Genomic DNA, 57,671 nt, shown 5'->3' with positions numbered 1-57,671 from the left:
TCCTCCTTTTAAATTTTTGCCAAACCAGGGAACAACTATAGCTATAGGTTTCATTTTTTATACCCAATTACCGCGTAATCCTGCGCTCCATAAAAGAAATCGTTAAAGCGTTCGGCTACTTCAGAACCATTCACTCTTTGCTTCTCTGGATAAGCATGAAGTTTCATAATACTGACATCGTGTAAACCAACTGACTCGGCAATAAACTTGGTAGTAACACTTGGCAAAGGATTACGATGAGACGGATCGATATAAAATGAACAACTACCAACAAGAACATTTTCTGGATTTGGAGTTTCAAAAATTACTATCCCCTCTGGTTTTAGTACTCTAATTACTTCAGTAAATAACTGCATCAGTATTGCAAATGGTAGATGCTCAATAATATGAAAGCCTGTTATTGCTCCCAAACTATTGTCAGACAATCCACGTAAGTAAGCTATCACATCTGCTTCAACTACCTTGAGACCTAAAGCTTGGCATTGTTCTATCATTACTTTGTTAATGTCTAAACCACTTGCCGTATATCCATTAACTTGTAATAGTTCGATCCATTCTCCACGTCCACAGCCTACGTCCAAGATGGGGGTGTCTTGTGTACCTACCTTTGCTTCCTCAATCAAAGGCAAATAAACTTTTAACCGATTAAAAATATCCTCACGACTACCACGAAACTGGTCTTCAAAAGCGACATTAAAAGCATCTAGTGCATATTCATCTTCATTAACAAAGGTTTGTAACTGCTCTTGAGCAAATGGTTCTGGTAGCCGTTGCCGTGCTTCTTCCAAAAATAAAGTAATCAATCGCTTCTGCTGTATGAGATCGCTTTTGAGGTAGTTATTATTTTGCAGATAACTTTTAGCTAAGTCTTGTATCTGACTATTGACAATACTTAAGCGTTCATCTACAGTTTGAGTGCGATTTTCGACTGCTTCTACACGTTCATTTGCAGTTTGAGTGCGATTTTCGACTGCTTCTACACGTTCATTTGCAGTTTGAATGCGATTTTCGACTGCTCCCAAACGCTCATTTAGTTGCGATCGCAAATTTTCTATTTCTAAAATTAATTGGCGATTAATATTTATAGATTGCTTGAAAGCATTGGTTAAATTATGATTGACTTCTCTTTGATCTCTAAACAGTAAATTAAATGTTTTTAGAATATATTTTTCTAGTTTTTCTGCTAAGGGAAACTTGTAATATTTTGCAGGTAGCTTAGTACGAAGCAAACTACGAGACTCCGCATTTTCAAGTAAACCCTCAATACTATTGAGATTATTACTGAGTGCAGAGATTGACAAAGCAGGCTTAGTTCGAGATGGTCGAAAATTTTCTTGACGATTGGCAACTTCCTCTCTAACTTTCTCCATTAATTCATCGACATTGATTTCTGGATTATTTGAATCAATCATATTTTTTCACTGTTCATAATTAGTTCTGAAATCCCCTTATTATTGAGCATTGGAGAAAATTTTTAGATCATTTTCTACCATCTCTGAAACAATTTCTTCAAAAATTTTCTCAGTTTGCCAATGAAGTTCAGTGGAAATTTTACTATGATCTCCTTTTAAAGGAATCTTTTCTGACGGACGAAAAAATCTTGGATCGAGTTCGACAAATTTACGATAATCTAAATCGACATATCTAAATGCACATTCAACAAAATCCCGAACCGAGTGGTTTTTCCCCGAAGCAATTACGTAATCATTGGGGGAACTATTTTGAAGCATCAGCCACATAGCCTGAACATAATTTGGAGCATAACCCCAATCTCTTAACGCATCCAAATTTCCCAAGAAAAGCTTTTCTTGTAATCCCAGCTTTATTTTTGCTACAGAAGAAGTTATCTTACGAGTCACAAATTTGAAATCACGTCTAGGAGATTCGTGATTATATAAGATGCCAGTGCAAGCAAATATATCGTATTGACGAAAATAGTTCTGCACTAAATGATAACTAGCAAGTTTGGAAATACCATAAATCGATCTCGGATTGAAAGGTGTAACCTCTTTTTGAGGCGAATCTTGAACCAGTCCAAACATTTCACTAGAACCAGCAAAAAAGAAACGACATTTAGGAGCAACGTCTTTAATGGATGCTAGTAAATGATGAGTCCCATTAAAATTTATTGCTAGAATCGAAGACTCATCATCAAAAGAGTAACTAACAAAACTTGATGCGGCTAAATGATAACATTCATCAGGCTGAACCTGAGATATAACTTTGTAAAGAGAAAGATGACTTTCCAATGATGCTACATGGAGTGTTAATCGATCTATAACTCCAGCAATATTCTTCAATTTTCCAGAAGGATTTTCTAAAGATTGTCTGCGGACAATTCCGTGAACTTCGTATCCTTGACTAAGCAAAAATTCTGCCAAGTAAGATCCATCTTGACCAGCAATTCCAGTAATCAATGCTTTTTTGACCATAACTACTTATTTCTATCAATTAATTTGCAATTTTGAGACTACTAGATTTATTTGACTAACAATAAAAGACTACAGTACTGGCTCCCAACTCTAGACTTTAGGAATTAGCGCATTATCCTCAACCAGAGAGGATCAAAACAAGTAGATTCGTTTTGAGGAACAGCACTTATTTTAAAAAAAATCTCAAAAATTCTGCTCAATACAAACCATCTTGTCCAGTAATACCAGTGATTAAAGCTCGTTTTGGTTTTATCATCATAATTTTGCAATTTGTCTAGAGTAGTCTAATTTCTACAAAATTCAATCAAAGTTATTTCATAATCTTTGATTTTGATATTTTTAATTATAATAGTCTCTATTTACTGAACTTTATGCACCTATCTGTATGTGATGGACTCTATCTCTGAGAGGATGTCTGAAAAGTTAAAATAATTGTGGATCGCGGTTCAAAAACCAGAAAAACTCTCGCTACATTAAATCTGTCAATAGCTTAAAAAGACAGGAAACGAGAGTTATGTATAAATCATATCGTACCGATTTGACCGACGAACAATGGGAATTATTGCGCCAATTGATATCAGAAGCTAAGTCTATATGATTCGGATAATGTTTAGATGTAAGCGATCATTGTTCTTTTTATGAACGGGTAATTAAACAACAAGATAAAGCGATCGCTCTGAAGATTCATCTGGTGATTTCTGCCGCTTGAAAAAAGGCAGATTACCCGTTGTCAAAATTTTTGCCTCCGAGCTGGAACTCAATTAAACCAGCTCTAAGAGCAAGGAGTTGTATCGATATCAATTTTTACGTCTCCAGCATTGAGATCGGCTGTATCGACAATCAGAGAAGTTTTGCGTGAAGCTTTTGCCTCAATTCCAATAATAAGCCAGCCTTGCCAACCACAGGACTTGGGTATAACAGCAACTTCATCCTGCTCCTGAAATAAAGGGTTACTAGATTTAAACAGGCTAGTGACCCATTCTGTATTAATTCGTTTTCGAGACTTGCTCACAAATTTATATTTTCTTCTCAAGCGGGTTTTTGCTCCTCCTGGATTTTCTGTTGTTCCTTGATATAGAATCTGTACATCCTGCATCAGATAATTCCCTGGAATTGTAGTAGGAACAGCTATAAAACAGAGTTGGCGCTCTTTATCTGCCACACTCATATCATCGAGAACAATTGCTAATGTTCTACCATCTCCTCCTGCAAGCTGACCACCAACTTTACATCCATTCCAACTAAATGCTTTTTCATATTTAATACTAGGTTTTTGCGGTTTTTTAGTTAAAGCTTTAGTAGGAATCAAATTGATTCCTAACACTGTAAATACTAATACAAAGCTTCTAAAATACTTGAAACTCATCTCGATTATTTTCTAATTTATTGGCATTATTTGATGACCGCCGAAGGAGATCAGCGCAGGCACCGTCGTTCTAAGGCGGTGTACCGCTGACCACTACTGAATGGCAAATTTTAGCTCTGTTATATCTAATGAGCCTCCACTTCTTGTAGAGACAGTTAAGTTAATTCCAAATACGCTTCGTCCATCTTTTGTATAGCTGGTGTTTGGAATTTCATTGGTCAAATCAAAACTAGTCGGGTTTTCATATAGTTTAGAGATGCTGGTTCGTCTGTCGTCACCAATCAAAATTGATGAAATAGATAGAGTTGCTGGTGCTTTAGTTACTTCACCTTTTAAAGCTACAGGCACTAGCCTAACTTGTTTCTGAGAACCAGGAGCTTCGACTCTAATGATACATCTAGCTCGTGATTTGGGACCAACTTTTAGATTCGATACAAGTTTAATCTCATTAGTTTGCGAATCGAAAACTACATCACAATCACCAGTGACAATGAATCCAGATTTGCTTTTCTGTGAAATTGCAGCATCAGTATTAGAATTGACATTACAAGAACTAAAAGTAAATAAGGATGCTACAAGCAAAAAATTGAGTAAATATTTTAACCTCAACATTATCTAAATCTCCATTAATAGTATTTATTTATGAATAGTAAGTTTGCGCTTGAGCTTGGTAAAAAAACTCAATTAGCTGACATAGAGCGCAGAGTTTGGTTACTTCCAATCACAATTTTCTTAACGATTTGATGTTAAAGGTACAAATCTACTATGAATCTATACTTTAGTTTTGCCTGAAGGGGAAGTTGTTTCCTCCCCTTCGGTTTAAACTGTCATGCAGGAATGATTCTGCTTTAACTAAATCCAAGAAAACTTCAAACAAGAAAACTACAAAACACTTTATTTTGCTTTTCTTACTTTAATCCCACAGCAACCTGATTAGGATTTTCTAGACTATTTGAAGTATCACAAGGAACTATGTCGAAATGAAGCTGAACATCTCCAGCATTGACATCTGCTGTATCAACAAAAAGAGCAGCTTCTTTTGAAGATCTGGCGATCATATTAATACCTAATTGTCCTTGACCACCGCAGGCTGAAACAGATGCGGCAGTAAGATTATCTTGCTCCTGAAACAAAGGATTGTCTTCTACAAACTTGGTTTTTTGAGGTTCTGCTTTAACTTGACCAAAAGCACCCCCATTGAAAATATAGCTTCTGCTGAAGATGGCGTTTTCCCCCTCTGGGATTTCTGCGGTTCCTTGGTAAAGAACCTGCACATCCTGCACATGGAAACCACCTGGAATAGTCGTGTTAATTCTTAAAAGACATTTGTTACGCTGACCATTTTCTGCAACAAAGCCATCTAGCGCGATCGCTAATGTTCTACCATCTTCTCCAGCAAGCTGATTGGCAATAGTACATTTGCCTTGAGAAATTGCTTCTCCAAATTGGATACTAGGTTCTTCAACTTGGGTATCATCTTCAACATTCCATGCAGGATCTTCCTGAGTCAAAGCATTAGTTGTTGTAAGGTTAATACTCACTAGTGTAGATAAGGACAATAAAATACCCAATTTTTTAAGATTCATAATAAATTCCTCTTTTTTGATGTTTTAGCTTTGGCCTGCTTCAATTTTTAATTCAGGTTGTATGTAATTCATGTTAAACATCAGATACCGCTGAAAAAAGGTTTAAAAGCGCAAATATTATTGCGGTAATGCACAGATAAATATGCGGACTACCGCTGAAAAAAGTCTAGCTTCCGTCATAAACTAGAAAAGTAAGCTCTCCATGACTGTTTTCACCAAGCAATGTTTTCCTTCAAATACACCTTACTAAGTCTCATTGCGATTACTTTCACCTTGTTAGTTTTAAGCTTCCCTGCATTGGCAAAAGAACTATGGCAAGGTAAAGGAAGAATTATTAGTGGAGAAGGGGAGGGAGCTTCGGTTGGGCTAAAAATATTAGTAAAAGACAATCAGGTTACTTTTCTTTCTGGTGCTTTAAAAGGTCAGCAAATTGAATTAGCATCTACTAATCCCTTGAAAGGAGAAGCGATAACTGATGTGGGAATATGGCGTTTTTTAGAGTTCGAGCAAGAATTGGGCATAAGTTTATCTCAAAATACGCCCTATCGCCTGATACACTATCGTCTATTCCCTGTGTCAGAACAACAGATTGATGAGCCGAAGTAAAAAGCAAACCATAGCCATATTGGTACTAGGAATAAGTTTTGGATTTATTTATAGTGTCTTGTTTCGTGAAATATCCTGCCTACAGAAACTGGAATTGAATACTTACGATACTTTTCTTCGCTGGCAAAGTCCCGATGATCCTCCCAAAGAAATATTGCTCGTTAAGCTCAATCGGCAATATCGAGAGAAGAGAGCTGCTAACCCTAATTTCTCAGAAAGAGTTTTTTACGCTAGTTTAATCAAACAGCTCTTAGAAAATGATGTCGCGGTAGTAGTTCTTAATTTACGTCATTATTGGCGAGATATTCCCGATAGTGATTGGAAAGATGCGGATTTAAGTAATAGTCCTCTCAGAGAATTGGTGGGAAAATATGGGGAGCAAATAGTCTTAGTTACTCGTAGCGACTCCCTCTTTGAGGAGACTCCCTCGGAATTGCAAACATACCACCACTTTTTACCCCGTAACGACGATCTAAGCCCAACTATTGCTCCCAATTCTGTTCAAGGATTTTCAGAATACGAACTAGAAGCGGAAAATCCCCGAAGTTCAACCAGTATCACTCGTCGTACTAATTTAAGAGGAGAGTTTGTTACTTTAGATGGTAACCAGCCAGCGCAAAAATTCCATTCTGCTCCTCTACTAGCACTAGAAAAATTCGCTCGACAACAGAACAAGTATAAATTAAAGACAGAAATATCTTTTCCTCAAACTATTGGAGTCAACTACTGGGATAGCAGCAGTAATTTTCCCGCTTTTAATGTCGAACAAATTTGTGATAGAAATGTTGTTGAAGAGTGTAAACTTGCTCCTCAATTAAATTTGCGTTCTTTGGTTGCCAATAAAATTGTGTTGGTGGGATTTAGTGAAGGGAGAAATCATAATACCTTACCTGTAACAACTCCCTTTGGAAACAAGATTCCTTTGCTTGAATTTCAGGCAAATGTTTTAGCTAGTCTGATTACAGGTCGCTACTATCGAGTTTTGTCAGTATGGAGCCAGTGGCTAATTTGGCTTGTCGGGGCTATTATCGTCAGTGGTATTTTTATCTTTAATATGGATTCATCTCGACTGGATTATCCTAAGAGTTTTTTCTGGATAATATTTGGAGTTATCTTCGTATACGTCGGTTTGACTCTAATCCTCTGGCAAAACTATTATACTTTGCCTATAGTTATTCCTTTATCCATTTGGTCTGCTAGCGCGATTTCAACCTGTATCTGTCTAGTTCTCGGACTACAACGACAACTAATTACTCAACAGCGTCAAACAATCGAACAACTTCAACGAGCAGAGGAAAAAGCCGTAATTTTACAAACTCGCAAATTACTACAGCGGGTAGCATCGGATATCCATGATACCGCTCTTCAAGACTTAAAAGTAATCATGGATAGGCTGGAACTAGAGTTAAATTTAGACCCAGAGTTTGTAATAGATCGCCTCGAAATTATCGGTCGGCAAATTCGCGAACAACTTAACTCGATGCGTCAGATGTCACAGAAATTGGAAATATCATCAATTCTCCGTTCTGGTATAGATATCGGTATTCAAGCTAATCTCGAACAACTAGTTGATTCTGATCAATTAACTCTCCAAGTCATCTACGATCTTCATCCCATTGATGAACCTAAGGCTAGTACTAATTGGATTGATGCTCGTGAAGATATTTACCGTTTTTTCCGAGAAGCAATTAATAATGTATTGTTTCATGCCCAACCACCTTATGGCAATGCAACTCAAGTAAAAGTTAGTTTATGGCGCGAGCAAAACCGATGTTACCTGGCAATAATTGATAACAATTGCCAAACATCAGTTACTCCCTCGGTAGAAACTTCCACTAAAAGACGCAGTTCAGGAGGTTATGGGACAAAAATAATGGAAACTATTGCCTTGGAATTACCTCAAGGAGCTTGGGAAAGAACTATTATTCCTGACGGGGGCATCAAGGTTCAATTAGCATGGAATTTTAGTTTTGACGACTCCCACTGTTAAAACAGGGGCATCTCACTTCATCAGTACTTGCTCAGTTTCGGAAGGTTATGCGATCGCGCTCTTCTTGGTTTTATCTCTAAAGCGATCGCGCAGCGTGGGCGAAGCCCAATCGTCAATATTCCTCTTTAAGATCTTGGTAGTGCGTTAAGAGCTGACGTTCATTGGCGTAGTTTAATATTGCTTGTTTATTTTACTCGTTTAATTTACTCGTTTTTGGCATGATTTTAAGAAATAAAACCTAAATTCAATCAAACTTAATTAAATCCTTTAACAATATCAATGTCAATAACAGCTTATTTCGAGGAGCTATCATCCAAACCGATATTTTTTGTTCTTGAAGATCATCCAGAAGTAGCGGAAAATAACTGTCTCTATCTCCAGAAAATAGAACCCTCTGCCAGCTGCGTCGTACTAAATAAACCCCAACAAGTTTGGGAAAGACTAAAACTTGAGATACCTTCTCTTTTCGTTATCGATCTTCAGATTGGTAATATTACTGGTGAACAGTCAACTAAAGAAAGTTTAGAGTTATTAGAGTATATATTTGGAGATTATCCGAAATTAAACATTCTAGTTTACACTAGCGAACATAGCTATCTTCGACCCTTGAGGAAGTTAATTAGTAAACATCAAGGAGGCTTTGTCATTAATTCTAAGATGCAACGACGGAAACATTTTGTCCAAGGAGCTAAGAGTGCCTTAGCTGGTCAACTTGTTCTTCCTCCAGATTTGCGACAGGAAGTAGATTTTTCTTCTATTGAAAGCCAAATTTTACAACTACTTGGTCAACAATATCTGACTGATAAAGCTATTGCACGGGAGTTAAATGTCTCGGTACGAAAAGTCCAAAACCATATTCAGCAGTTGAAGCTCAAATTAGATATTGATGGCTTAGAACCAAGCTGTACTAGCTTTCGTGTTGCTTTATCAATGGAAGCTGTGCGGCGCAAAATGTTATTGATCTGAATTAAAAAGCTTTAAGCTGTAAGCTCTTAGCTTCTTACGTGATTGCGTATGCGGAGGTTTCCTCAGCACGCCTCACACGCTTTTAGCTAAAGAAGGGTTGAATTCCCTCTCCTTTTAAAGAGGGTGAGCGAAATTTACGGTGGCAAAACTTTATTTTCGCGTTGTTTAAGTAACAAGTAATACTAAATCCGCTTGGTAAGAGTAGTGTTTAGTTTTTTTACCAAATGTTGTTTCAACTCATTACTCGTTACTCGTTACTCTTTACTCATTACTTAATTTTTTGAGTAACCTATACGAAACGGATTTAGTATAACAAGTAACAAGTAACGAATAGCTTTGTGCTGTTACTCGTTACTCTTTACTCGTTACTCTTTACTCAAAGCGACTAAGATTGTTTAATTCCCACGCCTTTTTTCGTTCACCCTTTTAAGGAGACTATTATCAAGGAGGAGTTTAAGCTCTTTTTTAATAACTAGCTTATAGCTTATGGCTTGTAGCTTAGAGTTAATTGACATGGAAACTAAAATAATTACTGTTAATCGCAATATTCTCTGGGCTAAAGTTTGGAGTATAGCTGCCATGCAGGGGGCAATTACTTTAGCCTGGGTTATTTATAAACTATATCTTCCTCTACTTTTAGTAGAACTTGGTCTTGCCAAAGAACTAGCCGTAACTTTATTAATAATTGAAAATGCTTTAGAAACCTTGATCGAGCCAATTTTTGGGGCACTTTCTGATAGACAACAGCGAATTTTTGGTAGCAAAGTCCCCATTATATCTATAGGAGCTATATTATCATCTGCTTTATTTATTGTGATTCCTGCCGTCACAATTTTTAGCAGTAAAAATGACTTTTCACAGTGGTTTTTTATCGTTTTAGTAATTTTCTGGGCTTCAGTAATGGCAGTTTTTCGCACTCCTGCAATGTCTTTGCTAGGGCGCTGTGCTAGCACAGAAGTATTACCCCAAGCAGCCAGTATTTTAACTTTAGTAGGAGGTGTAATTGGCGCATTTCGGTTTGATGTTTACGGATTGATCGTGAACATAGGTGCAGGATTTGCCTTCACCATTGGTTCTTTAGCTTTACTGGGTGCTGCTGCTTTATTACGTTTATTTAATTCTCCAGGACTGGGAATCGTCTCACAAAGCCAATCTACAAGAATATCTTTACCTAAACTGGGTTTAATTTTCCTTACGGGAATGAGTATCAGCTGGGGATTGCGGTTTTTAATTCCTACTATTAGCCAAGTTTTGACTATGGAATTAGGAGAAGCTAATACTAAATTAGCTATGACCTTATTTTTTGTGGTTTTGGGTTTAGCTGCTTTACCCGCAGGTAAAATTGCCAGTCGATTAGGTAACTCACAGGGTATGACCATTGGTGGATTAGGAACTGTTATCGTTTTGTTAACCTTATTACTTATACCTGATGGATTATTTAAGCTAATCGCGATCGCCGTTTTATTACTGTTTTTTAGTTTAATTCTTAATGGTGCAGTACCATTTGCCCTCGGTTTAGTTCCTGAATCTCATGGGGGATTGGGTGTAGGGATGTATTTCGGCGGTTTCGGTGGTGGAATCAGTTTATTTGATTTTTTGGCGACTAAAGTAGGCGAGCTCAGCATCGAAACTGGTGCTATCAGTGGCAGTATTGCTTTTTTATTAGCTTTACTTTATGTTGCGATCGCTACACAAATCAAAAATTGAAGGATCACTATATGTCTAAAAAAGTTTTGGTAATTGGAGGTTGTGGCAGAATTGGTAATAGTGTTGCTCAGGATATTGCTAATCATACTGATGCAGAAGTTACTATCACCTCTCGTAATCCCCAACAACAGGTCAAGCCTCCTTTTAAGTTTCTGACTCTAGATTTAGCAGCTCTAGACCAGCTAGAAAAAGCGATCGCCTCTAAAGACTTAGTAGTGCACTGTGCCGGACCATTTCATCATCGAGACGGTAGAGTATTAGAAGCTTGCATTGCTTCCAAAGTAGATTATCTAGATGTGAGCGATCATCGGTCTTTTTATGAACGGGTAGTTATACACCAAGACCAAGCGATCGCCCAAGGGGTTACGGCTATTCTCAATACGGGAATTTTTCCTGGTATTTCTAACTGCATGACGAAACAAGGGATCGAGCAGTTTGAACAGCCTAAAAAAATACATTTAAGTTATGTGGTCGCTGGTTCTGGTGGTGCAGGATTAACGGTGATGCGAACTACTTTTCTGGGATTAAGAAATAAATTTGCTGCTTGGATCGATGGTAAATGGCAAGATACCTTACCCTACACAGAAAGAGAGGTAATTGAGTTCCCTCAACCCTATGGCAAGACTGGAGTTTATTGGTTTGACGTACCAGAAACCTATACTTTTGCTGATTCTTTTCCCGTAGAAACAGTAATTACTAAATTTGGCTCAATTCCCGATTGGTACAATCATTTAACTTGGATTACAGCTCATATTTTTCCCGAGGCTTGGGTCACTAGTCCTAAAGGGATTGAATTCTTTTCCCGTGTAAGTTATCTCATGACCAATGTTACTGATAAATTTAGTGGGATTGGGGTGGCTATGCGAGTATCCATTACAGGGGAAACAGCGGGTGAACCCCAAACCTACTGTGCCACCATGGTACACGGTAATACGGCGATCGCCGCTGGCGCTGGTACGGGAACGATCGCTCAATTGTTATTAGAAGATAAACTAAAACAACCAGGAATTTATCCCGTTGAACAAGCATTATCAACAGAATTATTTTTGGAGGCGATGGCTAGTCGCCAGATTGAAATTGTTAATTGTTAATTGTTAATTGCCACTTCCAGTACTTTTTGGCGGTCAATTTCGGTGTTATCGGCCTCAACAGCATCATGTATTTTTTGCAAAATATTGGCATCAGCACTAATCACTCGATTCCAACTGGGAATTACAGGTCTTAATTGAGGGTTCTGCAAAAAAGCGTTGCCAGCATGAATAATCGATTGAGCAAATAGTTCGATTGCCTTTTCCTCATTATGACGATCTAAAGTCAGTCCATTCATAATGGCATCACTATGATATCGTTCTACATAATCAAGTGCGGTACGATAGTAAGTTGCTTTAAGGGTTCTAAAAATTTCTTGAGAAAAAACTTGCCCATTAGCAGCCATTTTGCGGAACAAAGCTTTACAGATATCAATGGACATCCTAGATAAACCTCGATCTCGGTCTTGAAAAGAAAGTTCTTGATGTTTATGGTCATAGGCATTAGCAATGTCCACCTGACAAATTTTATTCAAATTATAGTTGCGATAAACATCGTCAAGTATACCGATCTCCAATCCCCAATCGTAGGGAATACGCACATTATTGACTACTTCGGCAGCCATAGAAAACTCTCCTGATAAAGGATAGCGAAAGCTGTCAATGTAATCTAAAAAAGCATTATCTCGAAAAATTCTTTTGAGCGATCGCACCAAAGGACTTACCAAAAGACGCATTACTCTGCCATTCAATTTATTGTTAGCCTGACGATAATAGTAGCCTTTGCAAAACTTGAACTCAAATTTGGGATTCGCTACTGGATAAAACAGTTTTGCTAGTAGTCCTTTTTCGTAGGTCAGAATATCGCAATCGTGCAATGCTAATGTCTTCGCAGTACCACAAGAGAGAAAATATCCCATACAATACCAGACATTGAATCCCTTACCGCGTTCATTGGGAGCTAAACCCTCTTCAAGCAATAACTCATGAACGGCTTTCATTCGCGGTCCATCATTCCACAAAATTTTGTGTTTTTGAGGTAGTCGAGCAAAATATTTTAAAGCATATTTAAATTGCGCTTCAGTTGCTTGATCCAAACCAATAATAATTTGGTCTAAATATTTGACTTGGGAAAGTTCATCAAGAATATTACCTAAGGCAGGTCCTTCTAACTCAGAAAATAAACATGGCAAAACCAGAGCCATGGGCGATTGCTGAGATATATATAATAGTTCTGCTTCTAGAGACGCGACAGAACGGCTGTGTAAATCATGTAGAGTGGTTATCTCTCCATTTTGAAAGAAGTCAGCGATTTCACACCTCCCGTATTTAGGGCTTTATTTCAAATATATCTAAAAAAAAATATAGAGAATGTATCTAATGTATACTCTTTAACCAAAAGTCAATGCCTTCTTGCCATCCATGAGGACCAGGTTGAGTAGCAAAGAAAACAGAACTTTGATTAGGTTGCAAATTACCCCCCTTTGCTGAAGGAATTACAACTGCATAATCGGCTTGCTCTAACATCGGTAAATCATTTGGACTATCTCCCAAAGCAATAATTCCGATCTCTTTTTGCCAATGCTGGGAGTAATATTCCTTCAATTGGGGAAAACAACTAGCTTTATTAAACAGACCCATCACATGATGAAATCTGCCCCCTTTGACACATTGCAAGGCTAATTTTTTTAATTCTTGCCGAAAAGTGTCTAATGCCTCCTCTGAATCATGCCATAACAGTGGTTCGGTTGCCTGTCGCTGCATTGCTTTGTGAGCGTCTGAGGCGGTCAATCCAGTCCAACTTACAACATCTTCTACGGAAGATTGAGCAAATCCTTGATAGTTAAGCCCTAACTTTTCTTTGATTAAATCTAAACTGCTCAGAAACTGATGCCTGGGAACACCCAAATATTGAGTCGTTGAGCCTTGGGAATTAATAGAATCACTTGACTCATCACTACTTAGGCAGAGAATACCTCCATTTTCACAGATAAAAGGTTCCTGGTTCTCTAGTTCCCTCCGAATTGCTAAGATTTCTGCCTGAGTTTTACTGGAATTAAGAATGATGGGAATTTCTTGTCGCGATAATTCGGCGATCGCATTTAAGGCAGGAGTAAATTCGTAGGTTTGATGATCTAATAACGTACCATCCAAGTCAGTAACAACAATATACCTCATAGGTCATTTTGAGCAATATTAATAGCCAACACCGTCATTTTAAGAAGAGTATTGGTGACTTTAATTTTCTTCAAAAAATTACAGAAATTATAATACGAAAGCCGTTACACGATGATTAATGACGGGTTAAACTATCATCTAGTGAAAAATTGCGCTCCGACTTAGGCAAAAGCAAAATAAGTATTTTATATTAGGTGCGTTATGTAGTGAGCATTGCTCACTCTGGTTTTTGTGTTGTTACCGCCAAAATCACACTTTATTTTATTACCCAAAATATTGAAACCCTTCGGGCATTTTGCGGCAATATCTGTTTGTCTAAGGCATATTAGTGTGTACACAAACGTATATATCAATCAATTTAAGTCAAAGATAACTAAGAAAAAGCATGGTTGCTAGTCAGAAAATTAGTGTCAAATCCCCAGAACAGGTTCCAAATAACAATGTAAAAGATTGGACCAATATTCGTCATTACGAATATCCAGATTACAATCGACCATTATTAGAAATTCCTGCGGCAGCTAGGCAAAAAATCTTTGAACGCTTATGCTTTCTCTATGGTGAAGAGCAGGCTGAGCAATTGCTCCCCGAATTAGAGCGTGTTCTCAAAGTGTACTACGCTTACAAACCGCCTGCTAGAATCGAAGCTGAAAGCCATTTTGATGCTGTTAATAGATTTACAGAACAAGATGTGATTCTAATCACCTATGGCGATCTGCTGCGCAGTGAAAAATCATCTCCTCTAGCAAGCTTGGTTCACATTTTGGAAGAAGTACCTGGCTTCAAGAAAGCAATTAATACCCTACACATTCTGCCATTTTTCCCCTACTCTTCAGATCGGGGATTTTCCGTGACTGATTTTCGCGCAGTAGATCCTAAATTGGGTTCCTGGCAAGATATTGCCAAAATTGGAGACTCTTATAAGTTAATGTTTGATGCGGTGTGTAACCATACTTCATCTAAGAGTAAGGCGTTTCAAAAATTGTTAAGTGGCAATCCTGAATATAAAGATATTGCTACAGTTTACCAATCTCCAGATGAATTGAGTCCAGAAGATCGTCAAATGATAGTGCGCCCTCGTACAAACGATCTTTTGACTAAATTCCAAAGCATCAACGGTCCAATCTGGGTGTGGACTACTTTTTCTACCGATCAAATTGATTTAAATTACAGTAATCCCAAAGTCTTACTATGGGTCATTGAAACTCTGTTGTTGTATGTCCGTCGCGGAGCTGATTTGATTCGCTTAGATGCTGTTACCTACCTGTGGCAAATTCCGGGGACATCATGTGCCAATCTAGAGCAAACTCATGAAACGATTAAACTTTTTCATGATATTTTTGATTTGGTTGCTCCGGGAGTAGCTCTAATTACCGAGACGAATATTCCTCACGAACAAAATATTGGTTATTTCGGTAATGGGGATGACGAGGCGCAAATGGTTTACAATTTTGCCTTACCTCCTTTGGTGCTACATACTTTTTATCGTGAAGACACAACTGCTTTAGCTGAGTGGGCAAAAAACCTGGAGTTTCCTGCTAACACTTGCACCTATCTTAATATTTTAGATACTCATGATGGTATTGGCTTGATGGGAGTCAAAAATATTCTGCCATCCGAAGATGTTCAATATCTGATTAGCCGAGCTAGAGAACATGGAGCATTTATATCCTATCGTACTGGAGCAGGAGGTTATGACGAACCTTATGAAATTAACTCCACTTGGTTTAGTGCTTTAAATTTAGATAGTGGCAATGAACCTCTAGCTATTCAAATTAAGCGTTTTGTTGCTTCGCGCAGTATAGCCTTAGTATTAAAAGGTGTGCCAGGAATTTATCTACATGGTTTGATTGGGACTAGTAATGATGTGGACACAGTAATTAAAACTAAGTCCAAACGAGATATCAACCGTCAGATAATTTCCGAAACTGTTATCGATCAAGAATTACAATTACCTAACTCTAAATTGTCCCAACTAACTCGAGCTTTGGGCAAATTACTAGAAACCAGAGTTCAACAGAGCGCTTTTCATCCCCAAGGCGAACAACAAATTCTAAGTCTTTCCGACAAATGCTTTGTCGTTTTAAGAATTGCACCTGACAGCGAAGAGCATATTCTGACTGTGACCAATGTCTCCAACCAAGTTTGTCAACTAGAAATCCCCTTATCTGAACTTAAAATAAATGGCTCTGATTCAGTTGTTGGCAATAATGCTCCAGAAAATAATAATTATTGGTACGATTTAATTGGTAATAGAGGATGGAGAGTCCAGCAACAAAAGATTTTCCTGGTTTTGCATCCCTATGATGTTGTTTGGCTAGTTCCCTATGTGGAGTTAGAAAAAAGTATCGAGAATCAAGATTAAAGTCCTAGAGCTATACTCCGAACTCCGAACCCCGAACTCCGAACTCCGAACCCCGAACTCCGAACTCCGAACCCCGAACTCCGAACTCCGAACTCCGAACCCCGAACTCCGAACTCCGAACTCCGAACTCCGAACTCCGAACTCCAATTAATCACTGTGTCGCCAGAACCAGCAGCGCATTCAAAATAGAAGCAGCTACAGGAGAGCCACCTTTTCTACCTTCAACTCGGATTTGCGGTACGTTTAACTTAGCCAAAGTCTGTTTAGCTTCGGTTACGGATACGAAACCTACGGGAACACCGATGATTAATCCTGGGATAGTTGTGGAATTTGAAAGCTGCTGGCAAAGAGCCAGTAAGGCGGTGGGTGCATTACCAATTACATAAATAGCTTGGGGATATTGTTCCCAACATCTAATTAAACCTGTTTCGGTACGAGTTTTGCCAGGATCGGCTATCGATGCCTGCTCAATGGCAGCTATGACGGGATTATTGAATGTTTTGGCGACTAAATTGCAAATTCCTTGTTTGACCATCGTCACATCGGTAACAATCGGCAGACCCTTCTTAAGACCAGCGATGCCCGACTCGATCGCCTGAGGACTAAATCGCAATAAGTTAAGATACTCAAAGTCAGCCGTAGCATGAATCACCCGTCTGGCGATCGCATATTTCTGGAAGCCGAGATCGTGTTCTCCAACCTCACGATCAATAATTGCAAAACTTTGCTCAACAATTGGATGGTTTAAATTACTGGTTAAATTCACTGAATTTGACACAAACTGTTAATTTATCAATAACTTAATTCACTGAGGCAAAAATAAACCCATCAGTTTAGATACTCGAAAGCTCTGACAATCAATAATCCTTAATTCTTAATCCTGACTATTACATATTGTCAGTAATCAGTAATCAGTAATCAATAATCACCAAAATTAACTGTAGCCCAATCAGGTTCACGATGATAATTAATCATATCGTCAAATTTACGCAATTGCGCCTGTTCGATCTGAAATTCTGGTAGTTCACTTTCTACAAGGCGATCGTTGATTTGCGACAGAACAATACATAGGTGATCTCGATTTAAATTTTGGGGAATATCACCAAAGTATCCTAGAGTAATATGAGCTGTGAAATCGTATTGCTGTTCAATCCCCAAACCAATCAATCCTGAATTTTGATATATAGCGCGGCGTAACTCAATTATTGATTCGTAGCTTTCTTGGTCTTTCGGAACTAAACTAGCCATAATTGCTCTAGGTCGAGTGACAACTCCCCATAATTGCCAAGTTAGTGGTTTATGATTGGATGTAGAATCCAAATATTGTTGGAAACTAGTGGCAATTTGTTGCCGTAACTTTTGGTCAAAATTAGAATTCGCGGCAACTACTTGACGATAGCTATCATCCCAAATGAGATCGGCTATGGTTAAGTGAAAGCTGTCAGGTGGTAGAGGGATAAAAAAATCTGCTTCTAGTTGTTGAGACAAGTTTTGCTGTATGGTTTCTACTTGTCGATAAAAAACTTTATTATCTGCATCTTCTACTGCCAGTGGGGTAATCACACTATAGCCTGGAAAAGATGCTGCTTTGCCGTCGTTAAATTTAGGAGACTTTTGAACAGCTTGCAGTTGCATTGAACAAGCACTGGGTAAGGTTAATCTAGCAACTCGATTTATGTAGTCTTGATATGATTCGTCCAATCTAACTCACCTCTAATTCAATTATGCTCCTTCAAAAACATGACGGGATAGTAATCACGTTGTTATTGATTGAGTTTCTTATATTTATTGTGCCGTTAAAACCAAAAATTGGTTGATAAACCAATTGTCAAAAGAATATTGATTTTGTCAATCCCAACAGGATTTCAAGCTGTCTAATCATCAGAAATTGTTTGACCCAAGAATAAAGCACCGCCACGGAGACGATGCTTACAATGTATTAGTTAATAGCTGATTAAATGATTTTAAATTTGCGGAGCCCAAAGTAAAGACCAAGAGCAATTCCTGTGTATAAGCCGATAATGAATAAAAAAGCAATTACGCCGCCCATTGAATATCTCCCTTAAGACTTTTTTAAATTTTAGGTTATTGGTTATTTTACCTGATTGCCTGAAACTAGAGCTATTCCAAAATTTGTAACTTAAAATTTAGCTAGATAATCACGCCCTACATCAGGTAAATTATGTAACATCTCTTCCCAAGTGGTATTCTCTTCTAAAGCTTGAATTACTTGAATTAGAGGTTCCGCAAAAATATGCCGACAGTCTATTTCTTCAGGAAAATTAATTCCATAGGCTAATTGTTCTTGGGGTGGGTTAAACTGAGCGTCAATTCCATCTTTATTTCCTCGTGCATCTAGACGATACCAACCATATTTAGGTAGATATACGGCATTAAACCCATGAAGCGAATAGGGTGCGCCATTATCAAAAACACTCAACCTCTGATAACAAAAACCTACGTGGATTGAGTTAGCACGGAGTAACGCAGCTAAAAGATGACTTTTGGCAAAGCAATAGCCAGTCTTGTATTGTAAAACTTCTGATGCGCGACAGGTAACGGGATTCATTTTGTAGTCGCTACTATGGTAAATATTATCCCTAACCCACTCAAAACATACTTTGGTAGTTGTATTAATATCAGAACTTGCTAGTTTTTGAGCTAATTGCAGAATATCAGGATGTTGCCAATCAATTACTGTCGTCTTGGCTAAGAATTTATTCATATAATTATTGTATTGAGCGATCGCTAATTTAGCCCCAACCGGTCTGATGTATCAGAGAAACTAATCTATTATCTTGATTACAGTATGATTTCTAGTGCTTAATGATCTTTGATTGGGCAAAATAGATACAATTATCAATAAAATTATTAGCCTAGCGAATTCAGGAGAACATCTATATTATCGAGATGAGCATCAATTCACGCCCATGAACCTGACACCAATTTGGGGTTCCCTAACTGTTTTCATAATCTGTCCTCTTCTGGGCGGGCTACCCCTTATAGACTGGATAACTTACACTCTTACTGGTCGTCAGCTAAGGAAGCTAGGGACTGGAAATATTTCAGTGTCAGCAGCTTTTTATCATGGTGGGAAGCTGGCAGGAGTTTGTGCTGTAGTTTCCGAAGCGGCTAAAGGAATAATCGCTGTATTATTAGCTAGAATTTTTTTCTCTACAGGTTCAGTTTGGGAGATTATAGCCATAATTTCCGTGGTACTCGGACGTTATTGGATGGGAAAAAGTGCGGGAACAACCAATGCTGTCTGGGGAATCGTGGCTCATGATGCGATCGCCGCTGGCATAGTGTGGTTGATTAGTTTGATTAGTTTTACGATTATTCGCGATCGCCTGTTAGGTAAATATGGCGCCTTAGTCTTGTTAGTGGTAATTATCGGGTTGCGCAATCCCCATCAACCAGAATATGCGATCGCCACTTTTGCTCTAGCTAGTCTATTGGCTTGGATTTATCAAAACATTCCAGATGATCTAGATTTAGCCAGCAGTTCAGGACAAGCGAACACTAGTAATCTGTTTCGTTTTTTTCAGGGAGACAAAAATATTATTACTTTAGACAGTAAGTTAAATCCGAATCAGGTAGGCTCCAAAGCAGCCAATCTTGCCTTACTCAAACGACAAGGATATCCTATTGCCGACGGTTGGATTTTACGTCCCGGAGACGATTCCAAAACCTTGGTGGCAAAACTAAAGCCTTCTGCTGTATCTCCCTTAATCGTTCGTTCTTCTGCCATCGGAGAAGATTCTCCAACAGCCTCAGCAGCAGGACAGTATCACAGTATTCTAGATGTGACTAGCAGAGAACAATTACAGTCGGCGATCATCGACTGCCAAACTTCCTATCTACAAAATAACGCCATTGAGTATCGTCGTCATAATCGCCAAGCAGATAATTCGATGGCGATTTTAATTCAAAAACAAATTGAGGGTATATATAGTGGAGTTGCCTTCAGTCGCGATCCTGTCGATCATCTAACCGATGCTGTGGCGATCGAAGCCCTTCCCGGTCGAGCTACTAAAATTGTCTCAGGTAAATATACCCCCCAAAGATATCGTGTTGTTATTCCTGAAGCTTCTCTAGATTCGGAACATCAGGATAATAAACCAATCACCGTCTTCCAAGAAAATGTTCGTGATGATGCCAATGGAGTAGTTATTCCCCAAGAAATCATCGAATCAGTGGCATTACTCGCCAGGGAAATGGAAGACTTGTTTGAAGGTATTCCCCAAGACATTGAGTGGACTTATGACGGTGAACAGATCTGGCTGCTACAGGTACGTCCCATTACTACTCTCCAACCTCTCTGGACACGACGGATTGCAGCTGAAGTAATTCCTGGTAAAATTCGTCCACTAACTTGGTCAATTAACCAACCTCTAACTTGTGGTGTTTGGGGAAAATTATTTACCATCGTTCTGGGCGCTCGCGCTAAAGACTTAAACTTTGAAGAGACTGCCACCCTCCATTTTGCTAGTGCCTATTTTAATGTCACTCTTTTAGGGACAATTTTTCGTCGCATGGGGTTGCCGCCAGAAAGTTTGGAATTTTTAACTAGAGGAGCAAAATTCAGCAAACCTCCTTTAATGTCCACCATCAAAAACTTACCTGGACTGTGGCGGTTGGCACAAAGGGAGTGGAACTTAGTCAAACATTTTGAGCGCGATCGCCAAAAGATTTTTGCTCCCATCTTATCTGAGCTGGAAGCACAAGCAGTTGATGAATTATCTCCTAGAGAAATTATTGACAGAATTAAGACAATTTTAGAATTACTTGATAAAGCTACCTACTATAACATTCTTGCTCCTTTGAGTTTAGCCATACGTCAGGCAATTTTTAAGGTAGAGGAAACAGAACTAGATCAAAGTCAAACTCCAGAAATAAAAGCAGCCAGTTCCTTGGCAGACGTAGCATCAGAAACTCGAAAATTACTGTCTACAGAAGAAATTACTCTCGACTCTAGTGCTTCTCTTTTTGCCCACATTGCCGAAAATAATGAAGGAGCCAGTATTATTGAGCGATTCAATCTCTGGCTAGACCAATACGGCTATCTTAGTGAAGTGGCAACCGATATTGCTGTTCCCCGTTGGCGAGATAAACCAAGTATCCCCAGACAAATGTTTACTCGCTTTTTCTTTGACGCTCATGGAGCTAGACAAGCTCAATCATCTGCCAAAACATCTGCTCAATCTTGGCAAGCTAAGTTAGTACAAACAAGACTCAACCTCAAAGGTACTGTAGGAGAAATATATAATAAGTTACTAGCAAATCTACGCTGGAGTTTTTTAGCATTAGAACAACAGTGGTTAAATAGTAATTTAATTAATCAGCCTGGAGATATATTCCTCCTGAAATTGCCAGAAATCATTTTGATTACAGAGAATAAAGAGCCTGATTTTATTAAACAACTCCCTCAACTAATTGAGCAGAGAACAGAAAAATGGTGCAGAGAAAAATCACTAACTCAGGTACCTAGGTTAGTCTACGGGAAACCAGAAGCTTCGGTTTGGACAACCCCCATAATTTTAGATCCTCAGCAAAAAATGCAGGGGATTGGTACTAGTACTGGTCAGATAGAAGGAGTAGTTCGAGTTATATCTAGTCTTCAACAAGCTACTCAAATTGATAAACAGACTATCATTGTTGTTCCCTACACTGACGCAGGTTGGTCACCAATTTTAGCTCGCGCAGGTGGCTTAATCTCAGAAGTGGGTGGTCGACTGTCTCATGGAGCAATTGTTGCCAGAGAATACAACATTCCCGCGGTTATGGATCTGGCTAATGCTACTCAAATTTTTCAAGATGGTCAAAAAGTCAGGATTAATGGTCAGACAGGAATTGTGGAAATACTGCCATAAACAATAATCTAAGCTGCGATTTATGAACTATATTAATGTTTAATAGATATTTTATTATATGCTTGCTCTGATTATTGTCGTCACCACAGTCCTCCTGGGTTCGGCTTTTTGTTCGGGGGCGGAAACAGCATTATTGTCGGTTTCCCCCATTAAGGTAAGACAATTGGCTCAATCTAAAAAACCCGCTGCTTTAGCCTTGGCAAGCATTCGTCTGAAGATTAATCGACCGATCGCCACAATTGTTATTCTCAACAATATTTTCAATATTGTTGGCAGCATCATTATCGGTAGTCTAACGACCAAAGTTTTAGGTGATGCTTGGTTAGGTGTTTTTTCCGGGATTCTAACCTTTTTAATTATTATCTTTGGGGAGATTGTGCCCAAAACTCTGAGTCAACGTTATGCAGAACCAATTAGTTTATTTATTGCGATTCCAATTAAGTTTCTGACAGTGATCTTTACTCCCTTGGTTTGGTTGGTAGAACACGTCACGGCACCTTTTCTCCAAGGTCAAAAAATTCCCACTACGGACGAAGCAGAAATTAAATTTTTGACTAATATTGGTTATCAGGAAGGGGTAATTGAAGATGACGAAGCAGAAATGATTCAAAGGGTATTTCAGCTAAATGACCTTAATGCTTCTGATTTAATGACCCCCAGAATTATTATTACCTACCTCAAGGGCGACCAAACTTTGAATGAATGCCAAGAGGAGATTATTAAGTCTCAACATACTCGTATTCTAGTAATTGAAGATACTGTTGATAATGTTACCGGCTTAGTGTTGAAGGATGAATTACTCACGGCAATGATTGAAGGCAAAGGCGATCGCCAAATCAACAATCTGCAACGTCCTGTGCATTTTGTTCCTGAAACCAATCGCGCCGATAAACTCCTCAAAGTCTTTCAGGAAAACAGAGAACACCTGGCAGTGGTGTTAGATGAATATGGCGGAGTGGCTGGAGTCGTCACTTTAGAAGATGTTTTAGAAGTGTTAACTGGGGAAATTGTCGATGAAACTGACCGCAATGTAGACTTGCAAGAAATTGCCCGCAAAAAACGCCTGCGTCTACTTAAATCTCGTGGAATTAATAACGAGTAACGAGTAACGAGTAATGAGTAATGAGTAATGAGTAATGAGTAATGAGTAATGAGTAATGAGTAATGAGTAATGAGTAATGAGTAATGAGTAATGAGTAATGAGTAATGAGTAATGAGTAATGAGTAATGAGTAATGAGTGAATTATTTTTCTTTCAATTTGTTGATTGAAGCTGTTAATATCTTAATAATTCTTTCATTTTTTTCTATCATCTTTTGAAATCTTGATTTTGATACTAGCGCCGATTTAATCATTATTTTTATCCAATAAAGAGTTTCATTAGCTTCCTTTAAGGCTATAGAATACTTGTTGATAAAATCTTTAGTCGATTGTGCATATTTTAGCTTCTGAACAATTAGCTCCTATTGATGTTCCGCTTCTCAAAAATTGTTTGGACAAGATCTTAGCTGCGTCGTCAAAAGGTCTTTTATTTAGTTCAGAATAAGCTTTGACAACTCTTATGGCAAAATCTTCTGTTCTTTCTTGAATACTTATATTTGCGTTATGATTAATCATGAGTAAAAAAGAATGTGGTAATTCAATTTTACTTGATAAGTAATGGGTATTTACTTATTACTCATTACTTAAACAAGGGAAAAACTACTTTTTTCCACTGTTAATTTCGTTATCTACTACCTACTACCGAAATCCCTTCCACAATTAGGGAAGGAGTAAAACAAGAACCATTCCAGTTAGCATCCTTACCCACAGCAATGACCTGTTGCAAAATTTGATAGACATTGCCCGCGATCGCTGTATCTTTAATTCGCCCCACTATTTCACCATTCTTAACTCGATAACCCAGATCGACATTTACGGAAAAATCTCCGCCAATATCAGCACCACTACCCAACATCTGATCGACAATAACGCCATTATCTAATTTAGCGATCAACTCCGAAAAAGAATCATTACCTGGGGCAACTACTAAATTCACTAAAGAAGGACTAGGATAACTATCTAACCCAGGACGAAAGCCATTACCCGTAGGTTCGAGACCTAATTCCCTGGCAATAGTGCGATCGCAATAAAATTGATTTAATACTCCTTGATTAATCAGGTCTAAATTCTGGGTAGGCATTCCCTCATCATCAAAAGGACAATCATAAGGTGGCTGCTCTGGTCGCTGTGAAAGATTAATCAATTCTGAGACAACTAGCTTTTGTCTTAGCTCACTCCAAGGAGAAGATTTTTCTCGAACTCTTTTGCCGTTTAAAGCTGATGAAACCGTATCCCAGAGTAAGGTAGCAGCATTAACAGTAAACAATACTGGGACATTACCTTGAGGGGGAGTAATATTAACCTTTGCCCAATCTAGACGCTGGATAATTTGCTCGGTTACTAGCTCAATATTTAGTTTCTCTTTGCTATATTCTCCATCGTAAATACCTAAAAAATCTTCACCGCGCACCAACTCGGCACCGATATAGTAACTCAAAGCTGATTCGCTGTATTGGCAATGTAATCCCTGAGAATTAATCAAAGTAGTAGTTTCTTGTTCTGACTCCAACTCTGCCGAACAAATTACTTCAGGATATTCTTCTCGTACACGAGTGATTGCCTGATTTCCTAATTGCACTAATTCTTCTACAGAAGCTGTCGCTCCAGCTAGATCATAAATAGCTTTACGTGCTGAAGCTAATTCAATGATTTCAGGTTCGTTAAGTTGAGATAAGGCGATCGCTTTACTCACGAGCAATTCTGGTTCGATATTGCCATAAGCTACCGCTAAACCTGGTCGATTATCGTACCATAATCTCAAAGCTGTACCTACTGATTGAGAACTTTCTAGCTGTTTGAGATGGTTACCCTCAAAAAATACTGGCTGAGATTGAGATGTTACTTGATAAACTTCTGCATGACTTGCTCCTTGATCGGAGGCTAATTGAAGCAGTGATTCTAGTTTTTCGTTCATTTAAAATTAATTTTGCTTTGTCAGTGTACTAATTAAATGTAAGTGCAAGCAGCTACTAACTAAATGCTGCTACGATTAAGTTAGATATGACAAGCTTGAGTATAAATTCAATCAATAAATTAGCGTTGCATTATCATGGGATGGTTAAGATTGATGCGGAAATACAGGGAAATGGGGACACAAAGAATGAATTGAGTCCCAGCCACAATATCATCCCACACATATGCAATGCCAATAAATTATTAAATGGACGCTATTATCTCCATAATTTAATAGCTAAAAGTACCTATAGTCGAGTTTTTTTAGCAAGTGACCTAGTCAATCGATGTCAAAAATATGTAGTTAAGCAATTATGTTTTAATCTTTGTCCGATTAAAGAAAAGCAGACTAGGATGCTAATGTTTGAGCAGGAAGCAGAAGTCTTAAAAAAACTTGCTGGTCGGCACAATCAAATTTGTCAATTTTATGATTATTTTAAGGACTCTGACGGTCTGTATTTAGTGCAAGAATGGGTTCGAGGCATCACGTTAGAACAAAAATTGCTTAAGCAACAGAAACTATCTGAGTCGGAAACCAAAAGCATTCTGATCAATTTATTACCTGTTCTAGAATGTATTCACAGCTTGGGAATCATTCACTGCGACATTAAGCCCAATAATATTATTTTACGAAAAGAAGATAATTTGCCTGTGCTAATTGATTTTGGTATTACCCAAGAAGTTGGCACTTGCCAATCGCCAAAACTCATAGCTGGTACACCTGGATATATGTCAATAGAACAAGCAATGGGTTGTACAACTTATAACAATGATCTCTATAGCTTGGGTTTAACAGCAATTTATTTACTGACAGGGCATTCACCTCAAACCAGAGAGTTTGAGATTAACAGAAGTAGTTTTGAACAGCAAGCAAAAACTATTTTTAGCTACAATCTGATGGCAGTAATCGACCGCGCGATCACTCCTGATTATGGTCAGCGGTTTAGCTCAGCTAAAGATATGCGATTGGCGTTGCAATCATCAAAGGAAAAGTCTCGTTTAACTCAAATAGCTACTAATAAACTTAAATACAGTCTATATGCATTATTATATTTAACCATTGGCATCCAGATTGTTGCTAATGTCTACCTGAGTTGGCGATATCTTACTACTAAAATAGATGAAAGACCCCCGATAAATTTTTTAGACTTGCCCCAGGCTAAGTTACCTTTTTTGACCACTGACGATGATGTCAAACCGACAATTTTCAAAACTCCGAATGAAATTCCAAATAATGTTGAAATTACTAACAATGCCCTTCAAGCGGTAATTTTTATTCCCGGAACTTCAGAAATCAATATTCTCCAGGCTTTGGGAGAACCTGTTTGGCGCAAACCAGGTTTTTGGGCAAATAGTATTGCCTGGAATTATAAAAATGTGGTTTTAGAAGGAATCGATCTAGGGTATATATTTGATAGTCAAACTAAAAAGCTACGTCAAGCAGAAGTAGCAGTTCCACCTTCGACTAAATTTGCTACAGTTCGCTCTATTTTCAATTCACTTTTAAACACAAAACCATTAACAGATGATATCGAACAAGGACTACAAGCCGTATATCAGCGTCAAAAAGCTACTTATAATTTTACAGTGGGAAATTTACGAGGGATTATTCAACGCAATCATAAAGACCGTATTTATATGGCGGTTTGGGAAGCAGATTTTCACTAAATAAAGCGAGTATTTATAAACTGTTATTTAGATTAAATTGCACTAGTGCCCCAAGGTTGTCAAATTGGATTCAAATTTATTTTTGAATTTTTAGTTTTGCGAATAAAAATATGAGTCGCCAAAATAATTAGGGATGAAGGTGTAAATTGGCTAAATTAATGATAGGTTGATAGTTTTGGGAACAGCTGCTTATTGGCTGTAGTTATTTTCTTCTGGCCTAAACAAATTAATATTATGACTTCCATATTAGAACAGCTTGAGAACTCTGTTAGTCATGCTTTAGTAGTAGCCTTCGGCACAGAATTAGCTGCTACCGATCCTTTAATTGCGCCCACAAATAATCCTAAATTCGGGGATTACCAGTCTAATGTAGCTTTATCTCTGGCAAAACCTCTTAAACAAAATCCTCGGGCGATCGCGCAGTCGATTATCGACAATCTTCAGCTTGAAGATAAATGTGACCCGCCCACTATTGCAGGACCTGGTTTTATCAACTTTACCCTCAAGCCAGACTATATCTCAGAATTATTGCGTAAAATTCAATTAGACGAAAGATTAGGCATTCCTGAAGTTCAACCTACAGAGAAAGTTATTGTAGATTTTTCTAGTCCTAATATTGCCAAAGAAATGCACGTTGGACATTTACGCTCGACAATTATTGGCGATGCGATCGCCAGAATTTTAGAATTTCGAGGTTACGATGTCTTACGCCTTAATCATGTCGGTGACTGGGGTACTCAGTTTGGGATGTTAATTGCTTACCTCAGAGAAGCCTATCCCGAAGCTTTGACTACGGCAAATGCTTTAGATATTGGTGATTTAGTATCTTTGTATAAAAAAGCAAAAGTCCGTTTTGATGAAGATGAAGAGTTTAAGCAAAATGCTAGACAAGAAGTAGTTAATCTTCAAGCAGGTGCAGAGGATAGCCTTCATGCCTGGAAATTGCTATGCGATCAATCTCGTCAAGAGTTTCAGGTTATCTATGATTTGCTGGATATTAAATTGGAAGAAAGAGGAGAATCTTTTTATAATCCTTTTTTAGAAGATATTGTTAGTAAATTAGAACAAAAAGGATTACTCGAAGAAAGCGAAGGGGCACAATGTGTTTTTCTAGATGGTTTTACCAATAAAGATGGCGATCCTCTTCCTTTAATTGTGCAGAAAACTGATGGCGGGTTTAACTATGCCACTACAGATTTAGCGGCACTCAAATATCGGGTCAAGGAAGATGGTGTAGCGAGAATTATTTATGTTACTGATTCTGGACAGGCGAATCATTTTGCCGGAGTATTTCAAGTCGCTAAAAAAGCAGGTATCTTACCTGAGTCAGTAGAAGTAGTTCACGTACCCTTTGGACTTGTCTTGGGTAAAGATGGCAAAAGAATCAAAACTCGTTCAGGTGAAACAGTAAAACTCAAAGATTTATTAGATGAAGCTATAGAAAGAGCGAAGAAAGATCTGGAAACTAGATTACAAGAAGAGGGAAGGCAAGAAACTCCAGAATTTATTAATCACGTTGCTGAAGTAGTCGGATTAAGCGCAGTTAAATATGCCGATTTGAGTCAAAATCGTACTTCTGACTACAAATTTGACTACGATAAAATGCTCGACCTCAAAGGGAATACTGCACCCTATTTGCTTTATGCTTATGTTCGTCCTCAAGGTATCAGCCGTAAGGGAAATATCGATTTTTCTCAATTAGATACGGACACACAGATTGTATTAACCGAAGAAGCGGAACTAGTCTTAGCCAAACATATCTTGCAGTTAGAAGAAGTAATCAAAGAGGTAGAATCCACCTTGTTGCCTAATCGTATCAGTTTATATTTGTTTGAACTAAGTCAAAAATTTAATCAGATGTACGAACAATGTGAAATTTTAAAAGCTGATGAACCTCAACGGACATCTCGTTTAATCTTGGCTGATTTAACTGCTCGTACAATTAAGTTGGGCTTGTCTTTATTGGGGATTGATGTTTTGGAGAGAATGTAATTTTTAAAATTACTGCACTTTTCAGTTGAGTAGACCACACAAAGTTAAACTCGATCATTATCTAAATGCTAATAGCTAATAGCTTATAGCTCAAAACTAGCCAATTATAAGCCTAGTCCATTCAATTGAAAACTGCTTATAAAATAACAATTCAAAATAGTAATAGTTGCTCTAAATCAATCTCTATATCAGGAAAAGCTAGTGAGGCAACTATCCCCGTTTTATACTCAACAACCTTTAGGTACTTACTATCTTGAAGTTGAGTATGAACGAAAAGTTTTTGATTAACTAAATCAATTACCCAATATTCAGGTATGCCATTACGAGCATAAGTAATGATTTTCTGTTCTAAGTCTTTTTTGAGGGTCTTGTTAGATATTTCGATGAGCCAATATATATCTTGAGGATATGGGTGATGCTGACGATAAATATCTTTGGGCAATCTGACAATAGCAATGTCAGGTTCAGGTTCAGAATTATCTAGGGTAATTGGATGAGCATCCCTGATATATGCTTGACCTTGAAATAATTCTCTTAAGTAGTCGGCTATGGATTGATTAGTAAAACTATGTTCTATCCCTTCTGGACTCATCTCAATAATTTCTCCCTCGAGCAATTCAACAGGTTTATCTTTCAAGATTCCAGAATTAACCAGTTCATGCCATTCTGCAATTGACCATTTATAAGTAATTAAAGTCATCTAAACCTCGTGCTCAAATAACCGATAATTGCAATAAGGGAGCAATTCAGACAATACCCACAAGATAGCTTCTTGATACTATTTGATTCTAGCTCAAGTCATTACAATCTATAGGACAAGAAAAAATATAGCTATCAGCTTTAAAAAATAAAACATATTTAATTACTTGGATAAATTCCTGATGCCTCCAAAAATAAAATTAATTACCATATCTCTAGTTAGCGGTATTCTGATCGGACTAGCACCAGAACCAGGCAATGCTTGGTATTTTGCCTGGATTGCCCTTGCTCCTTTATGGATTTTAATTAGACAACAAAAGTCTCTCCAGCAAGTAGTTATTCTTGGTCTTGCTTGGGGAGTAGGTTATTACGGTTTAGCCTTATTTTGGATTACTGGAGTTCACCCGATGACTTGGATGGGTGTCCCCTGGTTGGCTAGTTTGTCAATTGCTATTTTCTGCTGGGTCTTTATTACTTTCTGGGGAGTAGGATTAGCAGTTACTTGGTCACTATTAGTTGCATTTGTTAATCGAAAAATTGATAGTAATCAGCTATCTGGAAGTCTTATTCGAGTATTAATTGGTGTAGCTTTATGGTGTGGTTTAGAAACCTTGTGGAGCAATGGTCCTTTATGGTGGTCGGCGATCGCCCATACTCAGAGTCCCCATAATTTAATTATTCTCCAATTAGGCAAAATATCTGGTCAAAATACCGTTACCGCAGTGATTGTCGCCGTAAATGGATTGCTGGCGGAGGCTGTTTTATTTTGGCGTGGTTCACTTAAATTAAGACCAAAATTATTCTTGTTAATTTCTCCATTATTTGTTTTAATCACTAGTCATTTAGTGGGCTATTTTCTCTATCAAATACCCATAGCCAAAGATAATTTAGCACCATTAAAAGTTGGCATTATTCAAGGCAATATTCCCAATGAAATCAAGCTCTTTTCTCAAGGTTGGCAGAAAGCGATCACTGGTTACACTTCAGGTTATCAAAGATTAGCTAGACAAGGAGTAGATGTAGTGCTAACTCCTGAGGGAGCTTTACCTTTTTATTGGTCAGATATTATTGATAATTCTAGTTTTTACAGAGCTGTAATTACAGAGAAAGTTCCTGCTTGGGTAGGCGCATGGAAGAGAAATCAGAGCAGTTATCATACAAGTTTATTTACTGTAACTGGTGAGGGAAAAACCTACAGTCGCTACGACAAATACAAACTTGTTCCTTTAGGTGAATATATCCCTTTAGAATCCATTTTAGGTGATTTTATTAATCGTCTTTCTCCCCTAGAAGCTCATTTATCTCCAGGTAAAAGAAATCAAATTTTTGATACTCCTTTTGGTAAAGCGATTGTTGCTATCTGCTACGAATCTGCTTTTCCTCAACATTTCCAACGTCAAACAAAAGCAGGGGGAGAGTTTATCATCACTTCATCAAACAATGCTCATTATAGTAAAGCAATGCCCGCTCAACATCACGCTCATGATGTAATGCGAGCTATAGAAAATGACCGTTGGGCTGCCAGAGCGACTAACACGGGTTATTCAGCAATCGTCGATCCCCATGGCAATACTCTTTGGATCTCTGATATGAATCAATATGTAATTCACCAGCATACAATTTATCGCCGTCAAACTAAACACTTATATGTGCGTTCGGGAGATTGGTTAACTCCGACATTACTCATTTTTAGCGGACTATTGGGATTTTTAGTACAGAACCAATCTGAAAATAGAAAACATATTTAATCCTTTCTGAAATACTTTTCAATAGAAATAATATGGTTATTGCATAAGACTTTTCAATTTGAGAGGCGATCGCTTAAATTCAAATTATAACGAGCATTAAAATTATTCACTATGGCCTCAATCAGGGGGGTGTAACCCTGAGACGAACCATAACGACATACAACTTCACCGTATTCGTCGCTGTCTAACAACTCTTGAGTACAATCTCGCCACAACTGCTCAACCTCTGGCAAAATGACAGGATTCCCCGCACTGAGATTGATAAACTCTTTTCCTGCACTATTGCTCAAGGTTTCAATAATGTCTTTCATAATTGCCCTAACTCCCGTTAGTTGCGACATCTGATCACCAAATTGAGATAGAACAGGATTCATTGATAATTACCTTAAATGATAGAAAAAACAACTGTATCGCCTATTCTAACTTTAGCTTGTTAGTTGTTGATTGTTAATTGTGCGATCGCCTCACAAGCTAAAGTTTTTAAGGTGTGATGGCTAAATCCAGCTCACTATATGTACAATGATATGTACAGACACAATTTTTGTACTATGGATACTGTTACCTACACAGAATTTAGACGAAAGCTAGCTGGATATCTAAATCAAATTGAAGCAGATCGCACCCCATTAATTGTAACGAGGCAAAATGCCCCCTCAGTAGTAATAATGAGTTTGGATGACTTTAATGCTTATGAGGCGACTTTTCACCTCTTGTCGAGTAAAAATAATGCAGATAGATTAGATAGTGCGATCAAGGAACTTCGTTCTGGAGGTGGAACAGAACGGGAATTAATTGAAGAATGAAGCTGATATTTGGCGAAAAAGCCTGGGAAGATTACCTATACTGGCAGCAAACAGATAAAAAAATTCTCAAACGTATAAATAAACTAATCAAAGATATAAAGAGAAATCCATTCGAGGGGATTGGCGATCCAGAACCACTTAAATATAATTGGTCAGGTTTTTGGTCGAGAAGAATCACCAAAGAACATCGACTAGTTTATGCAGTGGAGCAAGATTCGTTATTAATTGCTCAGTGTCGATTTCATTACTAACCTGAATTTCCTCTTTTCTTCCTGCCGAAGACTCTCGCTTTTACCGATGAGAGGATGACAATACTTAGATTTTGAGAGGCGATCTCGCTCAAGTTGATTCATTGATAATCACCTTAATAAATGATAGAGAAAACAACTGATCGGTTATTCTAACTTTAGTTTGTCAGTTGTTGATTGTTAATTTTGCGATCGCTTTAGAAGTTAACAGTTGGAGAGTTTGAGGGACTTACAGCCTCTTAAACTAATCGTAAAGGTTCGGTATTAAATAAACTTTATAGCTTATAGCTGTTCAAGAGCATATCGAGCGACCATTTTGTATTCACTACCCGCAGCAACTTCAATTACCTCATTAGCTGCATTAGCAGTTTCAACACAGACAAAATTTTTGTAGTCTAGATCGCCTAAATCAGCCATATTTGCTGAGATAGTTGCTCCAGGATTCCAAACAATTGCTGTATTACTATTGGAGGTTTTAATTTTAATCTTTCTCTGGAATGCTGCATCATCAATAATTAATTCTGAGGGTACGTTTAAATAAATGCGATCGCATTCTCCAGAAAAAGTAACTGCACCAGTTTGAGTCTTTTGCTTACCACTATCAACCTTATCAATATAAGTTTTATCTTCTACACCGAGTACTTGTACTTGATTGATATCTCCCACTTTAAAGTAAGTATGTAAGGCTTGAGTAATTGAAAATGGTTGCTCTCCTGTATTGCGGGTAATTAATTCGATAGTCAGAGAACTGCCAACAGTAATGGCGATCGCTAAATCAAAAGCATAATCCCAAATTTTTCTAGTTTCCTCCGTATCTACCAGTCCCATAGTTACTTTAGTTGCGCCATCTTGGGTGGTACCGACTTCTCTCATTTGCCAGAGACGATTACGGACAAAACCATGGCTGGAACGTCCTTTAGATTCTGGATCGGGACCAAACCAAGGCCAACAAATTGGCACCCCACCTTTCATCGCTTTTCCCTCTTGATGATAGGCTTTACTACTAAAAAACATCATGTCCTCTGCTTGATCGAGAGGCTGAAAAGATATTACTTGACCTGCATAGAGCGAGATTAAAGCCTTGGCATATTCATTATTGATTTCGATGAGGGGAAAATCACCTTGCCCTGATACAAACTTTACTTTGTTGGCAATGCCGTAATCTGCGTTCAACTGCTCAATGTTCATCTCGATTTACCTATTTATGCCTTTTCTTGCTTAGTATACTAGGCAACAGCCAAGGAATTCAGTAATCCCTGAAACATCGCTAGACCATCTGTACTACCAATTGCTCGATCTGCTGCTCTTTCTGGATGAGGCATCATCCCCAATACATTTCCCTGCTGATTAATGATTCCCGCTATATTATTTGCCGAGCCATTGGGATTATTAGCGGAGTTGATTTCCCCCGATACACTACTGTAACGGAACAGTACCTGATGATTATCTTCCAAAGCTTTCAAAGTATCATCATCGGCATAATAACAGCCTTCTCCATGAGCGATGGGGAGAGTAATTATCTGTTGAGCTTGGTAATTTTGTGTCCAAATTAAATCGTTGCGTTCAACTTTAATTGGGACGCGATCGCAAATGAAATGTAAACCACGATTGCGAATTAACGCTCCTGGTAATAAACCAACTTCTGTTAGAACTTGAAAACCATTACAAATACCTAAGACATACTTACCTTGTTTAGCGTGTTCGATGATGCTATCCATCACTGGTGAAAATTGTGCGATCGCTCCACAACGGAGATAATCACCGTAGCTAAAGCCCCCAGGAACTATAACAATGTCTAAATCAGAAATATCTGTTTCCTGATGCCATACCATGCGGGTTGGTGCAGCTAATAGCCCTTGAGTGACCGTCGAAATATCGCGATCGCAATTGGAACCAGGAAATACTATAACTCCAAATTTCATTAATCTACTCCTGTGGTGATAGTACCTAAAAAAGCTCTAAGCTTTAAGCTTTAAGCTTTAAGCTTTAAGTTAATGGGTTTAATTGAGCTTGTAGCTTATGACTTATGGCTTATAGCTACGAGCTTCGCTCGTTTACGCTGTCGCTAATTCAGTTAGTTCAAAGCAATAATTTTCAATTACCGTATTGGCTAACAGGCGATCGCACATCTCATCTAAATGTTGTTTAGCCTCATCTTCGTTAGCTGCGGTTAATTTTAATTCAATGTACTTGCCAATTCTGACCGATTCAACTTCGGTATATCCCATCTGCTTTAGTCCTGATTCTACCGCCGTTCCTGCTGGATCGAGTACTGAAGAACGTAAGGTAACATAAATACGAGCATGATATTTGCTAGCCATAGAATTTTTATTATTTATTGATTACTAACAGCTAAATTACCTATTTGATTTTATAGCTAAGAAGTACCAAATAACTGAACGTGAGTTCGAAGTTTGGAATTCGGAGTTAGGAGTTATATTTGTTTAAACGAAAAAATAGGGATTTTAGAGATCTGGAAATTAGAAAGTTGTACAGTTTTTAACTTTTTTCTACTTTGTCGAACTGACGTTAACTAAATTCAAATATCGATCTCTCAGTTTACCCCAGTAAAATATATCTAGATTACGCGTAAGATATACTTAGGTTCGATAAAAAATCAAATTATGAAAGCGCAACGTACCCGTTCCCAAGAGCGAATAATGGCAGTTCTCCAAAGTCTAAAGCGTTCTATTTCAGCTCAAGACCTTTATATCGAACTACGAAATCGAAAACAAGATATGGGCTTGGCAACGGTTTATCGTTCTTTAGAAGCTTTAAAAATTCAAGGAGAGGTTCAAGTACGCACTTTAGCTAATGGAGAGTCGGTCTATAGCTCTATTCAAAGCGATCGCCATCATCTGACTTGCGTTAACTGCGGTGTATCTATTCCTATTGATGAGTGTCCTGTTCACGATTTAGAAAGACAGTTAGAACAGTCTCATCAGTTTAAAGTTTTTTATCATACCTTAGAGTTTTTTGGCTTATGCCAAAAGTGTCACTAATTTAGTTCTATACATTTTATGTGGATTAGCTTCGTTCACATATTTTTATTTTTAGCTCTAAGCTTTAAGCTTTAAGTTAACTCACTGTAATTCTTCCCTATTCTTTCCCGATCACTTTTTATCTTGAAGAATATACCAACTAATTTAATTGGAGATCTGGAGATGTCGGAAGAAAAATTAACCGTAGTTAATTGCGTAATGCTAATCGCTTTGATTCTGTTTATTATTGTCTAATAGTCTCGATTTGCTTTAGTAAATGCAAAATATTATATTATTTACGTTTTTAGTTATCACAATTTGTTGATAGAGGCATGGAGTGCGCTCTTACCAGGATTTATTGCACAAAGGTATTTTTAGAAATTGATATTTTAAGATAATTAAAAAGCGATCGCCTTACGGAATTGGGCGATCGCTTGTCGTATTCTTGTTTCTATTTGGTATAAGACAGATTTTCTGTAGGGGCGAACCGCCGTTCGCCCTTACAAAATTTTTGTGTCTCAAGTATTTTTCAAATTGATATTAAACAGTTAGAGCTTCTTTTGCAGGTTCATGAGCTTGATTTAAGAAGTCTTGCAACTTACTACCTTCAATTACTTCCACCTCTAAAATTTGCTGTGCGATCGTTTCTAATAGCTCGCGATTGTCTTTCAGGATATCTAAAGCCTGTTGGTGGGCAGTTTCCACAATGTCTTTTACTTCTAAATCGATCGCTTTAGCGGTTTCATCGCTCACCATACGACGAGGATTCATGGCACCATTGCCCAAGAAATTGTTTTGCTGTCCTTTTTCGTAAGCTAAAGGTCCTAACACTTTGCTCATGCCATAGGTAGTAACCATGCGTTCGGCTAAGTCTGTAGCTCGTTGCAGATCGTTTGATGCCCCAGTAGTAATACTGCCAAAGATAATCTCTTCAGCCGCCCTGCCACCTAAAAGTGTGGCAATTTGGTCGCGTAATTCTGATTCAGACATTAAGAAACGATCTTCTGTGGGCATTTGCAATGTATAACCTAAAGCTGCCATACCGCGAGGAACAATAGATATCTTAGCAACCTTCCCTCCTCCAGGCATAACTGCACCAACTAGAGCATGACCGACTTCATGATAGGCGACAATTTTTTTCTCTTTATCGCTTAAGACACGACTTTTCTTTTCTAAACCAGCAACAATACGTTCGATCGCTTCATTAAAGTCAGCTTGAGTTACTTTTTCTTGTCTATTTCTAGCAGCCAATAAAGCAGCTTCGTTGACTAAGTTGGCGAGATCCGCACCAGCAAAACCAGGAGTACGAGTGGCTATTTGTTTAAGATCGACTTCTGTATCTAATTTCACTTTCGCAGCATAGATTTCTAAAATTTTGAGACGACCAGACAAATCGGGACGATCTACTAAGACTTGTCTGTCAAAACGACCAGGACGTAATAAAGCTGGATCGAGAGTTTCAGGACGGTTGGTAGCAGCTAAGACAATTACTGTTGCATCTCCAGCAGCGAAACCATCCATTTCGGTTAACAACTGGTTCAGGGTTTGCTCTCTCTCGTCATTTCCCCCAGCAAAACCATTGCCAGCACGAGATTTTCCGATGGCATCCAACTCATCAATAAAAATAATACAAGGAGCTTTCTTTTTCGCCTGTTCAAATAAATCTCTAACTCTAGCTGCCCCCGCGCCAACAAATAACTCGACAAATTCAGAGCCAGAAATACTGAAGAAAGGTACTCCCGCTTCTCCTGCTACTGCTTTTGCCATGAGAGTTTTACCAGTTCCAGGAGGACCAACTAATAAAACGCCTTTGGGTATACGTGCGCCGATAGTTGTAAAGCGTTCTGGAGTTTTGAGAAACTCGACAATTTCGGTTAATTCAGTTTTAGCCTCTTCTACTCCCGCTACGTCATCAAAGGTAATTTTAGTTGATTCTTCCTCCACATATACTTTGGCTTTACTCTTAGTAATCGATAGGGCTCCTTGAGGACCCCCCGCACCCATACTACGACTGATAAAAAACTGCCAAATACCAACAAAAATCAGCGGAGGAATTACCCAACTGAGAATGCTTCCCAACCAATTATTTTTTGGTGGTGGTGCAGCAGCAAATTCTACTCCCTGTGCTTCTAAGCGTTTGGGTAATTCTAAGTCCAGAACAGGATTAGTTCTAAAAACTGTTGTCCCTTGTTCCGCTTCTGTTTTGAGTTCATAGGTAATTTGATTTTGTCCTACAGAAGCTCTTGCAACTTCGCCATCATCTACCTGATCGATAAATAAGCTGTAGGGAACTTGAGGAATGGGATTCCCAAACAACTGGGGAAACAACAGGTTAGACAGTAGATATAGTGCCGATACTAAAAAAATGATATTGGCAATCAGACGCGATCGCGAGCCTGGAGGTCTATCTTTTACGCCCATAATATTTTTACTCTAATTAAAAGTTGCGTGTTTTGTTAATTACTCATAATTGTAAGTTTTCTTTACAAAACTTATGTTGGATGAAGAGGGAGTAGTATCCGTAATTTTTAGTACGGCTTGAAAAGTTGCAATTAGATCAATCCGCTTCAGAGTTAAGCTGTTGGTCAAGAAAATTGGTGTTGATTAGTCTAAAGAATCTTAAGCAAAAATTAAATTCGTCAAGTGCAGTTAACAAAATGTAACAATTATGATATTGTTATTTACATAAGTTAACAAACACAAGGTAATAACAAATTATGACTACTGTATCTGACGAAAACGGCATCATGAACAACTTCGCTAAAGAGCCACAAATGTACTATGCAGAAGCTCCTACTTCTCAAGAAAAGCGCGGTTATGTACTCTGGGGAGCGATCGCGTTGGTTGTAGTTACAGCTTCAGTCTTAACTGCAGTTGTTGTCAGCTAGATTGAGTTAGAACTAAATCTTACTTATACACATCACCTCGGCTCCCCTCCGAGGTTGTTTAATTAAAGACTGTTTACATATTACTCTCAAGTTCTTCAAGCACATTAGCCCTGGATTAAATGTTTTATTTGCATCCACATAAATTCAAGACCAAGATAATTGATACTTCCCAACTTATAGAACGCTATGTATCGGGAAGACGTGATTTTAGTCGAGTCAATTTGACAAGAGTTTCACTCAACGATGTCAATTTAAGTGATATTAAATTGTGGCAAGCAAATTTAGCGGAAATTAATCTTAGTCGTGCCAGCTTACGCAAAGCTGATTTAAGGGAAAGTAATCTTTCAGGAGCAAATTTATGGCGAACAGACTTAGGCTGCGCCAGTTTATCTAATGCTAAATGTAGTCATGCCCTACTGATTCGCACAAATCTTCAGCAGGCCAATTTATCCCAATCATTGTTCGATCATGCAGACATGCGTTTATTATGTTTGATGGGTGCAAATTTACAAGGTGCTGATTTATCAGGTGCAAATCTCAGTTTTGCTGACTTACGTGGTGCGAATTTGTCAGGAGCAAATCTGAGTGGAACTATACTGATGGGGGCAAACCTAAGCCAAGCAAATCTAGGCAATACGAACTTAGAAGAGGCTTTTTTAGAACGAGCAGAACTAAACGAAGCTATATTACCTGCTGAAGCAAAAAATAAAGTTCAATTGACTTGGTGAGAGAGGGGTCACATCGGGGACTTTTGACAAAAGTTAAACAGTCCATAATCTAGTTTAAATGGTTCAAAACAAAAGATTATTGCTAGTAAATTATTGTGAGGAACAAGATGTATCTGACTAATTCTCTACTTGGGGACTTGGTAACAGAACATCCCAATCTTCGTTGCCAAATATACTTCAAATCATCGTTGACTGCCTTAACTCGTGCAATGCAAGATTTAGTTTTGGCTGATAACGAGAAGTATTTGGTAATTGCCAACTTTCAGCAAGAAAAGTTTTTTAATCAGCAAGCAGGGCGTTTTCAGCGCATGGCACAAAAAAGTGATCATGTTTATATATTAGGAGTCCCTAATCCAGAATCCAGCTTTGCTGTAGCTAATTCTGGATATGAAACTATTCCCCTCCAACCGACAGATACTTTAGCGGGAGAAAGGTATTTAGTCATTATTGGTCAGCAGTATTCAGCTTGCTTGGCGGTAAGAGATAGGCTCTCGATAACAGATTTAAGAAATGCGTCTTCTGTAGTAGAACAGGGGGAAAGATTTGAGGGTGTTTGGAGTTTTGACCGCGATATTGCTTATACGGCTGCCGACTGGTTATTAGGGATGATTGCTAATTATCGCCCTGAATTGAAGGATAAAACTCTGCAAGCGAGACATTTATTTAAATTAGGTCACGAATTAGATAATAAATCGTTGCGAGCCACTCGTTCTCATTCTATCGATTTAGGAATCTTTTCTCAGCGTTTAGTAACATACCTCCAAGCTGGTCAGTACAAATTACTCAAAGCTTATAAATCGATCGCTACAGCCGAACGCAAAGAGTACTTAATTAATAGAATAGCCGCAGCCCAGCGCAGTTCTTTTAATCCCCAAGAAATTCTCAAAACCACTGTCAAGGAATTGGGTCAGCTATTTCCTGACTGTCGCTGTCTACTATATCGTCTCGACCCTAATGATACAGAGGTTCAAATAGAATACGAATATAAACCTTTGTCTATGAAATCTTTGGTTGGTCAGCAATGGTCAATAGCCACAAATCCTTTATTTATAGCTGCGCAAGCGCAAAAGTCTACTCTGGCAATTGAAGATGTCAGTAACAATCCCTATCTGAATGAAAATCCAGTTATCAAAGATAAAATTGTTCGGGCAGGAATACACTCTTGGTTAATGGTTTCTATTCGTTATCAAGGGCAGTTATTAGGTATGCTGGAGCTTCATTATGGAGGCGATCGTAACTTTCAATGGAAAGCAGAAGATATTTCTTTAGTTGAAGCTGTGACCGTAAGTGCAGGAGCAGCATTAACCCAAGCCAGTGCCTATACTAATTTAGTTGAATTAAATACTCAATTAGAAGCAGTTGAGCGTATTCAGAGTAATTTAATTGCGATCGTGGGACACGAGCTTAGAACCCCTTTATCAACGATTCGTATTTGTCTAGAAAGTTTGGCAACTGAGCCAGATATGCCGATGGAATTTAAGAATACGATGCTGGATACCGCTTTAGGAGATACGGAGCGATTGGGACAGCTGATTCAGAATTTTCTCACACTTTCTCGATTAGAAGCAGGGAAAGCTTACCGCAATATACGCAATATTGAATCACTCACGATTGACTATGCTTTAAATTTGGCTCTCCGTAACATTCAAAAAAATTCTCAGGTAAAAACAATACCAGAGATTCGAGTCGAATTACCCCATCATTTACCTTCAATTATGGCTGATATTGATGGGTTAGTTGAAGTTTTTACAAAGCTCTTAGATAATGCTTGTAAATTTACTCCTAGTTATGGGGAGATTGTGATTACTGCTCGAATTAAGGATGCAAAATATACTATAGTTCCGCCTGAGACTCGTCAGGAGTTAGAAATCATTATTACCGATACGGGATGCGGTATTGATCAGAGTGAGCTAGAAATTATTTTTGATCGCTTTTCTCAATCGGAAAGTTATCTACGTCGCACAGTCAGTGGAGTAGGTTTAGGCTTGGTAATTTGTCGCAAAATCATCCAAGGTATGGGTGGACAAATTTGGGCTTATAGCGAAGGCAAAAATAAAGGAAGTCAGTTTCACTTCACCCTCCCTATTGAATCTCAATCCCCGACAGATATTTTGTGAACCGTAAAAGACAATCAGAACTCTGCTATATGAATTTCATACTTGCAGCAATATCTCTTAAAAAACACATTCGCTAGGTGCAGAATGGGGAACAAGGTCAAAACCAAGAGCCTGAGCTTTTTGCTCAAGATATGAGAGAGTGCGACCTACTTTCCGATCTAAATCTAAGGATAGATAAATATTGACACATCAACCATTAGTCTTATAAATATCAAGACCTAAACAATTCAAAAAAAGCAATATTAACAAACAAAAGTTAATATTGCTCAACATATGTTTATAATATAATTAACGTTTCTCATAGAAAACGTTTTCGATTGCAAACAAATTAAACGGAGGTACCTCTGTGCCATTCACTATCGATTCAGCACGTAACATATTCTCATCAAATACTTTATCTGCTGATGCAGTACCTGCATTAACAGCCAGATTCAATCAGCTTAGTGCTGAAGATCAACTGGCTTGGATTTGGTTTGCCTACTTGGAGATGGGTAAAACTATTACTGTTGCAGCTCCAGGAGCAGCAAATATGCAATTTGCCGAGCCTACCCTGGATGAAATCAAGGCCATGGGTTTTCAAGAACAGTCTCAGGTAATGTGCGATTTAGCTAACCATGCAGACACTCCCATTTGTCGCACCTATGCCACTTGGAGTCCTAATATTAAGCTTGGTTTTTGGTACCGATTAGGAGAATGGATGGAGCAGGGGATAGTTGCTCCTATTCCCGAAGGATATAAGCTTTCAGCTAATGCTTCTGCTGTTTTATCATCGCTTCAAGGATTAGATTCGGGTCAACAAATCACAGTATTACGTAATACTGTGGTCGATATGGGATTTGACACTTCTAAAATGGGAAGCTTTACCAAAGTTAGCGAACCTGTCGCTCCTCCCACAGAAATGTCAAAAAGAACCAAGGTCAGCATTGAAGGCGTTACCAATCAGACTGTATTAAACTACATGAACTTATTGAACGCTAATGACTTTGACGAGCTAATCAAACTGTTTACAGATGATGGTGCGCTCCAACCTCCTTTTAAAAGACCAATTGTCGGTAAAGATGCAGTTTTAAAATTCTTTAAAGAAGAATGTCCCAATCTTAAATTAGCTCCAGAGCGTGGTGTTTCTGAATCTGCTGATGAAGGTTACACTCAGATCAAAGTAACCGGAAAAGTACAAACTCCCTGGTTTGGTGCTGGTGTAGGGATGAATATGTCTTGGAGATTTTTACTTAATGCAGAGAATAAGATTTTCTTTGTAGCGATCGATCTTTTGGCATCTCCCAAGGAGCTACTAAACTTAGCTGGTTAAATAACGATCTAGCAAAAGTTAATCTAGTTGGTTCCAGCCAACCTAGTTTCGTAATTGTAGTTTGCAGTATAACACACACACGAGTAAACTACCAATTAAAATGAGGGATAGTTTAGTTTATTTAGAGAAGTTATTTATAGAGCTAATCAAATAAAATGCTATCTCTCAAAACAGAATAAGCTAACTGTCACAGCAGACTATTTAACTATTTATTTATCTAGATTTGTGTTGCCTAAACTTAGTTTGGGCTCTTGTGATGAATACAATTTAGTAATCCGTGACAGATTTCTTGAATATATGTATTAAATTTAAAGTCGATATTTGATGTTACAAGATAGTGAGAAACAATGGTCGGAAACTGAGAAACAAATTGCCCAACAAGCATTGCAAACAGCTCATCAACGAGAAACCTCTGCCTTAATCGCTAATATCCGCGATCGCGCTAGTTCTCTTACAGAGCTAGAGGATCTATGGTATCTACATGATTTATTAAGTACCAAAAGGCATGAAATAGATGGTAAGTACGAATATAATCAGTCTACCATTGTGTTTGATTTTGCTAGATTAGTCAAAGAAGGATGGCTTCGTCTCGAAGATATACAGGGTTTGAAGCCAGAAACGCTTTCTAAAATATCTGTGTTGGCACGCATGTAGCTGATCTTTAGCTTAGATTGGATTGAATCATTAATGAGAGAAATGACTCAATCCAATCTCTTTAGTTTTTTTACCAAATGTTGTTTCAACTCATTACTCATTACTTAATTTTTTAAGTAACCTATAGGAAACGGATTTAATATCACTTGACTGCTTATCCACTACTCTGGACTTAGTGATAAATATATCGTGCCTTTACTAGAAACTTGATTTCAAGTCCAGCGAATGTTCTTTGAGAACTTCTAAAGGGAAATAATCCAACATCGCTTCGTGAGTTGCTTCTAGATTAATTGGGGGAGCAAAACCAGCTTCCAAAGCTTCTTTCCAGCGCGAGGCACAAAGACACCAGCAGTCTCCTGGCTTGAGTCCAGGGAAATTGTACATCGGTATGGGAGTACTGAGATCGTTGCCTCGTTCTTTACTAAAGGCTAAAAACTTAGCAGTTACTTCCGCGCAGACGATATGTACTCCCTGATCCTGAGGACCTGTTTCACATCGTCCATTGCGGTAAAATCCTGTCATGGGAGACTTACAACAAACCTTGAGTTCTTGACCCAAAACATTTTTAGCTGATGTCATACTGAGTTCTCACAATTTTCCGACAATAATCCGACATTTATTTTAGATTTTAGCCAAATTGTGCAAAAAAAAACGCTCAACAGGAACGTCTTTTGAGAATTAATTTAATGATTGATTACTTCTAGGTTCAGAAATTAAGTATCTCCAGCTTTAGCCATTATTTCTTGTAAAACAGGAGAGAGATTTTCATTCAACTTACCAGCACGAATAAACTCGGCGTAGGTGTCGGCTTCTATATCCAAAAGCTGTTCTTGCAACTGTTCCATGGTAAGCGATCGCAAGTTTTCGTGTTCTCGCTGTAAGGTGTCAATTTTATCTTCTATGCCTTGTAATTCTCCTTTAACCAATCCCTGCTGGTAGCGATAGTACTCGGGATCGATCTCAGAAGCCAATTCATTATTATTTAAGTAATTAATCACCCGTCCCAAAGCTACTTTCCGAGCGAGCAGTTCAGAGTATTCCTGACGTAAAGGCTGATCGCCAATTAAATCTAATGATTTCAACAACCACTTAGTTGTCAATCCTTGTACCAAAAGAGTAAATAAAACTACACCAAAAACCGTATTAATAATTTCTTGTCTCCCTGTAAAGATGATCGGAACACTTAGGGCAATAGCGATTGATACAGATCCTCTCAGACCACCCCACCAAAGTACAGTTTGCTCTCGAAGATTAAGTTGGGTTTTGCTCAACAAATTACTCAGATTACCCAAGCCAAAGATGACAATTGCTCTGGTAACTAAAACAGTGGCGATCGCCACAATGATCAAATCGATATTTTTTTGGAGGCTAGCAAAATTAATTTGATCTCCAATCAGTAAAAATACAATGGAATTAACAAAAAATGCTAGAAAATCCCAAAATTCCGATACTAGCAATCGAGTACGGGGGTTCATACCAATTCGAGAACCAAAGTTGCCCAAGATAATACCGACGGTGACGACACCAATTACCCCAGACCCGCCTAATTCTTCAGTAATCAAATAAGTTCCATAAGCTGAAACTAAGGTTAATGACTGCTCTACTAAGGGCAAATCAAATCTTTGGGTTAGATAAGAAATACCAAAACCAATAATACTGCCAATTCCTAATCCGATCCCCACAAAGGTAAGAAAACGAATTACGATGCTTGAGATAGCAAAATCGCCTCCCCCGATAGCAATATCAACCAACAGCAGAAATGCCACTACCGCTACCCCATCATTAAACAGACTTTCGCCTTCCATAACGATAGTTAGACGTTTACTTGCTCCTAATTCCCGAAACAATGCTACCACCGAGACAGGATCAGTTGCCGATAAACTCGCACCGACCAATAGAGCTGTTGCCAAAGATAAATCTGTAAAATGACTCAAGGGGAATGCTATCCCCACCACAGAAATCACTACACCGATAATGGCGAACAGACTAACAGGTAGTAGACTATCCTTGAGACTACGCCAACGAATATTCCATGCTGCTTCAAATAATAAAGGAGGCAGAAAAATTTCTAGAATTAACTCTGGAGATAGATTAACCAAACGAATATCCACAAAAGCCAATCCTAATCCCACAATTACCAATAGCAAGGTGTAAGGAATTTGCCTAAACCAACTAAAAATTCGCGACACTGTCGCAACACTCAAAGATACGGATAAAACTATCAGAAATTGCTCCAGATTCCCTTTGATAGAAATCTCAGATAGACTCGGTTCTACTGTCAACAAGATTGTTTGCATAAAATCAATAAAATAATGCCGTAATTGTAGTTGTGTTGCTCATCTATAATCAATAAATAAATCTGCTGGCTAAGTCAAGTAACTACATTTAGTAACTTATTTACATCTTGCCAGACGCTTCTTTACAATCACTTGAAGACTTGGTACACGATGTCTTTTTAGCTGAATAATCAATTAAGATAATCAGAAATATAAATTGTGTTTTAGCAGCATATAGTTATTAAGTTAATTTAGCAATCATAGGAGTATTGACATGATTAACATTTTATTGGTAGATGATCAGGCTCTTTTATGTGAAGTTCTAAAAACTTGGCTGGATGTAGAAGAAGATCTACAGGTAGCAGGGGTTGCTCATAACGGTCAGGAAGCTATTGAACAAGTAGAGAAATTACAGCCTGATATTGTGTTGATGGATATAGATATGCCCAAAATGGATGGCTTAAATGCTACCAAAATAATCACTCAGCGTTTTCCCAAAGTAAAAGTGATTTTTTTAAGCGGTCATGATGATGATACTTATTTGGGTAAATCTTTACGGGCAGGAGCAAAAGGATATCTCCTCAAAAATACTACTGCAGAAGAATTAGTCCAGAAAATACGCTCCGTAAATAATAATGTCAACTTACTAGAATCAGAAAAAGATCAAGCCTTATTAGTAAGTCTGCAATTTCGGTTAGAAGAATTAGTGGAGACCTACCGACACAAATTCCAAAAACAAATCGAAGAATATAAAGATTCCCTCGAAAATGTAGATCGTCTAGAGCAATTAGAGCAAAAATATGAAAAGCGTTTAGATGAAATCGAGAATAAACTGCACATTACCCAAACAGCTAGAATTAATGAACTAGATGTTAAAAATCAGTCTAGTTGGGAATCAATTCGTCAAGAACTAATTAATGTCGATAATCAATTTAATCATATAAATCGTAATTTGAGCGCGCAATTCAATCAGCAAATTAGTCTTTTAAAACAAGATTTAGATAGTAAATTATCTAGTGCGTTAGATGATTGGTCGCGTCAAAGAGCTGCATTACAAGAATGGGCGGTTCAACGAGACGAAATGCGCCCTTCTCTTGAAGAATATGAATCAAAAAATCGTCATGAACTGATGTCGGTAGTCAATCCCATTAAAGATTCATTTCGAGATATAGATCGGCAAATGCAGATGATGCGCAAGTGGTTGTTTGCTAGTGGACTAATCACAATTATGGCTCTGGGTCTTTCTGGCTATTTGTTAGTGTCTGGGGTTAAATCCAGTAACTTATTAGTTACTCCTCGCAACGAAACTATTAACTGACTACTAACTAAATTGCTCCTGATATTTAACTCATATTGAGGACGAAAAACGTTACAATTATCGAGGTACTTAAAGTTATTTTACAGTTATTAGGTGTCTCAAGTCACCTTCAAGTACTTTACTCTAATTTAGATTTTTGTAGTGGAAACGCCTCAAAGTAATTCTATTATTTTTGACTCGATAGATTCAGCTTTAGCAGATATAAAAGCTGGTCGTTCTGTAGTTGTAGTAGATGATGAAAACCGAGAAAACGAAGGGGATTTGATCTGTGCGGCTCAGTTTGCTACCCCCAGTATGATTAACTTTATGGCGGTAGAGGCGAGGGGTTTGATCTGTTTAGCCATGACAGGCGAGCGCCTGGACGCTCTAGATTTGCCTCTAATGGTCAGCAAAAATACTGACAGCAACCAAACTGCCTTTACGGTTAGCATTGATGCTTCTCTTAAATTGGGTGTAAGTACAGGAATTTCCGCCGAAGATCGTGCACGCACAATTCAGGTAGCAATTAATCCGGCTACAATCCCTGAGGATTTGCTTCGCCCAGGGCATATTTTTCCTTTAAGAGCCAGAGTTGGTGGTGTTTTAAAAAGAGCCGGGCACACTGAAGCCGCAGTAGATTTAGCCAGATTGGCTGGGCTTTATCCTGCCGGAGTAATTTGTGAAATTCAGAATCTTGATGGCTCAATGGCACGTCTGCCTCAGCTAATTAAATACGCCCAAGAACATAATCTCAAGCTAATTAGTATTGCTGACTTAATCAGCTATCGCCTTCAACACGATCGCTTTGTCTATCGAGAAACAGTTTGTCAATTTCCTAGTCAATTCGGCGATTTCCAAATTTACGCTTATCGCAACACTTTAGACAATACAGAACACCTAGCAATTGTTAAAGGTGGTTTAGCCGAACTTGCTGCTCAACCAGCTATGGTGAGAATGCACTCAGAATGTCTAACTGGAGATGCCCTGGGATCAATGCGCTGTGACTGCCGGATGCAACTCCAAGCTGCTCTGAAAATGATTGAGGCTCATGAATTAGGGGTTGTGGTTTATTTACGCCAAGAAGGTAGAGGTATTGGCTTAGTCAATAAACTCAAGGCTTACACGCTACAGGATATGGGTTTAGACACTGTAGAAGCGAATGAAAGACTAGGATTCCCCGCAGATCTGCGAGATTATGGCATGGGGGCGCAAATTCTTAATGATTTAGGCATTAAACAAATTCGTCTGATTACTAATAATCCGCGAAAAATAGCCGGTTTAAAAGGTTATGGTTTAGAAATTGTGGATCGTTTACCTCTATTAATTGAAGCGACGGACTATAACTCAGCATATTTAGCCACCAAGGCGCAAAAACTTGGTCATTTACTTTTGCAGACTTATTTAATTACAGTGGCAGTTGCTTGGGAACAAGGAACTATGTCTCTTGCAGCTCAATACGAAAAACTCGATAAAATTCGTCATATTGCCCAAGGATATAACTTTCTGTTACAAGAAGAAGCTCGACCAATCGCCATTGCTCTGTTTAGTAATTCATCTCTAATTTTTCATCTTGGTTTCGATCAGCCAAAGCTAGCTAGTCCCGATTGGTTTAAAAACTGCAATCATCCCAATTTAGCAGGAGTAGTCAAAATTTTAGATACTTTAGCTGGCTGGCAAGATCTTAATCGCTTAGAATTTTTGATTGCTTCTGGAGACGATCCGATGACTGGTCTCCAAATCAAATTAGATCGTCAAAATCATGATCTTAATGAAATTCACAATATACTATGTAATACTTTGGAAAGTCAAACAATTTATAGCTTCTTGAGAACAGAAACAAAATCAAATAAATAATTGATTTTACGCTTAATTTAGTTTACTATTTGGAAACGTAATCAGGAAGACAATCTGATACTCTGATGGAACAAAGTTCACCAGAAATTATTGAACATAAAATTTTTGCTCCTAGTGAATTAATTCCTTTGGATGCTGATTTTTATTGGTTATTACAACAGGGTGTTGTTAAAACTTGTACTTGGACACAAGAAGGAAACCCGATTTCTTTAGGTTATTGGGGTGCTGGTGATTTGGTAGGTCAGCCACTATCATTAGTGTATCCCTATCAAATAAGGTGTGTAACCAAGGTCAAAGCGCTACGAATTCATGTCAGTCAATCTCATAACTTAACAGATTCTATTCATCATCATATTCAACAAACTGAAGAATTACTCTTTATTGTACGTTCTGAAAAAATGTATCAACGTTTGCGCCAAACATTGATTTGGCTAGCTAATAAATTTGGCACCAAAATGGAGATTGGTCAGTTGATTGATTTGCGTATTACTCATCAAGATTTAGCAGAAATCATCGGCTCAACCAGAGTTACTGTCACTAAATTAATTAATCAATTAGAACAAGAAGGTTTTCTAAGCCGTCCTGAACGTAACGCCATTGTTTTGTGCTTGCCCTGAGATTACAAGTGGTAAACTCTGGTAAGATTGGCTACGAAAATTATTGCTGCTACACTTTTATGTCTTCCTCGATTGTAAGCACTCAAGACACCGAACATTCTCAAAAATTACTAATTAATCCCACTGCTTCAGGGATCACAGTTAAGGGAAGTATTACTATCCCAGGAGATAAATCGATTTCCCATCGTGCTTTGATGCTGGGAGCGATCGCAACAGGAGAAACGGTAATTGAAGGCTTATTGTTAGGAGAAGATCCCCGAAGTACAGCAGCCTGTTTTCGGTCAATGGGAGCTGAAATATCTGAATTAAATTCCCAACAGGTGGTAGTTCAAGGAGTCGGCTTAGGAAATTTGCAAGAGCCTCAGGATATCTTGGATGCTGGAAATTCAGGTACAACTATACGCTTAATGCTAGGCTTACTGGCATCTCATCCTGATCGTCTGTTTATGGTAACAGGGGATCATTCCTTGCGATCGCGCCCTATGTCGCGGGTAGTAAAACCCTTAGAACAAATGGGAGCGACCATTTGGGGTCGCCAAGATAATTCTCTTGCTCCTCTGGCAGTAAAGGGGCAACAATTACAACCCACTCACTATCATTCCCCGATCGCTTCGGCTCAAGTTAAATCTTGTGTCTTATTAGCTGGATTAATGGTAGATGGCAAAACTACTGTTACGGAACCTGCTTTATCTCGAGATCACAGTGAAAGAATGCTTCAGGCTTTTGGGGCAACTTTAGAAATTGACTCTGATAGTAACAGCGTGACTTTAATTGGCAAACCAAGACTACAGGGACAAAAAGTAATTGTGCCTGGGGATATTAGCTCCGCAGCATTCTGGTTGGTAGCTGGCGCGATCTTACCAGGATCAAATCTACTAATTAATAATGTGGGAGTTAATCCTACCCGTACTGGAGTTTTAGAAGCGTTGGAGATGATGGAAGCTGATATCTCCAGAGAAAATGAGCGAATGGTAGCAGGAGAACCTGTAGCCGACTTACGTGTTAAATCTAGTCAACTCCAAGGCTGTGAAATTGCCGGAGATTTGATTCCTCGTCTAATTGATGAAATTCCCATTCTAGCTGTGGCAGCAGCTTTTGCTAAAGGTACAACAGTGATTAAAGACGCGGCAGAATTAAGAGTTAAAGAGAGCGATCGCTTGGCAGTAATGGCGACGGAATTGGGCAAAATGGGAGCCAATATTAAGGAATTACCAGATGGGTTGGAAATTACTGGTGGTAACGACCTTAAGGGAGCAGAAGTCGATAGTTTTACCGATCATCGCATTGCCATGAGTTTGGCGATCGCTGCCTTGAATGCTCAGGGGAAAACCACAATTCACCGTGCGGAAGCTGCTTCAATTTCTTATCCTAATTTTGTCAGCACTCTTACAGAAGTACTAACGTCATAATTACTTACTATAAAACTTTTTTATAGCTTTCAGCTCTAAGCTCTAAGCTTTCAGCTTTTGTTAAAGAGAAAAATAAATTGTGGCACCGCGATCGCATTCGCCTTCTGCCCACACTTTACCACCATGACGATAGATAATACGCTGAACTGTTGCTAACCCGATTCCAGTACCGGGAAAATCTTGTTGACTGTGGAGTCTTTTAAAAGCAGTAAAAAGTTTGCCAGCATATTCAAGATCGAATCCGGCTCCATTGTCCCTGACATAGTAAGTAGATTGAGATTTATCGTCAGATAAAACATTAAATTCAATTTTTGCTTGCGATCGCTTAGAAGTATATTTCCAGGCATTATCAAGCAAATTACTTAACACAATCCTTAATAATTGCGGATCTCCTTGGGCGATCAAGTTGGAGGCAATTTCAAACTTCACCTGACGCTCAGGAGCGGCTCCCTTTAGTTCTTCAATAATATCCTGGGCAATCTCGCTTAAATTAACGCTAATAGATTGCATTTGGCTTCGAGTAACCCGAGAAAGCTGCAATAGGGCATCAATTAAATTGCTCATCCTTTGACTGTTAGCCTGAATTCTTTGGAGATAGTGTCTACCTCGGTCATCTAAACTAAACTGATAATTATCCCAAAGTACTTGACTAAAACCATTAATAACTCTCAAAGGAGCTTGTAAATCATGAGAAACCGAATAAGAAAAAGATTCTAGCTCTCTATTTGCAGCTTCTAATTGAAGAGTACGTTGGGACAGAGCTTCTTGAGTAGCGGCTAAATTAGGAATCTCATTAGAGGTATGTAAGATGGCGTACATCTCACCATTATCATTGTGTAAAGGAGTAATAACGGTATCAAAATAATGAATGCCATCAGGTAGGGTTACTTCTTCCTGAAGATGTAGCACCTGTTGATCAGCCAAAACTTGCTGGTGAAGTCTCAGAATCTGGCGGGCATAATCTGGTGCAAAACATTCGGTAATCATTTTACCTTTACTTGCTTCGGGGTTAGTTAAACCCAGACTTTTAGCTAGTCCCAAATTCATAATCATGATCGATTTAGTCTGAATATCCACCACGAAAAGATAATAAGGAATGAGATTCAGTAAAGTTTCTAGCTTTTTAAGAGATTGCACTACGTTTGATGGTTGAGCGCGATTAATATTTGGCAGTTCTGTTGAATTTTGTTTTTCTTGAGTAATGTCTGTCACTAATCCCGTCAGCTGAATTCCTTGCCCATAGCTATCGTCAAATAATTTTCCTGACACTCTAATCCAGCAAATTTGGTTGTTAGGTTTCAGGAGCCGATATTCTAAATTTAGCTCTTTTTGAGTTGTAATTGACTTTATTGCGGCTAAATTTACAAATTCTTTTTGTCAAAATAATTCATCAACGGTCACAGATTAACCCAATGCCCCTAACTAGCAGAGAAATTACGGCGATCGCTGCTAAAAATAAAGAAACGGCTACGCCGTAGCATTAGCTATTAGCTATTAGCTATTAGCTTCAATCAAATAGAGTCTTAAACTCTACCTGATTGTCGACGACCTAAGAGGTTGGAGTCTTAAACTCAATTACGCTTTTAGCAGTCAAACCAAGGCTAAAAGCTAAAGGCTAAAGGCTTTAAGCTTTAAGATAAATGCAGCACTAATTAAAATATTACCTATGCTTCAACATTTTGTTAACAGTCAGAATTTTAAATAATTAGATATGGGACAATCATCAGAGACTATAAAATTAAGTTAATCATCATAAGTTAAACTGCTGCGATCGCATATGACTGAGAATCTACCTGTTGTATATATTTCCGCTTTACTAGCAATATTAGTCTTTGCCGCCATTTATATTTTGCGAGAAGTAATCAAAACGCGAAAGCAAGAAAGTACTTTCTCCCGTCTGCAAAAAAAACTTAAACAAGAAAAAGGTACTGCTGAAGAATATTATGAATTAGGTAGTCTCTATCTAGAGAAAAAGCTTTTTGTGCAATCGATAACCCTCTTAAATAAGGCTTTAAAAGTAGATAAAGAATTAGAAGCAGAAAATCAAGCTCTAATTCATAATGCTATGGGCTACGCTTATTTTGCTCAAGAACAATATGATATTGCGATTCGCCAATATAAGGATGCTCTGAAACTATATCCTGAATATGTGATTGCCCTCAATAATTTGGGAAATGTTTATGAGAAAAAGCAGATGATCATTAAAGCTGTGGAAACCTATAAAGAAGTCCTCAAAATCGATCCTGAAAATAAGATTGCCCAGCGTCGTATCAACTCACTTGAGAAGCGATTAGTCTCCTCTAAATCTGAATAAAGCTATTAAGCTAATGGTTGATAACTAAACTTGGTATCAACCAAATCAATCTATATTAGTCGTCAAATCACTCTTTCAACAGCCAAAATCCAGCAAAAGACTCTGACTCTGGAGACGATTGTACTGCCAAAAAGTGTGCTCCGTTTGCTGTTTGTTTAGCTATTTCAAAATCTTGTGCCTGTTTGACAGTTTCTTTACTAGTTAAATTGACGAGTGTCCAACTATCACTCAAACTTGTTTCCAAACGTAATTGAGGGCGCAATTCTGCATCAAATCTTAAAAAACCCATTTCTAATCCAGACATCCATGCCGCAAGAGGATTAGCACGGGGAGAGTAAATGATTAAACCAGGAATGATGGTATTGGGGGCAATATCTAAAAGCGAAAGAGCAAAGGATTCTTCAAAAGCAATATCCCATTCTTTCATTTCCTCAAAATCAGATGCAGGCAAACTAACAAAAAGCCATTTGTCCCCTTGATCTCCTCGGACTGCATCAGGTAAGGGAATCGGGTTTAGGGCTGGATATTGTACTGAAGTCGTATTAGCAGTTTTGAGGTCAAATCCCTCTTCCTGCGGATAGACATCTTGCATTCTTTTTTCTATCCATTGATTGAGAGCATAAGTACGACGACTAGGTACTGGGGTAATTCCCACATCCTCACAAGCTTTAACGATCATATTATTCATCTGACGACGGAAGAAACGAATTTTTTTAGGTGATGATTCCGCTTCAGCGATCGCTTTTTCGATGGCTTCCCTTAACCATAGAGAATTAACTGTTTTACTGGAGCAATATTGAGCATACCTAAATAAACTATCAGGTGATCTCGCCATATCATTGGGACTCTCACAAATCAGAACTTCCCAAAGTTTTTTGCCATCTTCGTCTAAAACTGGACGTGAATAAAAATCTAATTCCCAAACTGTATTGCTCATTTCAACCAATAAACTATTAATTATTCTAAGATCACATCATTAAACTTAGTTAATAGTTTACAGAGATAAGGGAAGTATTTGAGCCTCCCTTGTTTGACAAATTTATTCTTGATGGCAATTAGCGAGCAAAAAATGATTGATCTTTATACTTTTAGTACTCCCAACGGTCGCAAAGCCTCGATCATGTTGGAAGAACTAGGGTTAGACTACACAGTTCATAAAATAGATATTACTAAAGGCGAACAGTTTACCCCTGATTTTGTGGCAATCAATCCTAACAGCAAAATTCCCGCTATTGTAGATCGTGATGCAGATATTACCGTATTTGAATCAGGAGCAATTTTGATTTATCTAGCGGAAAAAACTGGAAAGCTGCTCTCAACCGAACCCAAGCAGCGTTTTCAAACGATTGAATGGTTAATGTTCCAGATGGGTAGCGTCGGTCCCATGTTTGGACAATATAATCATTTCTATAAATATGCCCCAGAAAAAATCCCCTACGCGATTGAGCGCTATCAAAAAGAAACTCTAAGACTTTATGATGTCTTGAATACTCAATTAGCCAAAACTGAGTATGTTAGCGGTGATTATTCTATTGCTGATATTGCTATATATCCCTGGATAGCTGCATATAAATTTATGGAATTGACTTTAGATCAACATACAGAGCTTAAACGCTGGTATGAAACCTTGCAGCAACGTCCAGCAGTAGCACAAGGTATGAAAGTACCTGCCTAAAGTCAAAATAGAGTAACTTTGTAAAAGTTTTATCGATATACCTGTGCCAAGATAAAGTTGAACTTTTTTCTGATCTTAAAACTACTACATCATCATGACTCAGCCTTTTCAATTTGCTAATGGTCAATTAGCCTATAGTGCAGAAGATTTACTAAAACTATGTCAACAATTTCCTGCAGATGGTACCAATTATCTGGTTAGAGAAGACATAGAAAAATGGCTTTCTTATATAGGTAAGAATGACATCGCTGAATTTGCTGCTAGTGCCCGTCAAGCTGCTTTGGATGATCGTCAAAAACTAGAGGAATTCCTCAATAAGTGTCATGCGTTATCATCGCCTCCAACTGAATCTGCGGTCACAGAAACCTCAAATCCTGTGATGGAGACCACAACAGAGCAGACTTCCCCAGCAATAGAAAGTCCGGTAGTGGGAACTCCAGAAGAGCAAACCCCAATCGCAGTGGAACCTCCCCCAGCACCAAGAGTTAGTGAGCCATCCCCAGTAGTAACCAAATCTGCTGACACATCAACTCCTCCGACTAACAAAACATCAGAATCTGCAGTATCTTCTACTCCCACCGAAGAAAAACCCAGTTTCTTCAAAGCGATCGCTACTATATTTTTAAATATTTCGAATATTTTTAATCGTGGCAAAGATTAGATTGCGATAGTCATTCTATTTACAGTCGTTTTCAATTGAATAGACTACGTTATTGATTAGCTAGTTCGTAGCTCTTAGCTCTCAGCTCTCAGCTTCTTTAAATTCAATCGATGTGATCACTCATTTGGAAAGCGCAGTAAGTTTCGTAGGGGCGAATTGCCCGTGAAACACTGGTCGTGGAACATGCTCGGGGAACCCGAGCGTTTCCGCCCACTAAAGATCAATTATGGTTTGAGTCAGCTCTATGAGCGATTGGCTTTGCCACCGCGCTTCGTGCGATCGCCAAATAAAATTTTTTGATCATGATTAATTTTGATCATTATAAATAGAGTGATCGCTATAAGATCATCCTAAAAAAAGATGAATGCTAAAAATCAGCAATCTAATTCTCAATCCAATCGACCCGATCCTGTTCGGTTAGAAATTTTTAATAACCTTTATCAATTTATTGCCGAACAGATGGGGATTGTACTGCAAAATACCGCAGCTTCGGTAAATATCAAGGAGCGATTAGACTTTTCATGCGCTATTTTTGATGCTCACGGTTCATTGGTAGCTAATGCTCCCCATATCCCAGTGCATTTAGGTTCTATGGATGCGAGTGTTAGTAGTTTAATTAATGATCTAGGAGATAAAATCAAACCAGGTGATGTTTATTTGTCTAATAATCCCTACAATGGCGGAACTCATCTCCCTGACGTAACAGCAATTACTCCTGTTTTTTCTGAGCAAGATCAGACAATACCGATCTTCTATGTTGCCTCCCGAGGACATCAAGCAGATCTCGGTGGTATTACTCCTGGATCAATGCCTCCCTTCAGTAGCAATATTCAGGAAGAGGGAATTTTACTCGATAACTTTCTGTTAGTTGAGCGAGGGAATTTTCGAGAAGCTGCGATCCGAGAAATACTGGCTGACCATATCTATCCTGCCCGGAATCCCGAGCAAAATATTGCCGATTTTCAAGCCCAAATTGCTGCTAATAACCGCGGTGTTATGGAACTACTCAAAATGGTTGAGCAGTATGGATTAGAAACTGTACAAGCGTATATGCAATTCGTTCAAGATAACGCTGAAGCCGCAGTTAAGAAGGCGATCGCCACACTTCAAGACGGTGAATTTAGCTGTGAAATGGACAACGGAGCAAAAATTCAGGTAAAAGTAACTATTAATCATGAACAACTGCGAGCAATCATAGATTTTACAGGTACTTCTAGCCAACAAGACAACAACTTTAATGCTCCTGCTGCTGTATGTAAGGCTGCTATTCTATATGTCTTCCGCACCCTAGTTCAAGATAATATTCCTCTCAATGCAGGCTGTCTCAAACCCCTAGAAATTATCATCCCTAAAGGATGTATGCTCAACCCCCAATGTCCCGCCGCGGTGGTAGCTGGCAATGTAGAGACTTCGCAAAACATTACTGATTGTCTGTATGCTGCGTTAGGAGTTATGGCAGCATCTCAGGGAACAATGAATAATTTCACTTTTGGTAACGATCAATATCAATATTACGAAACTATATGTGGCGGTTCTGGTGCCGGGCAAAACTTTAACGGTACAGATGCAATCCAAACTCAAATGACCAACTCTCGACTTACCGACCCTGAAATATTAGAATTGCGTTTTCCCGTACTGTTAGAAGAGTTTAGTATTCGTAATGCAAGTGGGGGAAATGGTTGTAACTGTGGTGGTAATGGTGTGGTTAGAAAGATACGCTTTTTAGAAAAAATGACTGCAGGAATTTTATCAAATCGTCGCCAAGTCAAACCTTTTGGTTTAAATGTGGGAACATCAGGCAAAACTGGCAGAAATTATCTCAAAAAACAGGATCAAAGCATAAAGGAATTAGGCAGTATAGCAACTGTAGAAATGGAACCAGGAGATATATTCATTATTGAAACTCCTGGCGGAGGTGGATACGGTAAGAATTAAGCTGTTTCTAAGTAAGATTTAAGTTTCTTTTTTTAAACTTTGTGGGTAGATGGAAAAAAATGAACAATTATCAATAATCTTTCTCTCAATAAAGCTTATGAAGTTTAAATATCTTGCGACTGTTGCTGCTGCTTCAATCATTTCTTTAGGATTAACAGGCATTTCCAGCAACCTTAATATTGTTAATGCTTATCCTTGTGCGGGAGCTAATCCCTGTGCCAGCGAAAATCCCTGTGCCAGCGAAAATCCTTGTGCAGGAGCCAATCCTTGCGCCAGCGAAAATCCTTGTGCAGGAGCCAATCCTTGCGCCAGCGAAAATCCTTGTGCGGGATCTGACGAAGCCGACGAATCTACCGAATCTGCTGAATCTGCTCCTATGATTTATACAGAATCTTCTAGTGGCTACGCTATCCGAGGAACTGATCCTGTGGCGTACTTTACTAAAGGAGAAGTTGTAGAAGGAAAAAGCGAATTCGAAAGCGAATGGCAGGGAGCTACTTGGAGATTTTCCAGTGCAGCAAATCTAGCACTATTTGTGGAAGATCCTGAAGCCTACGCTCCTCAATACGGTGGTTACTGTGCTAAAGCTTTAAGTGAGGGTAATGTTGTCTCAACTGACCCTGAAGCTTGGAAAATAGTTGATGGAAAACT

The 57,671-nt window shown here is 38.4% G+C and carries 53 protein-coding genes and 1 pseudogene (2 of these 54 only partly in view); 30 read left to right on the top strand and 24 right to left on the bottom strand.

Annotation, left to right across the window (positions count from 1 at the left end; all coding sequences use genetic code 11):
- From PLEUR7319_RS0126035 to PLEUR7319_RS0126010, 6 genes are all read right to left on the bottom strand, one after another.
- Positions 1-54 carry the start of a glycosyltransferase gene (locus tag PLEUR7319_RS0126035; protein WP_019508169.1) on the bottom strand. It extends 2,280 nt beyond the left edge of the window, so 54 of the gene's 2,334 nt are visible here — the first part of the coding sequence; it begins with the start codon at positions 52-54; its stop codon lies off the left edge, out of view.
- Complete coding sequence (locus PLEUR7319_RS0126030; RefSeq protein WP_019508168.1) at positions 51-1,412, bottom strand: bifunctional 2-polyprenyl-6-hydroxyphenol methylase/3-demethylubiquinol 3-O-methyltransferase UbiG; 1,362 nt, start codon at positions 1,410-1,412, stop codon at positions 51-53. Before PLEUR7319_RS0126030 ends, PLEUR7319_RS0126035 begins: the two co-directional genes overlap by 4 nt.
- A 39-nt stretch (positions 1,413-1,451) precedes the next feature.
- Positions 1,452-2,432: a GDP-mannose 4,6-dehydratase gene (locus PLEUR7319_RS0126025; protein ID WP_019508167.1), complete on the bottom strand. Its 981-nt coding sequence runs from the start codon at positions 2,430-2,432 to the stop codon at positions 1,452-1,454.
- A gap of 772 nt (positions 2,433-3,204) precedes the next feature.
- Positions 3,205-3,756 (bottom strand): DUF4360 domain-containing protein, encoded by a 552-nt coding sequence (locus tag PLEUR7319_RS0126020; RefSeq protein WP_158441881.1) that lies wholly within the window; start codon positions 3,754-3,756, stop codon positions 3,205-3,207.
- 135 nt (positions 3,757-3,891) lie between these two features.
- The gene (locus tag PLEUR7319_RS0126015; protein WP_019508165.1) at positions 3,892-4,410 is read right to left on the bottom strand and encodes a hypothetical protein; all 519 of its coding nucleotides are present in this window, start codon (positions 4,408-4,410) and stop codon (positions 3,892-3,894) included.
- A 296-nt stretch (positions 4,411-4,706) separates the two neighbouring features.
- The gene (locus PLEUR7319_RS0126010; RefSeq protein ID WP_019508164.1) at positions 4,707-5,384 is read right to left on the bottom strand and encodes a DUF4360 domain-containing protein; all 678 of its coding nucleotides are present in this window, start codon (positions 5,382-5,384) and stop codon (positions 4,707-4,709) included.
- A gap of 222 nt (positions 5,385-5,606) precedes the next feature.
- Between PLEUR7319_RS0126010 and PLEUR7319_RS0126005 the strand changes: the two genes are divergently transcribed.
- The 6 genes from PLEUR7319_RS0126005 (at position 5,607) to PLEUR7319_RS0125985 (ending at position 11,744) form a co-directional block, all read left to right on the top strand.
- On the top strand, positions 5,607-5,990 hold the full coding sequence (locus tag PLEUR7319_RS0126005; protein WP_019508163.1) for a hypothetical protein: 384 nt from the start codon (positions 5,607-5,609) through the stop codon (positions 5,988-5,990).
- Positions 5,977-7,980 carry a CHASE2 domain-containing protein gene (locus PLEUR7319_RS0126000; RefSeq protein WP_019508162.1) on the top strand — a complete coding sequence of 668 codons (2,004 nt, stop codon included), beginning with the start codon at positions 5,977-5,979 and terminating at the stop codon, positions 7,978-7,980. Before PLEUR7319_RS0126005 ends, PLEUR7319_RS0126000 begins: the two co-directional genes overlap by 14 nt.
- Complete coding sequence (locus PLEUR7319_RS41475; RefSeq protein WP_158441880.1) at positions 7,961-8,128, top strand: hypothetical protein; 168 nt, start codon at positions 7,961-7,963, stop codon at positions 8,126-8,128. Before PLEUR7319_RS0126000 ends, PLEUR7319_RS41475 begins: the two co-directional genes overlap by 20 nt.
- 131 nt (positions 8,129-8,259) lie before the next feature.
- Positions 8,260-8,946, top strand: a complete 687-nt coding sequence (locus PLEUR7319_RS0125995; protein WP_019508161.1) for an HTH domain-containing protein — start codon at positions 8,260-8,262, stop codon at positions 8,944-8,946.
- 513 nt (positions 8,947-9,459) lie between these two features.
- A complete protein-coding gene (locus tag PLEUR7319_RS0125990) occupies positions 9,460-10,653 on the top strand; it encodes an MFS transporter (protein ID WP_026102785.1) in 1,194 nt (397 codons plus the stop codon).
- Positions 10,654-10,664: 11 nt separating this feature from the next.
- Positions 10,665-11,744 (top strand): saccharopine dehydrogenase family protein, encoded by a 1,080-nt coding sequence (locus PLEUR7319_RS0125985; RefSeq protein WP_019508159.1) that lies wholly within the window; start codon positions 10,665-10,667, stop codon positions 11,742-11,744.
- Here PLEUR7319_RS0125985 and PLEUR7319_RS36750 read toward each other — a convergent pair.
- Positions 11,741-12,994: a glycosyl transferase gene (locus PLEUR7319_RS36750; RefSeq protein WP_051044470.1), complete on the bottom strand. Its 1,254-nt coding sequence runs from the start codon at positions 12,992-12,994 to the stop codon at positions 11,741-11,743. The two genes, PLEUR7319_RS0125985 and PLEUR7319_RS36750, sit on opposite strands and share 4 nt — an antisense overlap.
- Before the next feature lie 64 nt (positions 12,995-13,058).
- Positions 13,059-13,859 carry a mannosyl-3-phosphoglycerate phosphatase gene (locus PLEUR7319_RS36745; protein WP_019508157.1) on the bottom strand — a complete coding sequence of 267 codons (801 nt, stop codon included), beginning with the start codon at positions 13,857-13,859 and terminating at the stop codon, positions 13,059-13,061.
- Positions 13,860-14,244: 385 nt separating this feature from the next.
- Here PLEUR7319_RS36745 and PLEUR7319_RS0125970 point away from each other — a divergent pair, with 385 nt between their 5' ends.
- A complete protein-coding gene (locus PLEUR7319_RS0125970; RefSeq protein WP_019508156.1) occupies positions 14,245-16,221 on the top strand; it encodes an alpha-amylase family glycosyl hydrolase in 1,977 nt (658 codons plus the stop codon).
- Positions 16,222-16,372: 151 nt separating this feature from the next.
- Here the strand turns inward: PLEUR7319_RS0125970 and PLEUR7319_RS0125965 are convergent, their stop codons facing one another.
- The 3 genes from PLEUR7319_RS0125965 to PLEUR7319_RS0125955 form a co-directional block, all read right to left on the bottom strand.
- Positions 16,373-16,987 (bottom strand): precorrin-8X methylmutase, encoded by a 615-nt coding sequence (locus PLEUR7319_RS0125965; RefSeq protein WP_019508155.1) that lies wholly within the window; start codon positions 16,985-16,987, stop codon positions 16,373-16,375.
- Positions 16,988-17,139: 152 nt separating this feature from the next.
- A complete protein-coding gene (locus PLEUR7319_RS0125960) occupies positions 17,140-17,922 on the bottom strand; it encodes a DUF1868 domain-containing protein (protein WP_026102783.1) in 783 nt (260 codons plus the stop codon).
- A gap of 439 nt (positions 17,923-18,361) precedes the next feature.
- Positions 18,362-18,946: a transglutaminase family protein gene (locus PLEUR7319_RS0125955; protein ID WP_019508153.1), complete on the bottom strand. Its 585-nt coding sequence runs from the start codon at positions 18,944-18,946 to the stop codon at positions 18,362-18,364.
- 205 nt (positions 18,947-19,151) lie between these two features.
- Here PLEUR7319_RS0125955 and PLEUR7319_RS0125950 point away from each other — a divergent pair, with 205 nt between their 5' ends.
- Positions 19,152-22,094: a glycerol-3-phosphate acyltransferase gene (locus tag PLEUR7319_RS0125950; protein ID WP_019508152.1), complete on the top strand. Its 2,943-nt coding sequence runs from the start codon at positions 19,152-19,154 to the stop codon at positions 22,092-22,094.
- 58 nt (positions 22,095-22,152) lie between these two features.
- Positions 22,153-23,196: a hemolysin family protein gene (locus tag PLEUR7319_RS0125945; RefSeq protein WP_019508151.1), complete on the top strand. Its 1,044-nt coding sequence runs from the start codon at positions 22,153-22,155 to the stop codon at positions 23,194-23,196.
- A gap of 141 nt (positions 23,197-23,337) precedes the next feature.
- On the opposite strand, the gene PLEUR7319_RS43215 is transcribed toward PLEUR7319_RS0125945, so the two are convergent.
- From PLEUR7319_RS43215 to PLEUR7319_RS0125935, 3 genes are all read right to left on the bottom strand, one after another.
- Complete coding sequence (locus PLEUR7319_RS43215; protein ID WP_256380676.1) at positions 23,338-23,493, bottom strand: four helix bundle protein; 156 nt, start codon at positions 23,491-23,493, stop codon at positions 23,338-23,340.
- Between the two features lie 22 nt (positions 23,494-23,515).
- Positions 23,516-23,710 carry a four helix bundle protein gene (locus tag PLEUR7319_RS43210; protein ID WP_019508150.1) on the bottom strand — a complete coding sequence of 65 codons (195 nt, stop codon included), beginning with the start codon at positions 23,708-23,710 and terminating at the stop codon, positions 23,516-23,518.
- 109 nt (positions 23,711-23,819) lie between these two features.
- The gene (locus PLEUR7319_RS0125935; RefSeq protein ID WP_019508149.1) at positions 23,820-25,109 is read right to left on the bottom strand and encodes a TldD/PmbA family protein; all 1,290 of its coding nucleotides are present in this window, start codon (positions 25,107-25,109) and stop codon (positions 23,820-23,822) included.
- Between the two features lie 140 nt (positions 25,110-25,249).
- Here PLEUR7319_RS0125935 and PLEUR7319_RS38560 point away from each other — a divergent pair, with 140 nt between their 5' ends.
- Both PLEUR7319_RS38560 and argS read left to right on the top strand, forming a co-directional pair.
- Complete coding sequence (locus PLEUR7319_RS38560; protein ID WP_019508148.1) at positions 25,250-26,815, top strand: serine/threonine-protein kinase; 1,566 nt, start codon at positions 25,250-25,252, stop codon at positions 26,813-26,815.
- A gap of 234 nt (positions 26,816-27,049) precedes the next feature.
- A complete protein-coding gene (argS, locus tag PLEUR7319_RS0125925) occupies positions 27,050-28,807 on the top strand; it encodes an arginine--tRNA ligase (RefSeq protein WP_019508147.1) in 1,758 nt (585 codons plus the stop codon).
- Positions 28,808-28,958: 151 nt separating this feature from the next.
- Here the strand turns inward: argS and PLEUR7319_RS0125920 are convergent, their stop codons facing one another.
- Positions 28,959-29,507, bottom strand: coding sequence for a Uma2 family endonuclease (locus tag PLEUR7319_RS0125920; RefSeq protein ID WP_019508146.1), 549 nt, complete (start codon positions 29,505-29,507; stop codon positions 28,959-28,961).
- Between the two features lie 181 nt (positions 29,508-29,688).
- Here PLEUR7319_RS0125920 and lnt point away from each other — a divergent pair, with 181 nt between their 5' ends.
- Entirely contained in the window at positions 29,689-31,254 is a 1,566-nt protein-coding gene (gene lnt / locus PLEUR7319_RS0125915; RefSeq protein ID WP_019508145.1) for an apolipoprotein N-acyltransferase, read from the top strand.
- A 65-nt stretch (positions 31,255-31,319) separates the two neighbouring features.
- Here the strand turns inward: lnt and PLEUR7319_RS0125910 are convergent.
- A pseudogene (locus PLEUR7319_RS0125910) lies at positions 31,320-31,628 on the bottom strand (valine--pyruvate transaminase); the annotation flags it as partial.
- A gap of 174 nt (positions 31,629-31,802) precedes the next feature.
- Between PLEUR7319_RS0125910 and PLEUR7319_RS0125905 the strand changes: the two are divergent.
- Together PLEUR7319_RS0125905 and PLEUR7319_RS0125900 are read left to right on the top strand one after the other, a co-directional pair.
- Positions 31,803-32,057: a type II toxin-antitoxin system Phd/YefM family antitoxin gene (locus PLEUR7319_RS0125905; protein WP_019508143.1), complete on the top strand. Its 255-nt coding sequence runs from the start codon at positions 31,803-31,805 to the stop codon at positions 32,055-32,057.
- The gene (locus PLEUR7319_RS0125900) at positions 32,054-32,308 is read left to right on the top strand and encodes a Txe/YoeB family addiction module toxin (RefSeq protein WP_019508142.1); all 255 of its coding nucleotides are present in this window, start codon (positions 32,054-32,056) and stop codon (positions 32,306-32,308) included. The genes PLEUR7319_RS0125905 and PLEUR7319_RS0125900 overlap by 4 nt, the downstream gene beginning before the upstream one ends.
- A gap of 279 nt (positions 32,309-32,587) precedes the next feature.
- Here the strand turns inward: PLEUR7319_RS0125900 and PLEUR7319_RS0125895 are convergent, their stop codons facing one another.
- The 3 genes from PLEUR7319_RS0125895 to purS form a co-directional block, all read right to left on the bottom strand.
- Positions 32,588-33,493 carry a D-hexose-6-phosphate mutarotase gene (locus PLEUR7319_RS0125895; protein ID WP_019508141.1) on the bottom strand — a complete coding sequence of 302 codons (906 nt, stop codon included), beginning with the start codon at positions 33,491-33,493 and terminating at the stop codon, positions 32,588-32,590.
- 38 nt (positions 33,494-33,531) lie between these two features.
- Positions 33,532-34,227, bottom strand: a complete 696-nt coding sequence (purQ, locus tag PLEUR7319_RS0125890) for a phosphoribosylformylglycinamidine synthase subunit PurQ (RefSeq protein WP_019508140.1) — start codon at positions 34,225-34,227, stop codon at positions 33,532-33,534.
- A gap of 132 nt (positions 34,228-34,359) precedes the next feature.
- A complete protein-coding gene (gene purS, locus PLEUR7319_RS0125885) occupies positions 34,360-34,626 on the bottom strand; it encodes a phosphoribosylformylglycinamidine synthase subunit PurS (protein ID WP_019508139.1) in 267 nt (88 codons plus the stop codon).
- Positions 34,627-34,929: 303 nt separating this feature from the next.
- Here purS and PLEUR7319_RS0125880 point away from each other — a divergent pair, with 303 nt between their 5' ends.
- Positions 34,930-35,307 carry a Fur family transcriptional regulator gene (locus PLEUR7319_RS0125880; RefSeq protein WP_019508138.1) on the top strand — a complete coding sequence of 126 codons (378 nt, stop codon included), beginning with the start codon at positions 34,930-34,932 and terminating at the stop codon, positions 35,305-35,307.
- A 519-nt stretch (positions 35,308-35,826) separates the two neighbouring features.
- On the opposite strand, the gene ftsH4 is transcribed toward PLEUR7319_RS0125880, so the two are convergent.
- Entirely contained in the window at positions 35,827-37,707 is a 1,881-nt protein-coding gene (gene ftsH4, locus PLEUR7319_RS0125875; protein ID WP_019508137.1) for an ATP-dependent zinc metalloprotease FtsH4, read from the bottom strand.
- A gap of 296 nt (positions 37,708-38,003) precedes the next feature.
- Between ftsH4 and psb34 the strand changes: the two genes are divergently transcribed.
- The 5 genes from psb34 to PLEUR7319_RS0125850 all read left to right on the top strand — a co-directional run bounded on the left by psb34 (position 38,004) and on the right by PLEUR7319_RS0125850 (position 42,982).
- A complete protein-coding gene (gene psb34 / locus PLEUR7319_RS40940; RefSeq protein WP_019508136.1) occupies positions 38,004-38,174 on the top strand; it encodes a photosystem II assembly protein Psb34 in 171 nt (56 codons plus the stop codon).
- Between the two features lie 119 nt (positions 38,175-38,293).
- On the top strand, positions 38,294-38,902 hold the full coding sequence (locus PLEUR7319_RS0125865; protein WP_019508135.1) for a pentapeptide repeat-containing protein: 609 nt from the start codon (positions 38,294-38,296) through the stop codon (positions 38,900-38,902).
- Positions 38,903-39,009: 107 nt separating this feature from the next.
- Positions 39,010-41,019: a DICT sensory domain-containing protein gene (locus PLEUR7319_RS0125860; RefSeq protein ID WP_019508134.1), complete on the top strand. Its 2,010-nt coding sequence runs from the start codon at positions 39,010-39,012 to the stop codon at positions 41,017-41,019.
- Between the two features lie 346 nt (positions 41,020-41,365).
- A complete protein-coding gene (locus PLEUR7319_RS0125855) occupies positions 41,366-42,328 on the top strand; it encodes an orange carotenoid-binding protein (protein ID WP_019508133.1) in 963 nt (320 codons plus the stop codon).
- A 324-nt stretch (positions 42,329-42,652) separates the two neighbouring features.
- Positions 42,653-42,982 carry a hypothetical protein gene (locus PLEUR7319_RS0125850; RefSeq protein ID WP_019508132.1) on the top strand — a complete coding sequence of 110 codons (330 nt, stop codon included), beginning with the start codon at positions 42,653-42,655 and terminating at the stop codon, positions 42,980-42,982.
- A 198-nt stretch (positions 42,983-43,180) separates the two neighbouring features.
- Here PLEUR7319_RS0125850 and PLEUR7319_RS0125845 read toward each other — a convergent pair whose 3' ends face one another.
- Entirely contained in the window at positions 43,181-43,561 is a 381-nt protein-coding gene (locus PLEUR7319_RS0125845) for a DUF2237 family protein (RefSeq protein ID WP_019508131.1), read from the bottom strand.
- A 134-nt stretch (positions 43,562-43,695) separates the two neighbouring features.
- Positions 43,696-45,279: a sodium:proton antiporter gene (locus tag PLEUR7319_RS0125840; protein ID WP_019508130.1), complete on the bottom strand. Its 1,584-nt coding sequence runs from the start codon at positions 45,277-45,279 to the stop codon at positions 43,696-43,698.
- A gap of 253 nt (positions 45,280-45,532) precedes the next feature.
- Here PLEUR7319_RS0125840 and PLEUR7319_RS38555 point away from each other — a divergent pair, with 253 nt between their 5' ends.
- The 4 genes from PLEUR7319_RS38555 to aroA all read left to right on the top strand — a co-directional run bounded on the left by PLEUR7319_RS38555 (position 45,533) and on the right by aroA (position 50,435).
- A complete protein-coding gene (locus tag PLEUR7319_RS38555) occupies positions 45,533-46,576 on the top strand; it encodes a response regulator transcription factor (protein WP_019508129.1) in 1,044 nt (347 codons plus the stop codon).
- 141 nt (positions 46,577-46,717) lie between these two features.
- Entirely contained in the window at positions 46,718-48,409 is a 1,692-nt protein-coding gene (gene ribBA, locus PLEUR7319_RS0125830; RefSeq protein ID WP_019508128.1) for a bifunctional 3,4-dihydroxy-2-butanone-4-phosphate synthase/GTP cyclohydrolase II, read from the top strand.
- A gap of 65 nt (positions 48,410-48,474) precedes the next feature.
- Positions 48,475-49,026: a Crp/Fnr family transcriptional regulator gene (locus PLEUR7319_RS0125825; RefSeq protein WP_019508127.1), complete on the top strand. Its 552-nt coding sequence runs from the start codon at positions 48,475-48,477 to the stop codon at positions 49,024-49,026.
- A gap of 59 nt (positions 49,027-49,085) precedes the next feature.
- Positions 49,086-50,435, top strand: coding sequence for a 3-phosphoshikimate 1-carboxyvinyltransferase (gene aroA / locus PLEUR7319_RS0125820; RefSeq protein WP_019508126.1), 1,350 nt, complete (start codon positions 49,086-49,088; stop codon positions 50,433-50,435).
- Positions 50,436-50,495: 60 nt separating this feature from the next.
- Here the strand turns inward: aroA and PLEUR7319_RS36725 are convergent, their stop codons facing one another.
- On the bottom strand, positions 50,496-51,704 hold the full coding sequence (locus PLEUR7319_RS36725; RefSeq protein ID WP_019508125.1) for an ATP-binding protein: 1,209 nt from the start codon (positions 51,702-51,704) through the stop codon (positions 50,496-50,498).
- A 71-nt stretch (positions 51,705-51,775) separates the two neighbouring features.
- Here PLEUR7319_RS36725 and PLEUR7319_RS41470 point away from each other — a divergent pair, with 71 nt between their 5' ends.
- Complete coding sequence (locus PLEUR7319_RS41470) at positions 51,776-51,913, top strand: hypothetical protein (RefSeq protein ID WP_158441878.1); 138 nt, start codon at positions 51,776-51,778, stop codon at positions 51,911-51,913.
- A 299-nt stretch (positions 51,914-52,212) separates the two neighbouring features.
- Positions 52,213-52,749 (top strand): tetratricopeptide repeat protein, encoded by a 537-nt coding sequence (locus PLEUR7319_RS0125810; protein WP_019508124.1) that lies wholly within the window; start codon positions 52,213-52,215, stop codon positions 52,747-52,749.
- Between the two features lie 67 nt (positions 52,750-52,816).
- On the opposite strand, the gene PLEUR7319_RS0125805 is transcribed toward PLEUR7319_RS0125810, so the two are convergent.
- Complete coding sequence (locus PLEUR7319_RS0125805) at positions 52,817-53,686, bottom strand: Tab2/Atab2 family RNA-binding protein (RefSeq protein WP_019508123.1); 870 nt, start codon at positions 53,684-53,686, stop codon at positions 52,817-52,819.
- Positions 53,687-53,818: 132 nt separating this feature from the next.
- Here PLEUR7319_RS0125805 and PLEUR7319_RS0125800 point away from each other — a divergent pair, with 132 nt between their 5' ends.
- The 4 genes from PLEUR7319_RS0125800 to PLEUR7319_RS43680 all read left to right on the top strand — a co-directional run.
- The gene (locus PLEUR7319_RS0125800; RefSeq protein ID WP_026102780.1) at positions 53,819-54,424 is read left to right on the top strand and encodes a glutathione S-transferase N-terminal domain-containing protein; all 606 of its coding nucleotides are present in this window, start codon (positions 53,819-53,821) and stop codon (positions 54,422-54,424) included.
- A gap of 94 nt (positions 54,425-54,518) precedes the next feature.
- On the top strand, positions 54,519-55,085 hold the full coding sequence (locus tag PLEUR7319_RS38550) for a hypothetical protein (protein ID WP_019508121.1): 567 nt from the start codon (positions 54,519-54,521) through the stop codon (positions 55,083-55,085).
- 360 nt (positions 55,086-55,445) lie between these two features.
- Positions 55,446-57,020: a hydantoinase B/oxoprolinase family protein gene (locus PLEUR7319_RS0125790; protein ID WP_019508120.1), complete on the top strand. Its 1,575-nt coding sequence runs from the start codon at positions 55,446-55,448 to the stop codon at positions 57,018-57,020.
- 97 nt (positions 57,021-57,117) lie between these two features.
- Positions 57,118-57,671, top strand: the 5' portion of a protein-coding gene (locus PLEUR7319_RS43680) for a YHS domain-containing (seleno)protein (protein WP_019508119.1). It continues 118 nt past the right edge of the window; the window shows 554 of its 672 coding nt (coding positions 1-554); its start codon is at positions 57,118-57,120; its stop codon lies off the right edge, out of view.

The sequence above is a fragment of the Pleurocapsa sp. PCC 7319 genome (genome assembly GCF_000332195.1).
Taxonomy (GTDB): Bacteria; Cyanobacteriota; Cyanobacteriia; order Cyanobacteriales; family Xenococcaceae; genus Waterburya.
The sequence above is the reverse complement of the archived record's forward strand: the minus strand, read 5'-3'. Positions and strand labels throughout refer to the sequence as shown.

What these genes read in the sequence shown, in the direction of transcription:
- PLEUR7319_RS0125810 (WP_019508124.1), top strand. Translation starts at nt 52,213, where the DNA reads ATGACTGAGAATCTACCTGTTGTATATATTTCCGCTTTACTAGCAATA.
- PLEUR7319_RS0125825 (WP_019508127.1), top strand. Translation starts at nt 48,475, where the DNA reads ATGGAACAAAGTTCACCAGAAATTATTGAACATAAAATTTTTGCTCCT.
- PLEUR7319_RS0125895 (WP_019508141.1), bottom strand. Translation starts at nt 33,493, where the DNA reads ATGAACATTGAGCAGTTGAACGCAGATTACGGCATTGCCAACAAAGTA.
- purS (WP_019508139.1), bottom strand. Translation starts at nt 34,626, where the DNA reads ATGGCTAGCAAATATCATGCTCGTATTTATGTTACCTTACGTTCTTCA.
- PLEUR7319_RS0125955 (WP_019508153.1), bottom strand. Translation starts at nt 18,946, where the DNA reads ATGAATAAATTCTTAGCCAAGACGACAGTAATTGATTGGCAACATCCT.
- PLEUR7319_RS0126015 (WP_019508165.1), bottom strand. Translation starts at nt 4,410, where the DNA reads ATGTTGAGGTTAAAATATTTACTCAATTTTTTGCTTGTAGCATCCTTA.
- PLEUR7319_RS0125920 (WP_019508146.1), bottom strand. Translation starts at nt 29,507, where the DNA reads ATGACTTTAATTACTTATAAATGGTCAATTGCAGAATGGCATGAACTG.
- PLEUR7319_RS0125990 (WP_026102785.1), top strand. Translation starts at nt 9,460, where the DNA reads ATGGAAACTAAAATAATTACTGTTAATCGCAATATTCTCTGGGCTAAA.
- PLEUR7319_RS0125900 (WP_019508142.1), top strand. Translation starts at nt 32,054, where the DNA reads ATGAAGCTGATATTTGGCGAAAAAGCCTGGGAAGATTACCTATACTGG.
- PLEUR7319_RS0126010 (WP_019508164.1), bottom strand. Translation starts at nt 5,384, where the DNA reads ATGAATCTTAAAAAATTGGGTATTTTATTGTCCTTATCTACACTAGTG.
- PLEUR7319_RS0125880 (WP_019508138.1), top strand. Translation starts at nt 34,930, where the DNA reads ATGAAAGCGCAACGTACCCGTTCCCAAGAGCGAATAATGGCAGTTCTC.
- PLEUR7319_RS0125985 (WP_019508159.1), top strand. Translation starts at nt 10,665, where the DNA reads ATGTCTAAAAAAGTTTTGGTAATTGGAGGTTGTGGCAGAATTGGTAAT.
- purQ (WP_019508140.1), bottom strand. Translation starts at nt 34,227, where the DNA reads ATGAAATTTGGAGTTATAGTATTTCCTGGTTCCAATTGCGATCGCGAT.
- ftsH4 (WP_019508137.1), bottom strand. Translation starts at nt 37,707, where the DNA reads ATGGGCGTAAAAGATAGACCTCCAGGCTCGCGATCGCGTCTGATTGCC.
- PLEUR7319_RS0125850 (WP_019508132.1), top strand. Translation starts at nt 42,653, where the DNA reads ATGTTACAAGATAGTGAGAAACAATGGTCGGAAACTGAGAAACAAATT.
- PLEUR7319_RS0125800 (WP_026102780.1), top strand. Translation starts at nt 53,819, where the DNA reads ATGATTGATCTTTATACTTTTAGTACTCCCAACGGTCGCAAAGCCTCG.
- PLEUR7319_RS0125970 (WP_019508156.1), top strand. Translation starts at nt 14,245, where the DNA reads ATGGTTGCTAGTCAGAAAATTAGTGTCAAATCCCCAGAACAGGTTCCA.
- PLEUR7319_RS43210 (WP_019508150.1), bottom strand. Translation starts at nt 23,710, where the DNA reads ATGATTAATCATAACGCAAATATAAGTATTCAAGAAAGAACAGAAGAT.
- PLEUR7319_RS0125950 (WP_019508152.1), top strand. Translation starts at nt 19,152, where the DNA reads ATGAACCTGACACCAATTTGGGGTTCCCTAACTGTTTTCATAATCTGT.
- PLEUR7319_RS38560 (WP_019508148.1), top strand. Translation starts at nt 25,250, where the DNA reads ATGGTTAAGATTGATGCGGAAATACAGGGAAATGGGGACACAAAGAAT.
- PLEUR7319_RS0126030 (WP_019508168.1), bottom strand. Translation starts at nt 1,412, where the DNA reads ATGATTGATTCAAATAATCCAGAAATCAATGTCGATGAATTAATGGAG.
- PLEUR7319_RS0125860 (WP_019508134.1), top strand. Translation starts at nt 39,010, where the DNA reads ATGTATCTGACTAATTCTCTACTTGGGGACTTGGTAACAGAACATCCC.
- PLEUR7319_RS0126005 (WP_019508163.1), top strand. Translation starts at nt 5,607, where the DNA reads ATGTTTTCCTTCAAATACACCTTACTAAGTCTCATTGCGATTACTTTC.
- aroA (WP_019508126.1), top strand. Translation starts at nt 49,086, where the DNA reads ATGTCTTCCTCGATTGTAAGCACTCAAGACACCGAACATTCTCAAAAA.
- argS (WP_019508147.1), top strand. Translation starts at nt 27,050, where the DNA reads ATGACTTCCATATTAGAACAGCTTGAGAACTCTGTTAGTCATGCTTTA.
- PLEUR7319_RS38550 (WP_019508121.1), top strand. Translation starts at nt 54,519, where the DNA reads ATGACTCAGCCTTTTCAATTTGCTAATGGTCAATTAGCCTATAGTGCA.
- PLEUR7319_RS0125840 (WP_019508130.1), bottom strand. Translation starts at nt 45,279, where the DNA reads ATGCAAACAATCTTGTTGACAGTAGAACCGAGTCTATCTGAGATTTCT.
- PLEUR7319_RS0126000 (WP_019508162.1), top strand. Translation starts at nt 5,977, where the DNA reads ATGAGCCGAAGTAAAAAGCAAACCATAGCCATATTGGTACTAGGAATA.
- PLEUR7319_RS0125905 (WP_019508143.1), top strand. Translation starts at nt 31,803, where the DNA reads ATGGATACTGTTACCTACACAGAATTTAGACGAAAGCTAGCTGGATAT.
- PLEUR7319_RS0125790 (WP_019508120.1), top strand. Translation starts at nt 55,446, where the DNA reads ATGAATGCTAAAAATCAGCAATCTAATTCTCAATCCAATCGACCCGAT.
- PLEUR7319_RS0126025 (WP_019508167.1), bottom strand. Translation starts at nt 2,432, where the DNA reads ATGGTCAAAAAAGCATTGATTACTGGAATTGCTGGTCAAGATGGATCT.
- PLEUR7319_RS0125995 (WP_019508161.1), top strand. Translation starts at nt 8,260, where the DNA reads ATGTCAATAACAGCTTATTTCGAGGAGCTATCATCCAAACCGATATTT.
- PLEUR7319_RS0125945 (WP_019508151.1), top strand. Translation starts at nt 22,153, where the DNA reads ATGCTTGCTCTGATTATTGTCGTCACCACAGTCCTCCTGGGTTCGGCT.
- psb34 (WP_019508136.1), top strand. Translation starts at nt 38,004, where the DNA reads ATGACTACTGTATCTGACGAAAACGGCATCATGAACAACTTCGCTAAA.
- PLEUR7319_RS0125845 (WP_019508131.1), bottom strand. Translation starts at nt 43,561, where the DNA reads ATGACATCAGCTAAAAATGTTTTGGGTCAAGAACTCAAGGTTTGTTGT.
- PLEUR7319_RS0125805 (WP_019508123.1), bottom strand. Translation starts at nt 53,686, where the DNA reads ATGAGCAATACAGTTTGGGAATTAGATTTTTATTCACGTCCAGTTTTA.
- PLEUR7319_RS36745 (WP_019508157.1), bottom strand. Translation starts at nt 13,859, where the DNA reads ATGAGGTATATTGTTGTTACTGACTTGGATGGTACGTTATTAGATCAT.
- PLEUR7319_RS0125935 (WP_019508149.1), bottom strand. Translation starts at nt 25,109, where the DNA reads ATGAACGAAAAACTAGAATCACTGCTTCAATTAGCCTCCGATCAAGGA.
- lnt (WP_019508145.1), top strand. Translation starts at nt 29,689, where the DNA reads ATGCCTCCAAAAATAAAATTAATTACCATATCTCTAGTTAGCGGTATT.
- PLEUR7319_RS38555 (WP_019508129.1), top strand. Translation starts at nt 45,533, where the DNA reads ATGATTAACATTTTATTGGTAGATGATCAGGCTCTTTTATGTGAAGTT.
- PLEUR7319_RS0125865 (WP_019508135.1), top strand. Translation starts at nt 38,294, where the DNA reads ATGTTTTATTTGCATCCACATAAATTCAAGACCAAGATAATTGATACT.